The sequence below is a fragment of the Chromohalobacter sp. genome (genome assembly GCF_039830575.1).
GTDB classification, from domain to species: domain Bacteria; phylum Pseudomonadota; class Gammaproteobacteria; order Pseudomonadales; family Halomonadaceae; genus Chromohalobacter; species Chromohalobacter israelensis.
Genome location: NZ_JBDOOX010000002.1, coordinates 1 through 56,652, shown reverse-complemented (window position 1 = coordinate 56,652; position 56,652 = coordinate 1). Strand labels below are relative to the sequence as shown.

Sequence of the window (56,652 nt, the reverse complement as noted above, 5' to 3'; positions counted from 1 at the left end):
AAGGCTGAGCTTCCTGCGTCCGGTTTTGACGACGGACTTCCTGACCTTTTTGGTGAGCCTTGGTGTTACATTGTTTTATAATACGCCTTTTTGGGGTGAGGTTTTTGATTATATCTCTCCAGCAGGAATAATGGACTGGTTGCTTTTGCTCGAGTATGGGGTTGTTCTTACTTTTTTGCAGTTTTTTGTATTTGTCTTTTTAGTGAATCGTTGGCTGGCGAAACCTTTTCTTGTCGCCATAATATGTTTGGCAGCGGCCGTTAACTTTTATACAAGCCGTTATGGCGTATACTTCAATACCGATATGGTGAACAACGTTCTGCAGACGGATACCAAGGAAGCTGGTGAGCTGTTTACTTGGGGGTTCCTTGGATACATGATTGTTTATGCCGCTATTCCTTCACTGTTTGTTATCTGGGTGCGTATAAAAAGAGAGAGCCTTTTGAGGTCTGTTTTGAGACGCGCAGTGGTGGTGCTAGCAAGCACCCTGGTATTGAGTGGCTTCATTTTACTGACATTTCAAAGCGTGTCGGCTTTGATGAGGACGCATCATGAGCTGCGTTTCTTGGTCACTCCGGGTAACGCGATAGTCTCTGCTGTTCAAGCTTTAGCTCCTGCACAAGCTCCTCTGCCTGATAAGAAAATTCCGCTTGAGAGCGATGCGAAACTGGCAGACGCGGCATCGAATGGCAATAGCAAGCCTAAGCTGCTCGTCATTGTGGTCGGGGAGACGATGCGGGCTGCCAATTGGGGTCTCAATGGCTATGAGAGGCAGACAACACCGAAGTTGAATGATCGCAACGTGATCAATTTTCCTCATGTAACATCTTGTGGCACAAGCACGGCAGTTTCTTTACCTTGCATGTTCTCTCCGCTTGGTCACGATGACTATGACGAGCGCTATATTAAAAGTCATGAGTCACTTCTTGATGTGTTAAAGCATGCCGGTATCGATGTGGAATGGATTGATAACCAATCGGGATGCAAAGGAGTCTGCGAAGGCGTTAAAAATGAGACACTGTCCCAGCAGGGTTTTCCTGGTCTTTGTGCATCGGGCCGCTGCTATGATGAGGCTCTTGCCGAGCGTTTAAAAGATGAGTTGAAGAAAACTTCGGGTTCTAACGATGATAAAGTCATTGTGTTGCACCAGTTAGGTAATCATGGTCCTAGTTATTACCAGCGTTATCCTAAGGCTTTTAGCAGGTTTGCCCCGGTATGTGAAACTGCTGATTTAAATAAATGTCAAAAAAATGAGATTGTAAATGCATATGACAATGGCGTTCTTTACACCGATAGTGTCTTAGATAGTATGATTGCCGCCTTAAAATCTCAGTCTCAATATTCGGCTGCCATGTTGTATGTGGCCGATCATGGTGAGTCGTTAGGTGAAAATGGTGTTTATTTACATGGATTGCCTTACTCAATCGCACCGAGAGAACAAACGCATGTGCCCATGACGTGGTGGTTGGATAAGGACTTTGTTGGCTCCACGGGACTGGATAATGATTGTTTATATAAAAATGCAGGCGACACATATAGTCATGCCAACTTGTTTTCAAGCATTCTGGGATTGATGCAAGTAGCAACATCGGCATATAAGCCCGATCAAGACATAACATCGGCATGTCGTACATGACTTTAAAAACTTACCTGCAGTAGCACCGAGCTGGGGAGTGTATGATGGTTTATAGGTTTCAGTATGACATGTTATCAAGGCCTTTTCGGATCATAAGAAACTTAGCCAGGGCCGTCCGTAGTATAGCTGGTGAGGCTCTCTTTAGATGTTTCTTTTTCGAGGCCTGTATTTTTACTTTATACATTTTTCTTGGAGCATTCGTTGTGCCTTTTGCACTGGTGCTTGGCTTTTACAAGATCGTCAGGTATGTTCTTGCGAAGGTCGGCGGAGGGGCGTGAATTGAAAGAGCCGCCTTGAAGGCGGCTCTTTCAATTATTCTTGGCGTTTTTTTGTTTTTTGACCAGTAAACATCGCCTTGGTAAGATTTTGTGTTGTTAACTTGCTGGAAATAATTACACCAATAACATGTAGTATTGCTGCAATAAGAAGGGCGTTTCCCAATATTGGGTGTATGGTTTCTATCAGTGCGTTTTCATGAAAGGTGTGCGTTGTTAGAAGCCAGCCCAATATTGCTTGCAGTCCAAGTCCTCCTAATAGTAAAAAGACCATGGCGCTGCCGGCGGGATTGTGGCCGTCATAATGTCGTTCATGCCCATGTCGCATTTTTCGTAAATGTTGAAGTATTTCTTTTGGTGAGTAAGTGAAGTTGATGAACCGTGCGTGTCGAGTCCCTATGACTCCCCATATGATTCGTAATACTACTACTACGCCTACTGTATATCCTGCCCATTCATGTAGTGTCTGCAATTGGCCAGAGCTCAGCCAGGCTGTCATGAACGCTATGACCAACGTCCAGTGAAGTATCCTTACTATTGGGTCCCAAATCTTTACCTTTTGGGGATGTTCTTCTCTATGCGCCATCAGGTTTCTCCATTCTTGGTATGAAGCAAAAGCCAATAGGTTTGGTCTATTGATTAAACAGCAGCTATTGGAGGTTATATGGTAAGAAAATATTCTGATGACTTACTTAAAGAGCGCGGTGGTTCTATGTTCAAGTTGGATAGCGTGTTATCTCGGTTCGAGACACCCCTCTTGAACAGGCAGTCATGGCGCTTAAGTGATGTGATGATGGCTATATATTCACATGAAAAGCCTGACCAAGAGCGCGGCACAAGCGACCCAGGTGGCAATGATGACACCAGCCGCCAGGCGACTGACTGGTCTAGCGATTGCTTTGTCGGCTGCTTTCCTGTGCTCTTCCATTACTCTGGAGGGGATGAGTCGGACGACTATCAGGATGCCGAGGGGCACGATCACCAGATCGTCCAGATAGCCGAGCACTGGGATGAAATCCGGGATCAAGTCGATGGGTGACACCGCGTACGCAGTGACAAACAGCGCTAGAATTTTAACGAAGCACGATGTGCGCGGGTCGTGCGCGGCAAGCCAGATCGCATGTACATCCCGCTTGAGTGCGCGCGCCCATTGCTGGGCGCATAGCAATAGTTTTGTTGTTATAAAGACCATCACTCATCTAGGCCATTGCGGATGATGATGATCGATCACGAAGGCATGACGATGTCGAGCTCTTGGGTGATGATGAGAGTGGCGATGCGGTTCAGGCCCCTCCCAGCCCTCATGTTCATGCTGGTGGTGGTCGTCATGGTAATGCAGGTGGGAGTGCTCCACAGGAGCATGGTCATGCTCGAGCGCCACCGGGTCCCGTGACGGCCAGACACGAGTCGCGAGCGCCGTAGACACCAGAGCAATCGTCCCCAGCAGGGCGAAGGTCTCGATCAGGCCCGCCTGCGACCCGAACCAGCCGGCCAGCGGATAGGCCACCAGCCAGCAGCCATGCGACAGCGAGAATTGCGCGGCGAACAACGCCGGCCGGTCCTCTGAGTGACACGATTGCTTGAGTAGGTGCCCAGTAGGCGTCATGACCAGCGAGGCGCCGGCACCTAGCAGAAACCACAGCCCCATCAGGCCGATAAATCCGGGAGCGAGCAGACCAAGGAACAGACTCACTGTCATCAACGTACCGCCCGCGAGCATGACCGTGCGCTCGCGCACGCGCTCCAGCATCTTCGGCAGCAGCAGAGCCACCAGCATCGAACCGCCCCCTACCGCCGCGAAGGCCATGGCCACCGCCTGCTCGCTCAGTCCCAGGGTGGAGCGGACGTAGACCACAGTATTGACGATCTGCATGGCCCCGGCGGCCGATACCACCATGTTCAGGGCCAGCAGCCCGCGCAGCCGAGGCGTCTTCAGGTAGATCCGCATGCCGTGGGAGACCTTGCCCCACACGCTCGGCGACTCGTCCTCCGTCGCCTGGGGCGACGGCAACATCACCGAGACCACTAGGCCTGCCGAGACCAGGAAGGCTAGGCCATTGAGCAGGAACAATACATCGAAGCTCATCACCATCAATAGTGCCGCGGCGGCCATGGGACTGAGCAGGTTCTCGAGGTCATAGGCGAGCCGCGACAGCGACAGCGCGCGGGTGTACTGCTCCTCGTCCTGGAGCAGGTCCGGAATTGTTGCCTGGAAGACCGGGGTGAAGCCCGCCGAGGCGGCGTTGAGCAGGAAGATCAGCACATAGATCTGCCAGATTTCGGTGACGAAGGGCAGCGCGCAGACCACGGACGCCCGCAGCAGATCCAGGCTGACCAGCAGAGTTCGGCGCGGCAGACGCGAGGCGTAGGCCCCGACCACCGGTGCGATGCCCACATAGGCCACCATCTTGATCGCTAGTGCCGTGCCTAGCACGATTCCTGCCTGCCCGGACGCTATGTCATGGGCCAGCAATGCCAGGGCGACCGTCGTTAGCCCGGTGCCGGCGAGGGCGGTGACCTGGGCCAGGAACAAATGGCGATAGCGACGGTGACTCAGCACTTCGAGCATGCGACTCTCCTTGCGGCGTGGCGGTCGGTTGCAGGCGGCATTTGTAGTAAAAAGTCAGGGGATGTGCTGTTGCTTGTCTTGGTAAGACCTTGTGGTGTTCAAATCAATGGAAGATGTAGTACATAAGCCTAGCCTTGACGAGCCTTTTGCAGTTCATGGTGTGCTCCAGACGATGGTGGCTTCCAGGCCGTGTTCGGGACGGTTGCGCAAGTGAAGCGTTGCATGCTGACGTTGCGCCAGTTCCAGGACGATGGACAGGCCGAGCCCGCTGCCGGTGGTGCGCTGATCGGCGGCGCGCCGAAAGCGTTCCGTGACCTCTTCGAGCAGGTCTTCGGGGATGCCGGGACCGCTGTCACGGACGCGGATTTGCGCCTTTCCTTGCGTGGTCTCGCCGAGCTCGACCTCCACATGGCCGCCTTCCGGCGTGTAGCGCAGGGCGTTGTCGAGCAGGTTGCGAAACAGTATGCCGACTTCGGTTTCATCGGCCTGGATGCGTAGCTGGTGGAGTCCTTCGAGGGTCAGCCGTTGCCCGCGGTCGTGCGCGAGCGGCCACAAGTCGGCCATGAGATCGATGACGATAGGGTAAAGGTCGATCGAGGTCGCTTGTGTATCCGGCGTGCGATCCAGGCGCGCCAGGACCAGCAACTGTTCGACGACCCGCTGCAGGCGTTCGATGCCGGTATAGGCCTTTTGCAGCGACGCGGTTTCGCCGGCCTTGGCGTTATCCAGGTGGATGCGCAGCGCGGCCAGCGGGGTGCGCAGTTCGTGCGCGGCGTCGGCGGTGAAACGGCGCTCGCGCTCCAGGGTGTCGCCCAGCCGGTCGATGAAATCGTTCAGCGACCGGTGCAGTCCCGCCAGCTCGCGGGGCACGTCGAGCTCGATGTGTCGAAGATCGCGGGCATGTCGCCCTTGCACCTGATTCGACAGGCGCCGAATGGGTTGCAGTCCACGCCGGATGATGCGGTTCATCAGCCACAGCATGACGGGCAGCAGCACCAGCATGGGAATCAGATTGTTCCAGGTGATGCGTGCCACGATCTCGTGCTGGAAGTCGCTGCGCTGGCCCATGCTGAGCCACAGGTCATGCCGGTCGTCGTACATGCTGAAGACACGCCAGCGCTGGCCGGCATAGTCGACCCAGCGAAAGCCTTCTTCCTCGGGGGCGGGAAAGGGCGTGCCCTGGGTCCACTTGCCCTGCAGCAGACGTGGCGTTTTGTCGGCGTTCCAGATCCCCATCACCAGCTTGCGCTCTTCCTCGTGATAGAGCCGGGGCGATGCGCCATCCTCCCCGACAGCAGGCGCGCGCCCGTCGCGGTAGGTCTCGGCGGGGTAATCGGGGATGCTCAGGGCCTGCGACAGGCGGGTCAGGTCGGCATCCTGCACATCATCGGGAAGCTGGCCGGCGACGATCCGGCTATGCAGGCTGAGCTGGGTGTCGAGGACTTCCTCGAGCTCGTGATCGGTAATCAGGTACGCGGCGAGCACTGCCACGCCACCGGCCACGATGAGCACCAGCGCCAGCGTACGCAGCAGGTAATAGCGAATGGAGGTCATGCCGCGTGGGGATCCAGGCGATAACCGATGCCGCGCACGGTCATGATCAGGGACTTGTCGAGCTTCTTGCGCAGATGGTGGACATGGACCTCCACGGCGTTGGAGGCGACTTCCTCCCCCCAGCCATAAAGCAGGCTTTCCAGACGCGGGCGAGACAGCACCTTGTCGGGATGGCGCGCCAGCTCGAGCAACAGAGCGTATTCGCGGCGTCCCAGGGCAACGTCGCGTCCATGCCAGCTGACGCTGTGGCTGGCTTCGTCGATGCTCAGGGCACCGAGGGTCAGGCTGCGAGACGCGCGTCCCTCGGCGCGCCGCGTGATGACGCGCAGGCGTGCCAGCAATTCCTGTAGATTGAAGGGCTTGAGTACGTAATCGTCAGCGCCGGCATCGAGTCCACGAATGCGTTCTTCGACGGCATCGCGTGCGGTGAGGATGAGTATTGGCAGTCCGGAAGCTTGGCGTAGATGCTGGAGCACTGCCATGCCATCCATGTCGGGCAGCCCCAGGTCGAGGATCATGGCACTGAATGCCTCGTTTTGGGCAGCTTCGATAGCATGATGGCCTTCGGTGAACCAATCCACTGTATAGGCTTCGCGCACGAGTGCCGTCTTGATGCCATCGCCCAGAAGTGGATCGTCTTCGACCAAGAGTATACGCATGGGGCCTCCTCGGTATTGGCGCCAGCGTAGCATGATGCGTAAAGCTTAATTCTTTCTTAAGGCGGGGTGAAACCATCGGCCGCTGCACGCCGACGCTGATAGGAATGAATGTGGTCTCGCCACCGGGCCGCAAGAGAAGGGCGATGGTATCGCTCGATGGCCTGTATCACGCGCCGTGCGGCGTGGTTTAGCGCCGTCAAGTGATGGACATGGGGAATGTCCTCGGGCGCTAGGTGCGAATAGCGGGCGCGCCTCGGGGCGGGGTCGACGCTAAGTACGAGCCTGTCTGGCCGCGACGATTCCCGCGCCCGTGAGACACATTGGCGCCGTGACCGACTTTCGTTTGCCGTGACGAGGGCAATATCGACATGCGTTACACCTTCGACGCTGATGGCGTCATTCGTGTCGGCCGATCGCACTTGAATCAGCATCTCGATACCGGCGCTCGCCACGGTCTCACGGCAGCATGCTTGTTGTGTCTGACATGTGGCCGTCATGGGCTGGACGCGCATCGGCATGCCGCGCACCTGTCGCTCGAGTGCGGCCTGGTTCTCGCCCAACGTCCATAACAAGGCACCCCGCGGTAGCAACCAATCGATGAGGGTTTCCGCGAAAGGTGTATCAGCGCCCGTGATGAGAATACGACGTTCCGACCAATCCATGAGATACCTGCCGATGGCGGAGATGAAAGAATCGCAACACTCGCACGGTAACGCTTAAGAGATGCTTACGTCGCTCGCGGAGACGCCAGTCCCAATGTTTAGCCAAGTGGCCCGCCGACGACGGTCTTCTGGAGCCCGGCGAGGATAGCGCTGCCGTCTTCGTCGGCGAGCTCGTCATACCAGGCGCGTGTCTGATCAGGCGCCTGGCCGTGGATCATCGCTGCGCGTTTGCGGGCACGTGAGACGATCTCGCCGACGCGCTCGACACGTGCTGCATCGTAGTGTGTCAGCGCCGTGGCAATTGCCGTCGAGGTGTCAGCGTGTTCATTGAGGGCGTGCTGCACGGCGTCGGTCAGCACCCAGGCGTCTTCCATGGCTTGGCAGCCGCCCTGGCCAAGGTCCGGGGCCATGCCGTGCGCGGCGTCGCCGAGCAGCGCCACGCGGGGCGCGGTGAGCGTATCGAGCGGTGGAATATCGTGAATTTCGACGCGCGCCATGTGCTCGGGATCGAAGCGTTCGATCAGCGCTTGTACCGGTTCGGCCCAGCCGGCGAAATGCTCGCGGAGTTCCGCGCGATAGCGCGAGGCGTCATTGGGGGTCCCGACGGGCAGCGGTACGTCGAAGAAGCAGTAGTATTCCTGGGTGCCCGCCGCGTTGCCGCCGGTACCCATCGGCATCAAGGACACCCGCTTGGCGTCGCCCACGTATTGATCCCAGCTCGCCGCCGGCGCCAGTGCCTCGTCGGCGCTGACGCGCACGTTCCAGTTGACGTAGCCCACGTATTGACGTTCCACGGGGTGGCCGACCAGCTTGCTGCGCAGCCGAGAGTGCGTGCCGTCGGCAATCACCAGCAGGTCGGCGCGTTGCCGGCCGCCGTCCTCGAAGTGGGCGGTGACGCCTTCATCGTCCTGGGCATAGTCGAGGCAGCGCCGGCCGAGCTGGATGTGCTCGGCCCCCACGGCGTCGAACAGGGTCTGCTGGAGTGCCGCGCGAGCGATCGGGCAGGCGCGTTGGCCGACCTCGTCGAAGAGCGGCGCGAGGCTGAAATCGGTCAGGGGCTCGCCGGTGTGGGTGAGATAGCGCATGCGTGTCATGTTGCCGCTGAGCTGCTCGATGGTCTCGCCCAGCCCCAGGCGATGCATGACCTTGACGCCGTTGGGCCACAGCGAAATGGCCGCGCCGACCGGGCGTATCGCCTCGACGCGTTCGATCACGGTGACCCGATGTCCCTGGCGCTGAAAGGCGAGCGCGGCACTCAGCCCGCCCATGCCCGCGCCAATGACGAGCACATCCAGGGCGGTGGGGGAAGTGGGAGACGTGGGGCGAGACATGGCGGACTCCTTGTGCTTGTTGTATTGATGGGGCGTTGCATGGGGCACTTTCGTAGTGATGGATCATGGCGTCGATGACGCGCCGTCACGAGGACCGGCGCGGAGTGACACCTGCCTGCGGTTGATGCGCTTCTTCGGATGTCGGGGCACCGCCGGGCAGCAGCAGCGTACACAGGATGGCGCTCAGCCCGCCCGTGGTGATCGGCGAGGCGAAGATCTGCCGAGCCGTGTCCGGCAGCCCCGACAGCGCCTCGGGCACCAACTGCACGCCGAGCCCCATGCCCATCGAAACGGCGATGGTCATGATCGTCTTGCGGGTCATCGCCTGGTCGCTGAGGATGCGGATGCCTGACACCGCGATCAGGCCGAACATCAAGGTCGTGGCAGCGCCGAGCACGGGACGCGGGATGTACTGCAGCACGCTGCCCAGCGCCGGCACGAGTCCCAGCAGCAACAGGATCGCCGCCACGTAGCGGCCGACATGGCGGCTGGCCACGCCGGTGAGCTGTACCACGCCGGTGTTCTGGCTGAAGGTGGTATTGGGAAAGGTGTTGAAAAGGGCGGCGAGCAGCGAGTTGACGCCGTCGGCGAGCACGCCGCCGCGCAGCCGACGTTGGTGAACGGGACCGCTGATGGGCTCGCCCGAGGCGCGTGCGGTGCCGGTCAGGTCGCCGACGGTTTCGATGGCGGTCACCAGAAAGATGAAGGCCACGGGCACGAAGGCTGCCCAGTCGAAGCCGATGCCGAAGCGCAGCGGTTGCGGCAGCGCGAACCAGCGCAGCGACTCGAGTTCGGCGTTGAAGTGCCCCGTGAACACGGCGGCCACGCAACCGATGACCAGGCCGTAGAAGACCGAGCCGATGCGCAGCCAGGGATGGCGGGACATCTGGCAGGCCAGTACCACCACGATGACCAGGGCCGCCAGGCCCAGATTGGCGAGGCTGCCGAAATCCTCGGCGCCCACGCCTCCCGCCATGTCGGTGACGCCGACCTTGACCAGCGATAGTCCGATCAGCGTCACCACCACGCCGGTGACGGTGGGCGTGATGATGCGCTTGAGACGATGCAGCATGCCGCCGAGGGCGATCTCGATGAAGCTGCCCAGCGCGCAGACGCCGATCAACGTGGCGATCACGGCCTCGTCGCTGGCGCCGTCGGTGCGCGCTGCCTGGCCGGCGGCGATGAGTGCCGCGACGAATGAAAAGCTGGTGCCTTGAATGCTCAACAGGCCCGAGCCCAGCGGGCCGAGACGCTGTGACTGGATCCAGGTGGCCACGCCGGAGACGAACAGCGCCATGCTGAGCAGGTAGGGCAGGTACTGCTCCAGTCCCAGCGCGCCGCCCACGATCAGGCTGGGGGCGATGATTCCCACGAAGCTGGCCAGGACATGCTGGAAGGCGGCCAGCAGCGAGGCCAGCGGGCCGGGGCGATCCTCGAGGCGGTAAACCGGGCTATCGGCTGACATGGCTTGGCTCCTTGAGCCCGCGTCTCTGCGTCGGGCGTTATGTATACAAAATCATGCAGCAATGACTAAGCAAGCGGAATGCCAAGTTGACGTGGCGGTCAGGCCCCATGACAGCGCGACCGTGGCGCGACGCGGTCATGTGGGGGAATGTGCCATGCGCCTCGAGGGGGCGGCGTGCGTATCGCTTGCATCACGCTGGTGCACCGGCCGGCCGTTGGCCCAGGTGGCGTGGACGCTGCGGTCGTCACCCAGCATCATCAACGCGAAAAGGCGCTCGCCGAGCGTTTCGGCGACCTGGGTTCGCCGTGCCATGAGAGGGGTGGCAGCGAGGTCCAGCACGACCAGGTCGGCTTCGTGGCCGGCCTCGAGGCGGCCGATGCAATGTTCCAGATGCAGGGCACGGGCGTTGCCCAGCGTGAGCCGATAGAACCCTTGCCATGCCGTCAGCGGCTGGCCGAGCAAGGCGCTCACCTGATAGGCGCCTTGCAGGGTCGTCAAGCCGCACAGGCCGGTGCCGGCGCCCACGTCGCTGGCCAGGGAGGTGACCACGCCCGCTTCGCGTGTGGCGATGCGGTCGAAGAGCCCGCTGCCCAAAAACAGGTTGGAGGTCGGTGAAAAGGCGATGTTGGCGCCGGTCTCGGCGAGTCGTGCGCGTTCGTCGTCGGAAAGATGGATGCCGTGGGCATAGGTGCTGCGCGGACCGACCAGGCCATGGCGTTCGTAGACGGCGAGATAGTCGCGGCATTCGGGAAACAGCTCGGCGACCCAGGCCAGTTCGCCACGGTGTTCCGAGAGGTGGCTTTGCAGATACAGGCTGGCATCGTTGCGCAGCACGCCGCCCACGGCATCCAGTTGCTCGCGGCTGGATGTCGGCGCGAAGCGGGGTGTCAGCGAATACGCCAGACGGTCCTTGCCGTGCCAGTCGGCGATCAGCCGTTCGCTGTCGCGGATGCCGCCGACGGCGGTGTCGATCAGGGCCTCGGGGGCATGGCGATCCATCAGTACCTTGCCGGCCAGCATGCGCAGTCGGCGGGCTCGGGCGGCGGAGAAGATGCTGTCCACCGAGCCGGGATGCGAGGTGCAGAACACCTGGGCGGTGGTGGTGCCGCCGCGCAGGAGTTCATCAAGGAATCGCTCGGCGACCTCCTCGGCATGCGCCCGTTCGGCGAAGCGACATTCGGCGGGAAAGGTGTAGTCGTTGAGCCAGTCGAGCAGTTCGCGTCCGAACGAGGCGATGATGTCGAGCTGCGAATAATGCACATGGCTGTCGATGAAGCCGGGCATGATCAATTTGCCACGGTAGTCGACGATCTCGAGCCCTGCCGGCACGTGCGGTGCCAGCGTGGTGTAGTCATCGACGGCGCGGATATGGCCGTTCTCCAGCCAGACGGCGCCGTCCTCCCAGTAGCGCAGACTGTCCGGGCGTGGCACGGGGGACTCGCCGGGATCGTCGTCGAAGGTCAGCACGGCACCGCGCAGGAGTCGGGAGTCGGTCATGGGGCATGCTCTCTTGGCGTGGCTGGCCGAGACGCTCAAGGCGTCCGGCCGAGGATCAATAGGTGGCACGTCGGCCGGTCACGTCACGCCACTGCGAGGGCGTGACGCCCCGGTGCGTGGCGTGCGGCTCCGCGTTCGCGAAGGTCAGCAGTTCGGCGGCGACGGCGAGGGCGATTTCGTAGGGACGCTTGCCGTCGGCGCCGGGGATGCCGATGGGACAACGCACCCGTGCCAGCGCGGAATCGTCGATCCCGGCCTCGCTCAGCCGGCGTCGAAAGCTCGCCCATTTGCTTCGCGAGCCGATCAGGCCCAGGGAGGCGATGTCCGGCCTGTCCAGCAGGGCCTCGACGAGCCGGCGATCCTGATCGTGATCGTGGGTCATGACCAGGGCGTGGCTGCCGGCGGGAAGCGCGTCGATGCCCTCGGCCGGAGCCTCGGCGTCCAGCGGCCGGCAATCGACCCGTGGTGAGGGCTCGACGGCGTCGAAAGCGTCGGGACGGCTGTCGAACCAGTGTACGTGCCACGGCAAGGGCGCCAGCAAGGGGACCAGTGCCCGTGCCACATGCCCGGCACCGAACAGGGCCACGTGCATGCTGGCGCCTGCGAAGCACTCGAACAAGACGCTCACGTGGCCGCCGCAGCATTGTCCGCTGCGCCCGCCCAGCGGAAAGGCTTCCAGGCACGGCGTGGCAACGCACTCGCCACGTGCCGCCGCCGCCAGCATCTCGCGGGCACGGGCGATGGCCTGGTATTCGAAACGGCCGCCGCCGAGCGTGTCGTGGCAGGCCTCGGCGGTCACCACCATCTTGGCGCCGGGCTCGCGGGGCGTGGAGCCCTCGGCCCCCACCACGCTGACCAGGACATGTGCCTGTGCCTGGCGTTGCAGGCGATGCAGGGCGGCGTCCCAGGTGTCGTCACGCATGCGAGGTCTCCGTCGCGGTCGCCTGACGCAGTGCCTGTGCCGCGAAGAGCACGCGTTCCGGCGTGGCCGGCGTATCCAGCGCCGGGCTCAGTCGATAGTCGGCGAGGCTGGCCAGTGCGTCGCGCAGTGCCGACCAGACCGAGATCGCCAGCATGAAGGGCGGCTCGCCCACGGCCTTGGAGCGATACAGACTGGCCTGGGAATTGGGGTGCCCCTCGAGCAGTGCCACGCGGAAATCGGGTGGCGTGTCGCCGATGGTGGGGATCTTGTAGGTCGCCGGGCCATCGCTCGTCAAGCGGCCAGTATCGTCCCACTTGAGTTCCTCGCTGGTCAGCCAGCCCATGCCCTGAATGAAACCGCCCTCGATCTGGCCGAGATCGATCGCCGGGTTCAGGGAATCACCCACGTCGTGGAGGATATCGACGCGCGAGACCCGATGCTCGCCGCTCAGCGTATCGACGACGACCTCGGAGACGGCCGCGCCATATGCATAGTAGTAGAAGGGACGGCCCTGGCCCGAGGCGCGGTCGTAATGGATCAGCGGAGTGGCATAGAAGCCCGTCGCCGAGAGCGAGACGCGGCCCAGGTAGGCGGCCTGGACGAGATCGCCCCAGGCGATGCGCCGCTCGCCTTCGCCGTGACCCGTCACCAGCTCGCCGTTCTCCAGGCACATGGCCTCGCGGTCGAGCCGATAATGCTCGGCGGCGAAATCGAACAGCCGCTCGCGAATCTGCATCGCGGCATTGCGCGCGGCCATGCCGTTGAGGTCGGCGCCGCTCGAGGCGGCGGTCGGCGAGGTGTTGGGCACCTTGTCGGTACGCGTGGCGGAAATGCGCACGGCGGCGTTTTCCAGCCCCAGTTCGCGGGCCACGACTTGCCCGACCTTGGTGTGCAGGCCCTGTCCCATTTCGGTGCCGCCGTGATTGATCATCACGCTGCCATCGGTATAGACGTGCAACAACGCCCCGGCCTGATTGAGGTGCTTGGCGGTGAACGAAATGCCGAATTTCACCGGGGTGAGCGCCAGGCCCTTCTTGAGGACCGGGCTGCTGGCGTTGTATGCGCGAATCGCCGAACGTCGTGCCCAGTAGTCGCTGCTCGCCTCCAGTTGCGACACCAGTTCGTGGAGCAGTCCGAGCTGCTCGACGCGTTGGCCGTAATGGGTGACGTCGTGTTCGGGACGGTACAGGTTGCGCTTGCGGATCGTGAGCGGGTCCTCGCCGAGATGGCGGGCGATATCGTCCATGGCGCGTTCGACGATCATCATGCCCTGCGGGCCGCCGAAGCCGCGGAACGCCGTGTTGGAGGGCATGTGGGTGCGCGCAGGAATGCCGGTGACCCGGGCCTGGCCCAGCGAGTAGGCGTTGTCGGCATGGAACATGGCGCGGTCGACGATGGCCTCGGACAAATCCGGCGAGTGGCCGCAGTCGCCGATGACGGTGATGTCGCCGCCTTGCAGCACGCCCGCGTCGTCGAAACCCAGCCGGTAGCGGTTGTGGAACGGATGGCGCTTGCCGGTGGCGCGCATGTCGTCGCCGCGCGGCAGTCGCAGCCGCACCGCGCGCCCGGTGCGGCGTGCCAGCAGCGCCGCCAGGCAGGCCCATGGCGCCGCCTGGGTCTCCTTGCCACCGAACCCGCCGCCCATGCGCCGGACTTCGACGGTGACGGCGTGGAACGGGATCGCCAGGACTTCGGCGACGAGCTTCTGCACTTCACTGGGATGCTGGCTGGAAGTGTGCACCGTCACGCCATCGTCCTCGTTGGGCAGGGCCAGACAGGCTTGCCCCTCGAGATAGAAATGCTCTTGCCCGCCGACGAACTGGTGAGCCTCCAGCCGATGGGGGGCGTCGTCCAGGGCGCGTTGCCAATCACCGCGTTGCTGAACGTGCGGCGGGCGGACCCATTCCTCGGCCTCGGCGGCGGCCACGGGGTCGAGTCGCGCGGGCAGCGCGTCGATCTCGATCTCGGCCAGGGCGACGGCACGTCGGGCGGACGTGAAGTCGGTCGCGGCGACCGCGAAGAGCGGCTGTCCTTCATAGCGGACCTCGGCGTCGGCGAGCAGCGGGTCGCCGGGAAACACCGGCCCCACATCGGTATGACCGGGAATGTCGACCACGGTGATGACATCGACGACGCCGGGGGCGCGACGCACGGCGTCGAGCCCGAGCCGGGTCAGGCGGCCATGCGCCACCCGACTCAAGCCGACCGCCACGTGCAGGGCGTTCGCGGGGGCCGGCTGGTCATCGAGGTAACGTGCCCGGCCGGTGACATGCAGGGTCGCACTGTCATGGGGCGGCGCTTGCCGGGGCGACGTCGGCGTGTCGTCCGGCTGCGTGGCGGGCTCCGGCCGGGGAACCGGGCGTGAGAGATCAGTGAGCGTACGCATCGAGGCAGACCTCCCGCGGCGAATGGTGGGTGAGGGTCAGGCGCAGCCGCTCGAGCAGGTTGGCGGCCGCGAGCTGGCGATAGGCGGCCGAGCCCCGCACGTCATCGAGGGGCTGGAAGTCGCGCGCGAGTGCCTGGCGAGCCGCGTCGAAGGCTGCGGCATCGGGCGGTTTGCCTTCAAGGGCGGCTTCGGCGGCCTCGGCCCGCCGAGGGGTGGCCGCCATGCCGCCGAAGGCCAGGCGTACGCCGTGCAGACGTCCCGCATGCTCTTGCCAGGCGAAGGCGCCGAGCACCGCGGAAATATCGTCCTCGCGGCGCTTGGAGAGTTTCCAGACTTCCAGGCGCCGGTCCCCGGCGGGCCGAGGCAGAAAAATCGCGCGGATGAATTCGCCGGGGGCGAGAGCGGTGCGCTTGTAGTCGAGGAAGAATGCCTCCAGCGGCAATTCCCGAGCTCCGTCGGGCCCTTCCAGCGCCAGATGTGCCCCCAACGCCAGGAGAACCGGTGGCGTGTCGCCGATGGGGGAGGCGTTGGCGATATTGCCGCCCAGGGTGCCGCGATTGCGAATCTGGGCGGAGCCCAGTCGTTGCAGCATGCGGGCAAAGGCCGGATAGGCCGTCTCGAGCAGGGGCTCGAGACGCGTGTAGGCAACGCTTGCGCCGATCCACCAGCCGTCGGGCGTTTCGTCGATTGCCTGCAGCTCGGCCACGCGGCTGATGTCGATCACGTCCTCGAAGGCTTCGAGGCGCTGCGTGGTTTCCAGCCACAGGTCGGTGGCCCCGGCCACGAGGCGTGCCCGAGGCCGCTGACGGCGCACGTCGTGGAGCGCTGCCAGGGTGCGTGGCATCGCGTAGCCGTCGCTCTCGAGCTCGGCGTTCAGGGCGGCGACGTTGTCGGCGAGGGCGGCGTCGTCGGCCCAGGGGGGGCGTACATCGGGATATCGATCCAGCCGGCGGGCCGCGTCGCGAATGGGACGATACCCGGTACAACGGCACAGGTTGCCGCCCAGCGTGGCTTCCAGCCGTGCGTCGTCGAGCGGGGCCAGGGCATCTCGTCGTCCTTCGCGTCGCCCTTCATGCAGGGTGAACAGTGACATGACGATGCCGGGCGTGCAGAAGCCGCACTGGCTGGCGTGGCAGTCGACCATGGCGGCCTGCACGGGATGCAGGGCGTCACCTCGCGCCAGGCCTTCGACGGTCACCAGGTGGCAGCCCTGGAGCTGATGGGCCGGCGTGATGCAGGCATTGGTGCTGTGATAACGAAGTCCGCCCGCCTGGTCGGGCTTGCCGATGGCGACCGTGCAAGCGCCGCAGTCCCCGGAAGCGCAGCCTTCCTTGGTTCCCGTGCGCTGCAGGACCGTGCGCAGCAGCTCGAGAACGCTGGTCTCCGGTGCCAGCGATGCGCAGCGTTGTGCTTCGCCATTGAGATAGAACTCGATCATCGGGATGTCCGTCGGTTTGTCATTGTTGGGCCGGGGTGCGCCGTCGCGCTACATGGTATGACCATCTGGTCAACTTTTATAAGCGTTGATCAAAATGTCGCCGATGACAACCCCTGCGAGCGCGGGATGAGAGTGGATCTTCGTGTCTTCTCGTCGAGCAATCGACACGGCGTGCGGCAGGCGACGGGCACGGGTGCGTTGCACCGGCTGCGCTCGCTGGGGCAGACTTTCTTACCCGGCAACGAAGAGAGCGGCCATGACGACGATGAAAGTGCCCGGATCGGGAACGCGGGCGCGCAATGAAAGCGTGATTCTCGAGGCGGCGGAGCGGATTTTCGCGCGCCATGGCTATCGTGGGGCGAGCGTGCAGGCCATTGCCGAGGCGGCCGGTTTGCCCAAGTCCAATGTGCTGTATTATGTCGGCAGCAAGCGCGAGCTCTATGTCATGCTGCTCGAGCGCATGATGGCGCGCTGGAATGCCATGCTCGACGATATCGACGAAGACGACGATCCCGGCGAGGTACTGGAGAGCTTCATTCGCAGCAAGATGCGTCTCACGCAGCAGCACCCCCAGGGGTCTCGCCTGTTCGCGGCGGAAGTGCTTCAGGGCGCGCCTTTCCTGCAGTCCTACCTGCATGGCGAGTTGCGCGAATGGGTGCGTTCCCGGGCGCGCATCTTCGAGCGCTGGGCGGAAAAGGGGCTGATGGATCCCGTCGATCCGGTGTGGCTGATCTTCCTGATCTGGTCGGCGACCCAGCATTACGCGGATTTCGAGGCGCAGATACTGGGCATCACCGATCAGGCACAGCTCGACGACGGCGACTATCGTGCGATTACCGACTTCCTGTGCCAGGTCATCCTCAAGGGGTGCGGCGTTCGCGCGCCGTCCGCCACCTAGCGTAGAGTGGCGCATCGACATGAGCCGCTAACCGATACCATGACGTGTAAGGAGAGAACATGAAGCTCTGGGGCATCTTGCTGCTGGTGAGCGGTGGCCTGATCGAGGATTCGTCAGCGTTGCCGGCATTGCCCCTCGACAAGCAGGGAGCGATCACGGCCCAGATTGCCCGTGATCACCTGGAATGGGCGTCGGCCACCGACGAGGAAATCTATCTCGCGCAGGCCAATGTCAGGAAGTTGCTCAAGTATCCCGCCACGGCCGTGTTCCGCGATATCCGTGCGGTAGCCCCGCGTGTCGGCGGGCCCGCCAAGCGGGTCGTCTGCGGCCAGGTCAATGCACGCTGCGAGCGCGGCGACTACATCGGCTATCGTCTGTTCGTGACCCGTCAGGGAGCACAGGCCGCGATCATGTCATCCAGCCTGCATCGCAGCGGTTTCGACCCGAATGCCGTGGCGGCCGCACTGATCGAATGGCAGCAAATGACATGAGCGCGTTCCATTGGGAGACATCGGACTGTATGCGCCGCGTGTGCGTTCAGCCCTATGTCGCTCAACGCTCGACGAGGATGGCATGAAGGAATTACCGGGAGCCTTGCTCGGCATCATGGTCGGGCTGGTCACATGGCTGGTGGCGGGAAGCGTGCTGGCGGGAGTCGTCACGGGCATTGCCGCGGGAATCGGCTGGGACCTGTGGCGGGATCGCCGGCAGAAGTAGCCTGGCGAGACGGTCGTTCGCGACGCGGATCGCGCAAGGCGTCACCCGCAATGTCCAGTGCGGCAGCAGGCAGTGAAAGTACAGGAAGTGAAAGCAGGGGGAGGCGAGAAGGGTGGCGGTGCCACCCTCGGGGGTCATTCCACGCTGGGATCGTCGTCCGTACTACCTGACTTGAGCTCGCTGTCGGAGGCCTTCATCCGCTGACGTTCGGCTTCCGCGTGTTCCATGCTCTGGTAAAGCCCCAGACTCACGCCGGTATCGCTATCGTAGACTTCATAGCGTACCTCGTCGGTGTCGTGGTGGCCGATTTTCCGTATCTCGATCGCGTCATGCAGCATGATGATCAATCTCGCTGAGGTTGCGTACGTGGCGTTGTGACTCGTCAAGGCGACGAGGGTTCCATTGCCATGGCCACACGATGAGTGCGGTCTGGCATCCACCTCCTCGAGCGTAACACACCCACGAAAAACCGCCGCTCGGCATGACCCGTTAGCGGCGGTTTTTTCTTACAATCTTGGTCGGAGCGACTGGATTCGAACCAGCGACCTCTGCAACCCCATTGCAGCGCGCTACCAAGCTGCGCCACGCTCCGTTTTTCGCGTTCTCCGGCGAGTGACCGTGGGGCCCTGCCCGAGAACGATGCGTATACTACCTTGGCTTTGCGTAAATGAAAACCCTCGATAGCGCTTTTTTTTCAATTGCTTGCCGCGTGGTCGAGCGCATGGGACGAGCGATCCTGCCGATGGCGCTATAGCCGTTAGACGAAAGATGTAAAATGGCGCGGGATCTTGAGGGGAGACGACGACAATGCCACTCATTCTAGGTATGAGCATCCTGCTGGGGTGCCAGTTCATTGGCGAAATCCTGGTGCACGCGCTGCATTTGCCTGTACCCGGTCCGGTGCTGGGCATGGCCGTGCTGCTCGTGGGGTTGATGGTGAACGGGCGAGTGCCCGCGGGCCTGCGCACCAGCGGCGAAGGCTTGTTGCGGTATCTGACGCTGCTGTTCGTGCCCGCCGGGGTCGGGATCATGGTGCACTTCGGTCTCATCGAGGCCGACTTCTGGCCCATCGTGGTGACGCTGGTGGTATCGACAGCCCTGACACTGGTCGTGACCGCGAAAGTGATGGAGCGCTTGACCCGATCGACGCCCAGGGATCCTCGCGACGCGCTGCGGGAGGATCGGTCATGAATCTCCCGGTACTCGATCGGCTCTGGGTGTATCTTTCGGCGAGCCCGCTGCTGTATTTGCTGGTGACCCTGCTGGCTTTCATCGCCGCGACTCGCATCAATCGACGCCTGGGCGGAACGCCGTTCCTGCATCCGGTGATAATCGCCATCGTGATGCTCATCGGCTTCCTCAAGCTCACTCGCACCGATTACGCCACCTATTTCGAGGGCGCGCAGTTCATTCATTTTCTCCTCGGCCCGGCGACCGTGGCATTGGCGATTCCCCTCTATGACTATCGCGAGCGTGTCAGGCGCATGTTGCTGCCGATCCTGCTGGGGTGCGGCGCAGGTATCGTGACGGCGGTCACGTCCACCGTCGGGCTCGCCATGCTGATGGGGGCCAGCCGCGAAACCGTGCTGACGCTGGCGCCTCGCTCGGTGACGTCACCCATTGCCATGGGGATCGCCGAAAAGCTGGGCGGCATTCCTTCCCTGGCGGCGGGGCTGGTGCTGCTGACGGGCTCTGTGGGCTGCGCCCTGGGGCCGGTGATCTTTCGCCTGGTCAAGGTGCGTGACCCGAGCGTCCAGGGGTTTGCCATGGGCCTGGCGGCGCACGGGTTCGGCACGGCGCATTCGTTTTCTTCCATCGGTGCCGTTGCCGGAGCCTTCGCGGGCTTGTCCATGGGATTGACCGGGCTTTTCACGGCGTTCTTGCTGCCGCCCATCGTACACCTGTTCGGGCTCTAGGCTGCCGTCGTCGTGCTTATACCGTTATCTTCAGGTTGATCCTGCGCATGAAAAAGCCCTGCCCGCGTCGACATGAATGTCGACGCGGGCAGGGCCGATGGGTGGAGAACGTGGCCGTCAGTGGCGTGTCAGGCCCAGAGCAGGCGCAGCAAGCCGACGGTGATCAACGTGATCAAGACCGTGCCGATGAGGTTGAGCATCAGGCCGGCGCGAATCATCGACTGTATCTTCATGTGCCCGGTGGCGAAGACGATGGCGTTGGGTGGCGTGGCGACGGGCATCATGAAGGCGCAGCTGGCGGCGACGGCGGCGGGGGCCGTGATCAGGAGCGGGTCAATGTCCAGAGAAATCGCCAGTGCGCCGAGCAGGGGCAGAAAGGCCGCGGCCGTGGCGGTGTTCGAGGTCACCTCGGTCAAGAAGATGATGACCAGCACGATGATGCCGACCAGCATCAACAGCGGCAGTGCACTGAACACCGACAGCTGCTGGGCGATCCACTCGGCAAGCCCGGAGCGCTTGATCATGCCGGCCAGAGCCAGGCCGCCACCGAACAGCAGCAGGACGCCCCAGGGCAGGTCCTTGGCGCTTTCCCAGTCGAGCAGGGCACCGCCTTCCTTGTCACCGCTGGGAACGAGGAAAAGCGCCAGACCGGCGGCCAGGGCGATGGTGGTGTCCGACAGCCAGTCGAGCCCCGCCTGGTTCATCAGCGGACGCAGGATCCAGGCGGCAGCGGCCACCAGGAATATCAGGCCGACACGCCGCTCGGCGCGGCTCATGCCGCCGAGGGCGTCGAGCTCGCGACGAATCACCTGGTCGCCGTCTTCGCTTTGCTCGAGGTCGAAGCCTTTGCGGGTCAGCCACCACCAGGTCACGGCCATCATGGCGATGCTGATGGGCAGCCCGATGGTCATCCATTGCGCGAAGCCGATGTCGATGCCTTCGCCGGCAAGGTAGCCGGCCAGCAAGGCGTTCGGTGGCGTCCCGATCAACGTGGCGACGCCGCCGATGCTGGCGGCGTAGGCGATGGCCAGCAACAGGGCCGTGGAGTAGCGCGCCACGTCGCGGGAGTCGTTACCGCCAAGCAGGCTGACCACGGACATGCCGATGGGCAGCATCATGATGCTGGTGGCGGTGTTCGAGACCCACATGCTGATGAAGCCGGTGGCGATCATGAAACCGGCGATCTGCTGGCGTGGCTTCTGCCCGACGATGCTGAGCACTTTCAGGGCAATGCGACGGTGGAGGTTCCAGCGTTGCATGGCAATGCCGAGAAGAAAGCCCCCGAGGAAGAGGTAGATGATAGGGTCGGCATAGGCCGGGGCCACGGTGTCCAGGTCGCTGATGCCCAGGGCGGGCGCCAGGACCATGGGCAGCAGCGAGGTGGCGGGGATCGGGATGGCTTCCGTGGCCCACCAGGTCGCCATCAGCAGCGAGAAACCGACGCATGCCCAGGCGGTTGTCGACATTTCCGCGGGGGCGGGCAGAAGCAGGCAGAGAATGACCCACAACGGCCCGAGCCACAGCCCGATTTTCGCGGCGCTGGGACGTTGCGAAACAGAGGCTGTATCGCTCATGAACGACTCCTGTATGAGGCTAATGATTGCATTGCTTACGTTGCCGCCAATGCTACTAAGGTATGAGTTGTGATTGGCTTATCCATTGGTCTAAGGATGGCGCGCAGGCGAAGGCTTGCCCGGCGCGGACAGGCTCGATAGTGTCCGCGCTCGTTGGCTTTTTCGGCGTCGCACTGGATGTGCTGTCCATGCATGACGTGCATCACGTATTCAACAATGAGGAGCGACCATGTCCGCAGTGATGGGCTGGAGCCTGGCAGGACTGGCGGTGCTGATCATCGCCGCCATGAGCGGTTATGCATGGCGCCTGTGGCGAGAGGTGAAGCGGCGCGATGAAGCGCGCCATGAAGAGGTCGAGCGGGCCAACCGGAATTGTCTGGAAAGCCTTGAGGCGATCGCCACGGCCATGCTGGGCGATCAGGTCGATCTGGTGGAAGGGGCATTACGCTGCAAGGTACTGCTCGAAATCATCGATCCGTCGCTGCTGGAACGCGACGCCTTCTGGGTGTTCGTGGATATCCATCGCCTGACCGAGCACTTGCACACGCACTCGGCGCGCCAGGCGCTGTCCGCCAAGCAGCGTTTCGCCGAGGACCGGGAACGCATCGCCCTGCAGGAAGCGCGTCAGGGCGAGCTTCACGAGGCTGCGCGTCAGGTATTGGCCTTCAAACGTGAGTGGCCCCACGGCTAGGGGCATGCCGCAGGAGAATGCAATGAACGAGGCATTTTTGTCGCTGACGCCGGCCCAGATTCGTCATCGGCTGCATGCCGCGCCGGAGCTGTCGGGGCAGGAAACCGAAACGGCCCGCCGGGTGGCGGGCTGGCTCGAGCAGGCGGGGGCGACACGCATCGTCACCGGTCTGGGTGGTCATGGCGTGGCCGGGGTGTTCGCGGGCACCTTGCCGGGGCCGCGCGTCATGTTCCGTGCCGAACTCGATGGCTTGCCCATCGACGAGACCGCGGAGATCGCCTGGAAATCGACCTGTGAGCACGTGGCGCACAGTTGTGGCCATGACGGGCACATGGCGGTATTGCTCGGATTGGCGCAGCGCCTGGCGGAGCAGCCGCCGACGCATGGCGAAACGGTGCTGCTGTTTCAGCCTTCGGAGGAAACCGGGCGTGGCGCCCGCGAGGTGGTGGAATCATCGCGTTTCGAGGAAATCGCTCCCGATCATGTATATGCACTGCACAATCTGCCCGGCAAGCCGCTGGGAGAGGTGTCGGTGAGAGAGGGCGCCATGACCTGCGCCTCGCGGGGGCTGATCATCCGGCTCAACGGCTTGTGCGCGCATGCGGCACACCCCGAGCAGGGCCGCAACCCGGCGCTGGCGATGTGCCGGATTCTGCAGGGCCTCAAGCGGCTGCCCCAGCAACTGCCCGACGATCAAGGGCTGGTCATGGTCACGCTGATCCACGCGCGATTGGGCGAGGTCGCCTTCGGTACGTCGCCGGGGCAGGCCGAGGTCATGGCCACGTTGCGCACCGAGGATGACGCCATGATGCGCGCGCTGGCGGAGGCCTCGGTGGCGCTTGCGCGGGCCGAAGCGGAGGAGGACGACCTGGGGATCGAGATCGACTGGTGCGATGTCTTTCAGGCCACGCGCAATCATCCCGCCGCCGTTGCCTCGATTCGCGAAGCCGCCCGGTCGCTGGACATGCCCTTGACGGCGCTGCCCGAGGCCCACCGCTGGTCGGAAGACTTCGGCTGGCTGGCCGCGCAGGGGCAGGGTGCGCTGTTGACCCTGGGCGCCGGCGAGCGGTGCCTGCCGCTGCACAACCCCGGCTACGACTTTCCGGATGCCCTGCTGGACACGGGAATCGCGTTGTTCGAGCGCCTGGTGAGGCTCCATCAGTCGGATGGCTGAAAGTTGTACAAGAGTGGTGCACCGAGTGTGCTAACAGTGTTTTTTTATTTGCATCAATGCGGATAATGCATAATGATGAGGGGGCATTCATCGGTAGAAGCGCCGGTGATGGGTAAAGCACTGGCTGAACGGCAGTCTTTGTGCTTTCTTTTTTGACGAGAGAAAGGCAAAAATGCCTTCCTCACACCGAGAACCGCTTCTATACTCGGACCCCGCTGGGTAACGTCCCGTTACGCTAGCGCTGTGTTAAGAAGGAGTCTTACATGAAAAAATCTACGACTGGCTTGCTGCTCGGTTCCGCGTTGGTTGTCGGCCTTTCCGGCTGTGCCAGCTCCGGTACTCAATCTTCCTACAACGCTGACGACGATCAGGCTTGGTACAAGTCGCCGTTCGTCTGCGGCTTGGCAGGTGGCTTGATCGGCGGCGGTATCGGTTACGCCTCGAGCAGCGACTCGGACGAAGATACCGGTGCCGCTCTCGGCGGTGTCGGCGGCGCGACAGCGGGTGCCTTGCTCTGCGCCGATTATTCCGACAAGGTTGTCGACAGCGACGGCGACGGCGTTCCCGACGATCGCGATCAGTGCCCCAACACGCCGGCTGGCGTGGCGGTAGACGCGCAGGGCTGCCCGCTGGATAGCGACGGCGACGGCGTGCCGGACTACAAGGACGAGTGCCCGGGAACGCCGGCAGGTGTCGAAGTCAACGCCAGTGGCTGCCCGCTGGATAGCGACGGCGACGGCGTGCCGGACTATCAGGACCAGTGCCCGGACACTCCGGCCGGTGCTGAAGTCAACGCGCTTGGCTGCGTCGCCGACCTGGTACTGAAGGACGTGAACTTCGAGTTCGATTCCGCCACCCTGACCAGTGAAGCCGAGAACATCCTCGACGACGTGGCAGCGAAGCTGTCCTCCAACGAAAGCGTTAACGTTCGTCTGGAAGGCTACACCGACTCCGTGGGTAGCGCGTCCTACAACAAGGATCTTTCTCAGCGTCGTGCCGACTCTGTGAAGGATTACCTGGTGTCCAAGGGCGTCAGCGCCGACAGCATTACCACTTACGGTTATGGTGAGCAGAATCCGATCGCCACCAACGAAACCGCTGCGGGTCGTGCTGAAAACCGCCGTGTCGAGCTGGGCGAGCAAGAATAAGCCTAGCCTCGCACCGCGATGTGAAGAGGGCGCCTTCGGGCGCCCTCTTTCGTTTGCATGGGTGCGACTGGACGACGTTTCACGGGCTTGCTAGTGTGCGCAATTCACCGTGTCATACGTTTGGCCTAGAGTGCCGCATCGCTCGTGCGAGCGGCAGCGTCGATGTCGCCGAGCGCGCCAATCATTTTCGTCGTTCATGTGGTCCCTGGTATGGGCCACCACTGAAGATAAGGGATGTTACATGCCCATCGTGACCCTGCCTGATGGCAGTCAGAAGACTTTCGATTCCCCCATCACCGTCATGCAGCTCGCCGAGTCGATCGGCACTGGGCTGGCCAAGGCTTGCGTGGCCGGCAAGATCGACGGCGTGCCCGTCGATACCGCCGACTTGATCGAGCACGATGCCGAAGTGAGCATCCTCACGTCGCGCGATCAGGAAGGGCTGGAGATCATTCGCCACTCGTGTGCCCATCTCGTCGGTCATGCCGTCAAGCAGCTTTATCCCGATGCCAAGATGGCGATCGGGCCGGTCATCGACGATGGCTTCTACTACGATATCGATTTCGGCCAGTCGGTCTCGCCGGAGGATCTCGAGGCCATCGAGAAACGCATGAAAGTGTTGATCGATCATGAGTACGAGGTCATCCGCGAGTACGTCACGAAAGAGCAGGCCCTGGCGACATTCATCGACCGCGATGAGCCCTACAAGCAGGAAATCGTCGAGGGCATCGCGGATGGCGAGACGGTGCGTCTCTACCATCACGAAGAATACATCGACATGTGCCGCGGACCGCACGTGCCCAACACCCGTCATCTCAAGGCGTTCAAGCTGACCAAGCTGGCAGGGGCCTATTGGCGTGGCGATGCCAACAAGCCGATGCTCACTCGCATCTACGGGACGGCCTGGGCGGACAAGAAGGCGCTGAAGACCTATCTCAAGCGCCTGGAGGAAGCGGAAAAGCGCGATCATCGCAAGCTGGCCCGCAAGCTCGACTTCTTTCACATGCAGGAAGAAGCGCCCGGGATGGTGTTCTGGCACCCGCGCGGCTGGACGCTGTGGCAGACCGTCGAGCAGTACATGCGCGGCGTCTACAAGGACAGCGGCTATCAGGAGATTCGCTGCCCGCAGATCATGGATGTGTCGCTATGGCAGAAGTCCGGCCATTGGGACAACTATGCCGAGAACATGTTCTTCACGGAATCGGAAAAGCGCGAATATGCGCTCAAGCCGATGAACTGTCCCGGGCATGTACAAGTCTTCAATTCCGGGCTGCGCAGCTATCGCGAACTGCCGGTGCGCTATGGCGAATTCGGAGGGTGTCACCGCAACGAGCCCTCGGGCGCCTTGCACGGCATCATGCGGGTACGTGCGTTCACTCAGGACGACGGTCACGTGTTCTGCACCGAGGAGCAGATCGAGCCGGAGGTGACGGCATTCCATCGGCAGGCCCTGGCGGTCTATCGTGATTTCGGCTTCGACGACATCGCCGTCAAGATCGCCCTGCGGCCCGAGAAGCGTCTGGGCAGCGACGACAACTGGGATCGCGCCGAAGAGGCCTTGCGCAACGCCCTGAGCCGCTGTGACGTCGAATGGGAAGAGTTGCCCGGTGAAGGCGCCTTCTATGGCCCCAAGATCGAGTATCACATGCGCGACTGCCTGGGCCGCGAGTGGCAGGTGGGTACCATGCAGGTGGATTTCATGATGCCGACCCGGCTCGGCGCGCAGTACGTGGCCGAGGACGGTTCGCGGCAGGCGCCGGTCATGCTGCACCGCGCCATCGTGGGGTCCATGGAACGCTTCATCGGTATCCTCATCGAACACTATGCGGGATCCATGCCCTTGTGGCTTTCACCGCTCCAGGCCGTGGTGCTCAACATCACCGATGCCCAGCGGGAATACGCCGAATCCGTGACCCAGCGTTTGCAGAAATCCGGTCTGCGTGTCAAGACGGACTTGAGGAATGAGAAGATCGGCTTTAAAATCCGGGAACATACGTTGCAAAAGATCCCCTATCTTCTCGTTGTAGGTGACAAAGAAGTCGAGGCGGGTGCGGTTGCCGTCCGTACGCGTAGCGGAGAGGACCTGGGCTCGCTATCGGTGGACGCCTTGATTGCGCGTCTGCAGGAAGAAGGGGTATAAAGAACGTCAATCGATAGAACGGAGACGTAACGATCAAGCGGAATAACCAGCGCGGGCGCCCTCAAGAGAAGCGCCCCCCAATGAACGACCGTATTCGTGTGGACGAAGTCCGCCTCATCGACAGCAGCGGCGAGCAGGTTGGTGTCGTCTCGACTCAGGACGCGCTGGAGCGTGCCGAGGCCGAGGGCTTGGATCTCGTCCAGATCTCCAACGCTGACCCCATCGTCTGCAAGATCATGGACTATGGGAAGTTTCTTTTCGAGCAGAAGAAACAGCGTTCTGCTCAGAAGAAAAAGACGAAGCAGATTCAGGTCAAGGAAGTCAAATTCCGACCTGGTACCGACGAGGGCGACTATCAGGTGAAATTGAAAAACCTGACGCGTTTCCTCGAAGGGGGCGACAAAGGCAAGGTCACGCTGCGTTTTCGGGGACGTGAGATGGCGCACCAGGACATCGGCCGCAAGCTGATGGAACGGATCGCCGCCGACCTCGAGGACATGGCGACTGTCGAATCCTTCCCCAAGATGGAAGGTCGTCAGATGATCATGATCCTGGCGCCCAAAAAGAAGTGATCCGTTGGCAGTTTAACGGGCAGGCGGCTTCGGCTGGCCTGCCGGCCTCGGGTTTTCTGAAGAAACCGAGTGGAGTTTTCCCTCATGCCTAAAATCAAGAGTAACAGCGGCGCTGCGAAGCGCTTCAAGAAGACGGCTCATGGCTTCAAGCACAAGCAGTCTTTTCGCAGTCACATCCTGACCAAGAAGTCGACCAAGCGTAAGCGTCAGCTGCGCGGCATGAAGCAGATTCACGATGCCGACAAGCAGTTGATCCAGCGCATGTTGCCGAACCTCTAAGTACTTTCCTTCTAAGTACTTTCATGCACAGTGTTTGTATGAACAGTGCTGGCATGGACAGTATCGGTAGTCGATTTTTCAAACGTCAGGAGTAAGCCATGACTCGTGTCAAGCGTGGTGTCGTCGCTCGTCGTCGACACAAGAAGATTCTCAAGCAGGCCAAAGGGTATTACGGTGCCCGGTCTCGCGTTTTCCGCGTTGCCAAGCAGGCGGTCATCAAGGCAGGTCAGTATGCCTATCGTGACCGTCGTCAGCGCAAGCGTCAGTTCCGTGCGTTGTGGATCACGCGTATCAACGCGGCGTCACGCGCCAACGGTCTGTCCTATAGCCGCTTCATCGCCGGCCTGAAGAAGTCCGGCATCGAGATCGACCGCAAGGTTCTGGCCGATCTCGCCGTCCATGAAAAGGCTGCCTTTGCCGCGATCGTCGACAAGGCCAAGGCTGCTCAGTAACGGGCGGGTGGGACGCTCATCATGAGTGTTTCATCATGCGCATGAAGCCGCAGGGGGAGAGCAGCCGCTCTTCCCCTGTTTTTTTGTCTGGACCATTGCCCGACGAGCGGTGGTTCACCACGGGCACTTAGCATCGGAGCTAGACGGATGGACCATCTCCCACAACTGGTCGCCGAGGCTCGCGCCGCCATCGAGAGCGCGGAGGATGTCCAGTCACTCGACGAGGTTCGGGTGCGCTATCTGGGCAAGAAAGGTGAGATTACCGCTCTTCTCAAGGGGCTCGGCAAACTGCCGGCGGAAGAGCGTCCCAAGGCCGGCGAGCAGATCAATGATGCCAAGCAAGTGCTGTCGGACGAGCTCGAGGCACGCAAGAAGCATCTGCAGGACGCCGAATTGAATGCACGCCTGGCCCAGGAGCGTATCGACGTGACGCTGCCCGGGCGCGGTGAGCCCACGGGGGGCTTGCATCCCGTGACCCGCACGCTCGAGCGCATCGAGTCCCTGTTCGCGCATATCGGCTTCGACGTGGCCGTGGGGCCCGAGCTCGAAGACGACTATCACAACTTCGAGGCGCTCAATATTCCGGCCCACCATCCCGCACGGGGCATGGCGGATACGTTCTATTTCGATGCGTCACGATTGCTGCGCACGCATACCTCGCCGGTGCAGGTGCGGACCATGAAGGAGCAGGCGCCGCCGATACGCATCGTCTGCCCGGGGCGGGTCTATCGCAGCGACTCGGATCTCACGCACACGCCGATGTTCCACCAGGTGGAAGGCCTGCTGGTCGACGAGGACGTGAGCTTTGCCGACTTGAAGGGCACGATCGAGGATTTTCTCAAGGCGTTCTTCGAGCGGGAGTCGCTTTCCGTGCGCTTCCGTCCTTCCTATTTCCCGTTTACCGAGCCCTCCGCCGAGGTCGATATCCAGTGCGTCATGTGCGGAGGCGATGGCTGTCGTGTGTGTTCGCACAGCGGCTGGTTGGAAGTCATGGGGTGCGGAATGGTACACCCCGAGGTCTTTCGTCATTCGGGCATCGATGCCGAGCGTTACACCGGGTTCGCGTTCGGCATGGGCGCGGAGCGGTTGACGATGCTGCGCTACGGCGTCAATGACCTGCGGCTGTTTTTCGAAAACGACTTGCGCTTCTTGCGCCAATTCGGCTGATCAGCGACCACGGACACAGGAAGTAACATGAAATTTTCCGAAACATGGCTGCGCCATTGGGTCTCCCCCGACTGGACCACGCAGGCGCTGGCCGATCACATCACGATGGCGGGGCTGGAAGTCGACGCGATCGCGCCGGTGGCGGGCGCCTTCGACGGCGTGGTCATCGCCGAGGTCGTCGACAAGCAGCCGCATCCCAGTGCCGACAAGCTCAACGTCTGCCATGTCGATGACGGCGGCGACGAACCCGTTCAGGTGGTGTGCGGCGCGCCCAATGTCGCGGTGGGGCAGAAAGTGCCGTTCGCGCGCGTGAATGCCACGCTGCCCGGCGATTTCAAGATCAAGAAGGCCAAGCTGCGTGGCGTGGAGTCGCGCGGCATGATCTGCTCGGCTTCCGAGCTGGAGCTGGAGGAAGGCACGTCGGACGGTATCTGGGTGCTGCCGCCGACGGCGCCGGTGGGGGACGGCCTGCGTGACTGGCTGGCATTGGACGACCATGCCATCGAAGTCGACCTGACCCCCAATCGCGGCGACTGCCTGAGCCTCAAGGGGATGGCGCGCGAGGTCGGCGTATTGAGCCGCCTTCCGCTGAACGAGCCCGAGATCAGTGTCGTGACGCCGAAGAATCAGGAAACGTTTCCGGTGCGCGTCGAGGCCCCCGCTCAGTGCCCCCGCTATGCGGGCCGGGTGATTCGCGGTGTCGATCTCGCGGCGGAAACGCCGCTGTGGATGACCGAGCGCCTGCGGCGCAGCGGCATTCGCGCCATCGACCCGATCGTCGATGTCACCAATTACGTGATGCTCGAGCTCGGCCAGCCGATGCATGCCTTCGACCTGGCACGCCTGCAGGATGGCATCGTGGTGCGCGAAGCCCGGGGCGACGAGCGTCTGACGCTGCTCGATGGGCAGGATATCGCGCTGCGGGACGGTACCCTGGTCATCGCCGACGCGCATCGGCCGCTGGCGATCGCCGGTGTCATGGGAGGCGAGGCGTCCGGCGTCAATGCGAACACGCAGGATATCTTTCTGGAGTCGGCCTTCTTCTCGCCGCTGGCCGTGGCGGGGCAGGCGCGCTCTTATGGATTGCACACCGATGCGTCTCACCGTTTCGAGCGTGGCGTCGACCCTCAGTTGACGCAGGTGGCGCTCGAGCGCGCGACGCAGTTGCTGCTGGAGATCGTCGGCGGTGAACCCGGTCCGGTCACGGAAGTGGCCAGCCCCGATCACCTGCCGCTGGGCTGCAGCGTGACCTTGCGTCGGGCGCGCCTCGATCAGTGTCTGTCCCTGGTCATCGCCGATGACGATGTCGTCGACATCCTGTCGCGGTTGGGCATGCACGTCGACGTCGTTGCCGAAGGCTGGCGCGTCAAGGTGCCCAGCTGGCGTTTCGATATTGCCCTCGAGGAAGACCTCATCGAGGAATTGGCGCGCATTCACGGCTATGACCGGATCCCGGTGCGCCGTCCCGCCGCGCGTCTGAAACTCAGCGCCGCCGACGAGACGCGTCAGCCTCTGTCGCGCTTGCGTCGCCATCTCGTGGCACGTGGCTACCAGGAAGCCATCACCTACAGTTTCGTCGCGCCCGAGCTGCAGGAGACGCTGACGCCGGGGGCGATCGCACCGGCCCTGGCCAATCCCATCTCGGCGGACATGTCGGTCATGCGCGCGAGCCTGCTGCCGGGACTGGTCAAGGCCATGATGCACAACCTCAACCGGCAACAGCCCCGGGTGCGCCTGTTCGAGACCGGGCTGGTGTTTCGCGGTGAGCTGGATGACCTCGAGCAGGTATCGATGCTCGGTGGCATCATCTGCGGGCCACGGCATCCCGAAGGCTGGTCGGCCACGCGCGAGCGTGTCGACTTCTTCGACCTCAAGGGCGACCTGGAGAGCCTGCTGGCCTTGACGCATCGTCCCGACGCGTGGCGTTTCGAGGCCGGCGAGCATCCCGGGCTGCATCCCGGCCAGACGGCGCGGATCATCTGCGATGGGCACCCGGTGGGATGGGTCGGTGCCTTGCACCCCGGCGTGCGGGCCGAGCTGGGCCTCAAGACCGGTGCCTTCGTGTTCGAGCTCGAGCTGGAGGCGGCGACCCAGGGCCTCTTGCCGGCGTTCGAGCCGCTGTCGCGGCATCCCGAGGTGCGGCGCGATCTGGCGTTGGTCGTGAAGGACGACGTGCCGGTCATGGCCTTGATGGACGCCATGCGTGACCAGGCGGGCGAGTGGCTGGTCGACCTGCGGCTTTTCGATGTCTATCAGGGGGAAGGGATCGAAAAAGGCCACAAGAGTCTCGCCCTGGGCTTGACCTGGCAGCATCCTTCGCGCACGCTGAATGACGATGAAATCAATCAGTTAGTCGATGCCATCGTCGGCGAAGCGAAATCACGCTTCGCGGCGGTCCTGAGGAGTTAATCCCATCAGCCGTTACGAGGATGAGAGCATGGGTGCGCTGACCAAAGCGGATTTGGCCGAACATCTGCATGCTGAGCTGGGCTTTTCCAAGCGCGAAGCCAAGTCGATGGTCGAGGCCTTCTTCGAAGAGATTCGCAGCTGCCTGCGCGAGAACGAGCAGGTCAAATTGTCGGGCTTCGGCAATTTCGACTTGCGCGACAAACGCGAACGCCCGGGACGCAACCCGAAGACCGGCGAGGAAATTCCCATTTCCGCACGCCGCGTGGTGACGTTCCGTCCCGGTCAGAAGCTCAAGGCACGCGTCGAGGATTTCGACGAGTCGAAGGTCGTGCACTGACGTCTCGTCAGCTTGCGTACCCATGGACAACGCCGGGGCCGATGGCCCCGGTCGTTTCGATAGATGTGCGCGCCCACTCGGGTGCGCCGATGCCGCTCATCCCGGCGAATAGACGCTGGCGCCGTGTCCCATGTCACTGACGCGGTGCACCTTTTCACGACGAATATTTCACGAGTAAGTCGACGACTGCATGCCAAGTCTCAAAATTTTCGTAGGCACCATGTATGGAGGTGCCCTGGACGTCGCCGAGCAGGTCACACCGCTCTTCGAGCAAGCGGGCTATGACGTGACGATCGTCGAGCAACCCAGTCTCGCCGATCTCGATCCCTTGCCCGATCTGGCCCTGTTTTGCGTTTCCACCACCGGTAGCGGCGATTTTCCCGGCAATTTCGTGCCTTTCGCACGCGACCTTCGCGAAGCGCCGCCGGCACTGGCGAACTGGCGCTATGGCCTGATCGCCTTGGGCGACAGTTCCTATGGCGATACGTTCTGCGGTGCCGGCCGTGCACTGGATGCCTTGCTCGACGAGCTGGGCGCGGAGCGCCTCGGGGAGCGCCTGGAGATCGATGCCATGGAAACCTTCATGGCGGACGATGCCGCGATTCCCTGGGTCGAGGCATGGATCGAAGAGCAAGGGTTGAAGGTTGCCTGATGCGTGACACGGAGGGCTCCCCCTCGGCGGCCCGGTTGAGCGTCATGATCGGACTGCTGCTATTGGTGCTGCTGTCCTGGCCTCGCTATCAGCTGGGAGGGTACGACACCCATATCGCCATGCTGGCGCTGATTGCCGGTGGCCTTGCCGTGGTCAGCATTGCCTACTGGCGGCGGATGACGACGGCGCAACGCCGATTGCTGCCCGGACTGCTCAAGCGGCTTGGCGTGGCGTTCGGCATCGGGTGCCTGCTGCTGGCGGGGTGGCATCATGTGCTGGCGAGCACGGCTGCGGGCTGGGCGACCGTCGTTTCGCACGGTGCCACGGCCGGCTTGTTGCTGCATGCACTCATGACGGGATGGCATGCCCGCCGTTGAGCCGGTGCGGTGATCCTTTCAGGTCGCGCACCTCGAAGCACCTCGAACGATGAAGGCCCCGATCCCAGGATCGGGGCCTTTTCATGCTGCAGGGCAGTCTCGCCCTCAGGAAGACGATTCCTGGATCATTCTTTCGCGTTCGAGGCGTGCCTGCTCCTCGGGGTAGGTGGGGAAGTCCACGTAGCCTCGGGCGTCGCCCCCGTAGAAGGTGTTCGGATCGAAATCGGCCAGCGGCCAGCCGTTCTGCATCCGCTCGACCAGGTCAGGATTCGAGGTGAAATAACGACCGAAGACCGGCAGGTCGATGGTGCCTTCGTCCACCAGCTTTTCGGCCTCGGCCTGGTCGAGGTTGCCGGCCAGCAGCAAGGTCCCCTGGTAGACATCGCGGAACTGGCGTAGATAGTCGCGGGGCATGGGCGGCATGCCTTGACCGCCCTGGTCGTGGAGGTGGACATAGGCGAGCCCGCGCTTGTTGAATTCGCGTGCCAGGTACAGGTAGGTCTCGCCGTTGTCCTCGTATTCTGGCATGTCGAACAGGGTGCCGAAGGGCGACAGGCGAACCCCGACGCGCCGTGCGCCGATCATCTTGCTGACTTCATCCACGGCTTCGATCAGCAGGCGACAACGATTCTCGCGTGAACCGCCATACTCGTCATCGCGATCGTTGACGCCGGGGTTGAGGAACTGCTCGAAAAGATAGCCATTGGCGCCATGAATCTCGACGCCATCGAAGCCGGCCTCGCGCGAGTTGACGGCGGCCTGGGCGAAATCGCGCACGATGTCGCGCACTTCATGGGTTGCGAGGCGCCTCGGTCGGCTTGCCTCGAGCATGTCCGGCTGGCCGTTTTCGTTGTAGCCGAAGGCCATGCCGCCTTGCTTGTCGCTGGGGCCGACCGGCGCGGCCCCGGCCACCTGAACCGAGGTATGCGATACGCGGCCCACATGCCAGATCTGCGCGAAGAACACGCCGCCGCGCTCATGAACGGCGCGCGTCGCCTTGGCCCACCCCGCTATCTGATCGGGCCCGAAGATGCCGGGGTTGTACAGGTAGCCTTGTCCCTGCCGTGAAATGGGCGTGCCTTCGGAAATGATCAGGCCGGCGCTCGCGCGCTGCCGATAATAGAGGGCACCCAGTTCGTTGGGGACGTCTTCCGCGGCGCGTGAACGGGTCATCGGCGCCATGACGATACGGTTGTTCAGGCGTGTGCCATTCAGGTCGAACGGTTCGAAGAGTGATGCCATGCGGTGCTCTCCTTGGCAGACAGGCAATGGATGAAACGAAGACGCGAGCCCGGGGGCTCGCGTACGCGTTGCAGTCTAGAAGGCTGTTAGCATTTTAACAATTGCAAGAGGCGATCACTTCCATAAGCCACGCCTATCGGTCCGTCGATCCGCGCAGCCACGGGCAAGCGACAGGCATGTCAGCCAAGCGTGTAGCAGGGAACGTACTCGCTGCCCGGTAGCTTCATGCGTCCCTGTGCCACGAACGATGTGAGCAGATCATCCAGTCGCGCCATCATGTCCGGTTCGGCATGTAGCCGGAAGGGACCGTGTTGTTCGATGGCACGAATGCCTTCTTCCTTGACGTTGCCGGCGACGATGCCGGAAAACGCCCGGCGCAGGTTGGCCGCGAGCTCGTGGACCGGCTGCTCGCGGTGCAGGGCGAGTTGCGCCATGCTTTCGTGCGTGGGCTCGAAGGGAAGCTGGAAGCCGGTGTCGACATTGAGACGCCAGTTGAAATAGAAGGCATCGCTGTGGGTGCGGCGGAAAGTGCCCACATCATCCACGCCGCGCCGCATGGCGCGTCCCACCTCGGCAGGGTCGTCGATGATGATGCGATAGCGTTCCCGAGCGCGTTCGCCCAGCGTAAAGGCCAGGAACTCGTCGATGCGCTTGAAATAGTCGGCGCTGTCGCGTGGCCCGGTGAAGACGATGGGGAAGGGAATGTCGGCGTTGTCCGGGTGCAGGAGAATGCCCAGCAGGTACAGAATTTCCTCGGCCGTGCCCACGCCACCGGGAAAGATGACGATGCCGTGCCCGACACGCACGAAGGCCTCGAGGCGTTTCTCGATATCGGGCATGATGACCAGTTCGTTGACGATTGGATTGGGCGATTCGGCCGCGATGATGCCGGGCTCGGAGATCCCCAGGTAGCGGCCGTCATGGCGGCGTTGCTTGGCATGGGCGACATTGGCGCCTTTCATGGGGCCCTTCATGGCACCGGGGCCGCATCCCGTGCAGATGTCCAGGTCGCGCAGACCGAGATGATAGCCCACGTCCTTGCTGTAGTCGTATTCCTCGCGGGTAATGGAGTGGCCGCCCCAGCACACCACGAGACTGGGTTCGCGCGAGGACTTCAAGGTGCCCGCGTTACGCAGGATATGAAAGACGGCGTTGGTGATGCCGTCGCCGCGTTTCAGGTCGAACTTGGGGTAATGCTGGATTTCATTGTGCACGTAGACGATGTCGCGCAGCACCGCGGAGAGGTGCTCGCGGATACCGCGGATCATCTGCCCATCCACGAAAGCGCTATGCGGCGCGTTGTCGAGCTTGAGGCGGATGCCGCGGTCCTGCTGCAATACCTCTATCTCGAAGTCGTGGTGCGTCTGCATCAGGGCGCGACTGTCGTCGGTGGGCGTACCGCAGTTGAGGACCGCCAGCGAGCAGCGTCTCAAGAGATCGTGCAGGCCGTTGGCCGAGGTGTCGCGCAGACGATTGACTTCCTGCTGGGAGAGGACTTCGAGGCTCCCCTCGGGAGAAATGATGGTGGAAAGCTTTTGGGGCATTGACGCATCCTTGTGGCGGCATGGTGCCGAAGGAACGGCTCGGTGCACGATCGGCACCGGGCCGGCCAGGCACTGAATCATGTCTTGATGCTATCATGCGACCTTCGGACGCGCAGCGATGTGAGGCGCAGCATAATTTGCTATAATCCCTCCCGCTAATGCCCTCGAAGCCACGGTTATGGCCGTGCTAACCGTTACAACGGTCGTGCGTCAGCAGGCTTCGGCATAGATGCAGCCGCCCCGATACGCCAGCCGGTGGACCCTCAGTTCATGTTCAACGCGCAATACTTTCGCACCTTCATCACGCTTGTCGAGACGGGTAGCTTCACGCACACCGCACGCAAGCTGGAAATGACCCAGCCTGGCGTCAGCCAGCACATCCGCAAGCTCGAACGCTATCTCGACAAGTCATTGCTGTATCGTCATGGCCGTCGCTTCACGCTCACGGAAACCGGACGCCGTGCCTATGACTATGCGGTCAAGCTGTTCGCCGAGCATGAGCAGTTTCGGCATTCCCTGGACAACGATTCGCCGGACACGGGCGAATGCCGCGTTGCGTCGCCGAGCAGCGTGGGACTGATGTTCTATCCGTTCATCCTGGGCTACCAGCAGATGCACCCGGGATTGACGGTGACCTACGATTTCGCCTTCAACGCGGAGATCGTCGACGCCGTATTGGCCGGACGCTTCGATGTCGGCATCGTCACGGACGTGACCAAGCATCCCGACCTGGATTTCGAACCCTGGCATCAGGAGCCGCTGTGCCTGCTGGTGCCCGCCGACTTCACGGGCACCACGATCAGCGAACTCATGGCGCTCGGTTTCATGAACTATTCGGACGGCATCAATAACGCCAGTTCGTTGCTCAGGCGCAATTTCGCGGGCGAGTTTCGCTCGATGAGCCACTTTCCCCAGCAGGGCTTCTCCAACGAAGTCAGCATGGTGCTGGATGCAGTGGCACGAGGGCTGGGCTTTACCGTGGTACCCCGGAGCGTGATGGAAACCTCGCCCTGGCAGCGTCAGGTCAAGGAACTGCCCCTGGCGGAGCCGGTCTACGAGACGCTGTATGTCGTCACCAAGCGCGGCGTCGAGATGCCGCGTCGCTACCAGCAGCTGCTGGGCGAGTTTCGCTTGCAGCGTCGCAACGTCCTGTACGGCTATGCCGAAGCGCCGCCGCTCGAGGACGAGGCCTGACCGGAACGATCATGCCTAAAGCGTAGTCTTCGTCTTCGCTGAACCCCGGGCCTTGCCGCCCGGGGTTTTTCGTCGGTCCTGTCGAAACGTTCAGACGTCGTCGCGATAGGCGTCGATCGGCGGGCAGGTGCAGATGAGGTTGCGATCGCCGTAGACGTTGTCGACGCGGTTGACCGCCGGCCAGTACTTGGCGGCCTTGGTGGCTTCGGTGGGGAAGGCACCGAGTTCGCGCGAGTAGGGCCGTTCCCAGTCGGCTTCCATCAAGTCCGCCTGGGTGTGCGGTGCCATGACCAGAGGGTTGTTGTCCGCGGGCCATTCGCCGGTTTCGATACGCTGGATTTCCTCGCGGATGGCGATCATGGCGTCGCAGAAGCGGTCGATCTCGTAACGCGACTCCGACTCGGTCGGCTCGACCATCAGGGTGCCGGCGACCGGGAATGACATCGTCGGGGCATGAAAGCCGTAATCCATCAAGCGCTTGGCGATGTCTTCCTCGCTGATCGCGGACGCGGCCTTGAGCGGGCGGATGTCCAGTATGCATTCATGCGCGACGGTGCCGTTGCGGCCCTTGTAGAGCACCGGGTAGTGCCCCTCGAGCCGCTTGGCGATGTAGTTGGCATTGAGGATCGCCAGCTGGGTGGCGCGCTTCATGCCGCGTCCGCCCATCATCTTGATGTAGGCCCAGGAGATCGGGAGGATCGACGCGGAACCGTAGGCCGTCGCGGCGACCGCGCCGGCCTTTTCGTCGACGCCCGGAAGCGGCGTGACCACGTGGTTGGGCACGAAGGGCGCCAGATGCGCCTTGACGCCAATCGGTCCCATGCCGGGGCCGCCGCCGCCATGCGGGATGCAGAAGGTCTTGTGCAGATTGAGATGCGAGACGTCGCCACCGAAATCGCCGGGGCGGCAAAGGCCGACCTGAGCGTTCATGTTGGCGCCGTCGATGTACACCTGGCCGCCGTGATCGTGCACGATCCGGCAGGCCTCGCGCACGCTTTCCTCGAATACGCCATGCGTCGAGGGGTAGGTCAGCATGATCGCCGAGAGCGATTCGCTGTGCTTCTCGGCCTTGCCACGCAAATCCTCGAGATCGATATTGCCTTCGTCGTCACAGTCGACGACCACCACCTTCATTTGCGCCATGGCCGCCGAGGCGGGGTTGGTCCCATGCGCCGAACTGGGAATCAGGCAGATGTCGCGATGGCCCTGGCCCTGGGCCTTCTGGTAGCGCCGAATGGCGACCAGGCCCGCGTATTCGCCCTGCGCTCCGGAGTTGGGCTGCATGGAAATGCTGTCGTAGCCGGTGATTTCGACCAGAAAGGCCGACAGCTCGTCGATCATCTGCTTGTAGCCGGCCACCTGGTCGTGGGGCGCGAAGGGATGGATGTTGGCGAACTCCGGCCAGCTGATCGGCACCATTTCGCTGGTGGCGTTGAGTTTCATGGTGCATGACCCCAGCGGGATCATGGCATGGGTGAGGGACAGGTCCTTGTTCTCGAGGCGCTTCAGATAACGCAGCATCTCGGTTTCGCTACGATAGCGATGGAAGGTGGGGTGGGTGAGGAAATCGCTCTCGCGATCGAGATGCGCCGGAATGCCGGTCGTGCCTGTCTCGCGGACGTGGCGGTCGAGTTCGCTCACCGACAGGCCGTGCTCGTCGCCCAGCAGGACGTCGAACAGCGTGACCACGTCGGCGGCCGTGGTGGTCTCGTCGAGGCTGACCCCGATCGTGCCGGCGGCGTCGTAGCGCAGGTTGATCTCATGCGCCATGCTGCGGCCATGCACCTGGCCATGGTCAAGCCCCTTGAGGGTCAGTGTGTCGAACCAGCTGTCGTGAGCGAGCGTGACGCCGTGCTGCTTGAGGCCCTCGGCCAGCAGGGTGGTCAGGCGATGAATGCGGCTGGCAATGGTGCGCAAGCCATCGGCGCCGTGGTACACCGCGTAAAAACCGGCGATGTTGGCCAGTAGCGCCTGGGCGGTACAAATGTTGGACGTCGCCTTTTCCCGGCGGATGTGCTGCTCGCGGGTTTGCATGGCCATGCGCAGGGCGCGTTGACCGCGAGCGTCCTTGGAGACCCCGATGATGCGTCCGGGCAGCGAGCGCTTGAGTGCGTCGCTGGCGGCGAAGAAGGCGGCGTGCGGCCCGCCGTAGCCCATGGGGACACCAAAACGCTGGGAACTCCCCACGACGATGTCGGCACCGAGCGCGCCGGGCTCCTTCAGCAGGACCAGGCTCATCAGGTCGGCCGCGACGCAGGTCATCACGCGTCGCTCCTTGGCCTGTTCGAGCAGCGGTGCCAGGTCGCGAACCTCGCCGGTGGCGCCGGGATACTGCAGCAGCGCGCCAAACACCTCGTGCTCGGGAAGGGTTTCCGCCGGCGCGACGACGAGCTCGAAGCCGAAATAGGCAGCCCGGGTGCGCAATACATCGAGGGTTTGAGGCAAGACATCGTCGGCCACGAAAAAGCACGACGACTTGACCTTCTTGTTGGCTCGCCGGCACAGCGCCATGGCCTCGGCGGCGGCTGTCGCCTCGTCGAGCAGCGAGGCGTTGGCGATCGGCATGCCGGTCAAGTCCATGACGACCTGCTGGAAGTTGAGCAACCCTTCCAGCCGGCCCTGCGCGATTTCGGGCTGATAGGGCGTGTAGGCCGTGTACCAGCCGGGATTCTCCAGCACGTTGCGCTGGATCACTGCTGGCATGTAGGTGGGATAGTAGCCTTGCCCGATATAATTCTTGAAGGTCTTGTTCTGGCGTGCCAGACGCTTGAGATACTCCAGGGCTTCGGCTTCGCCGCGCGGCTCTTCCAGGGCCAACTCACGTGCCAGACGAATGTCGCCGGGGATCGTGCTGGTCATCAGCGATTCGATATCGGGAAGTCCCAGCGTCTCCAGCATCTGCTGCACATCGCCCTCGTCGGGGCCGTTGTGACGCGTCAGGAAATCATCGTGGTTGGCCAGTTCGGCCAGGCTGCGCTTGTCGTTTGCCATGCAACACCCAAACAGTAGCGGGCGGTCGAGCCCGATTCGACACCAGACGACGGCACCCAACGGCATGCCGCCGCCTCAAGACAGAACTCAATGCATCACGCGAGGGGCGTCAGTCTTCTTCGGCGCTGACGAGTGCGTCGTATGCGGTGGCATCGAGCAGCGATTCGAGCGCCTCGGGTTCGGCGAGCTTGAGCTTGATGATCCAGCCGTCTTCGTAGGGATTGTCGTTGACGGTTTCGGGAGCGTCTTCGAGGGACTCGTTGACGGCAATGATCTCGCCACTCAGCGGCAGGTACAGATCGGAGGCCGCCTTGACGGATTCGATCACGCCGAACTCTTCGCCGGCATCGAGTTCGCGTCCGGTTTCGGGCAGCTCGACGAAGACGACGTCGCCCAGCGCTTCCTGGGCATGATCGGTAATGCCGATCGTGACCGTGCCGTCACCGTTGTCGAGGACCCATTCATGGCTGTCGGTATAGCGGAGATTGGCGGGAATGTGACTCATCGCGTTTTTTCCTATACGAAAAGGTTTTCTGAATCGGGGAATATATGAAGGGCATTATGCATGATTGACGTGTCCTTGGCATCGTCATCTTGCATTTCCATGTGCCGTTCGGCTCGACCGCCTTGTAAGGGTGGACAGAACGCGACCCAGCGTCCAGCAAAAAACCGCACGATACCGGGAGATCCCCGCGACGCCAAGGCAGTACACCCCCACACGCAGGCGACGGCGCTCGTCCGCCGCGGCAAGGCCCGCGTCATGGTGCGCATGCCGGGGATGCAATCCGGCGCGCCGTCGGTCGCGCGGTTGCCAATCCTCGGGACAGCGATTAGCCTCTGTTTCGGATAAGAAACCTGATTCTTGCCGACCTCCACACCGGCTGGCGGTGTTTTTTGCTTTTCATGCAGCCGATTACGCGATTTCACGATGCAGGTGTGGAGCGCAGGTGAGGCAGTCCGCTAAAGTCGACAGAGTTTTGGCGTTTATCTTCTTGATGTTACGCCGACGGCAGCGCATCTCGTGCTGATAACAACAAATGTCTGGGAGGACATCTCGTGGAAACACTCAACGCAATATTCAGCGCCATCAACGATGTCGTATGGGGCCCCTTGATGCTTGTCCTTTTGCTCGGTGTGGGGGTCTATCTCCAGCTGGGTCTCAAGCTGTTGCCCATTCGCAAGCTGGGCGCAGGCTTCAGGCTGCTCTGGAAAGGGCGTCAGGCCGAGAAAGGGGATGAAGACGAAGGGGAAATCTCTCCCTTCAATGCGCTGATGACGTCGCTATCGGCCACCGTCGGTACCGGCAACATCGCCGGGGTGGCGACGGCCATCTTCCTGGGGGGGCCGGGCGCCGTGTTCTGGATGTGGATCACCGCGCTGGTCGGCATGGCGACCAAGTTTGCCGAGGCGGTGCTGGCCGTCCGCTATCGTGAAGTCGATGCGGCCGGCGATCACGTTGGCGGGCCCATGTATTACATTCGCAATGGGCTGGGCAAGAAGTGGGCTTGGCTAGGGGCCCTGTTCGCCTTTTTCGGTGCGGTGGCCGCCTTCGGCATCGGCAATACCGTGCAGTCCAATTCGGTCGCCGATGGACTCAGCGAGTCACTGGGCATGCCGCACTGGCTGACCGGTGTGATCATCATGCTGCTGGCCGGTGCCGTGATTCTCGGCGGGATCAAGCGCATTGCCAAGGTGGCGGGCAAGCTGGTGCCCTTCATGGCGATCGCCTACATCGTCTGTGGTCTGCTGGTGCTGTTCATCAATATCGATCAGGTCGGGGCAGCGCTGGGGCTGATCTTCGGTCATGCCTTCACGCCGGTATCCGCCGCCGGCGGCTTCGCCGGGGCTGCCGTGGCCAAGGCCATTCAGTATGGCGTGGCGAGGGGCGTGTTTTCCAATGAAGCGGGGCTGGGGAGTGCGCCCATCGCCCATGCCGCGGCACAGACCAAGAACCCGGTGCGCCAGGGGCTGGTGGCGATGCTGGGAACCTTCATCGATACCATCATCGTGTGCTCGGTCACCGCATTGGCGATCTTGACCAGCGCCGAGTGGACATCGGGCGAAACCGGCGCTGCATTGACCGCCATGGCCTTCGATGGCGCGCTTCCGGGAGTCGGCCAGTATGTCGTGTCCTTTGCACTGGCGGTCTTTGCCTTCACGACCATTCTCGGCTGGGCCTTCTATGGCGAAAAATGCTTCGAATACCTGTTCGGTGTCGCATCGATCAAGGTCTATCGGGTGGTCTATATCCTGGCGATCCTTGTCGGGGCCGTCGCGCCGCTGGACTTCGTATGGCTGATGGCCAGTGTCTTCAATGCCATGATGGCGATCCCCAACCTGATTGCATTGGCTCTTCTGTCGCCGGTGGTCTTCAAGCTCACGCGTGATCACTTCGAGGGCAAGACCGTTCTGCCGGGCGAAGATCTCAACGACAAGCACTGAACCCAAGCCGGGAGCGGTCCAGCCGCTCCCGGCATGTACCTTTGCGAGGAAGCGACCATGGACGACGATCTGCACCAGACACCGCTGCATGACTTGCATCTCTCTCTCGGCGCCAAGATGGTGCCTTTCGCCGGCTACAGCATGCCGGTGCAGTATGCGCTTGGCGTCAAGAAAGAGCATGAGCACACCCGCAATGCGTGCGGCCTGTTCGATGTCTCGCACATGGGGCAGCTCTTGATTTCGGGACCGACGCCGGCGCAGGCCATCGAGACGCTGGTGCCGGCGGATATCGTCGGTTTGCCGGCGGGCATGCAGCGCTATGCGCTCTTCACCGGCAACGAAGGCGGCATTCTCGATGACCTGATGATCGTCAATCGAGGCGACGACCTCTATGTGGTGGTCAACGCGGCCTGCAAGGACCAGGATGTGACGCATCTGCGCACCGGCCTCGATGCCGCGCACCAGGTTGAAGTGCTCGATCGTTCGCTTCTGGCATTGCAGGGGCCGCAAGCCAAGGATGTCATGGCGCGCCTGTGCCCCGAGGCATGCGATCTGGTCTTCATGCGCCACGGGCAGTTCGATGCCCTGGGTACCACGCTATGGATCAGTCGCAGTGGCTATACCGGCGAAGACGGTTTCGAAATTTCGGTGCCCAAGGACGCGGCCGAGACATTGGCCCGGTGGCTCGTGGAGCAGCCCGAGGTCGAGCCGATCGGTCTCGGTGCACGTGATTCGTTGCGGCTGGAAGCGGGGCTTTGCCTGTATGGCCATGATCTGGATGCACACACCACGCCGGCGGAGGCCAGCTTGATCTGGGCCGTGGGCAAGGCGCGCCGCATTGGGGGGGAGCGCGAAGGCGGATTTCCGGGCGCGGACGTCATCCTGCCGCAGATCGACACCAAGCGCATCGTGCGCAAGCGTGTCGGCCTGGTGGGCGAGGGCCGGGCCCCTGTGCGCGAAGGCACCCGACTCTACGACGACGCCGATCGACATGTCGGCCAAGTGACCTCCGGCAGCTTCGGGCCGACGCTGGGCAAGCCCGTGGCCATGGCCTACGTGGATGTCGAGTGGGCCGGCGTGGAGACGACGCTGTACGCGGACGTACGCGGCAAGCGCCTGCCGATGCGGGTGACCCGCATGCCCTTCGTGCCTGCCAACTATTATCGCGGATAGCATTCGCTGAGCAGCTCAGGCGTTATACCGTTATCTAGATATCTTTGAAACCTCGAGCAAGCCTCGAGGTTTTTTTCATGGCAAGCAGCAAGGAAGAGGAAGAAAGCGTAGATGCCGATGGGGCGTTATCAAGCGGCAAGGGGTAGCCATTGACCTCGCATGGTGATCCACAGTCCCGCCTGAGCGATGGCGAATCCCAGCACGGCGCCGGCGGCGACGTCACTGACGTAGTGCAGGCCGAGAATGACCCGCGAGGCGGCGATGAGTCCGCTCAACGGCAAGACCACCACGAGCAACCAGGGAGATGATGCCGCCGTCAGCGTGCAGAACATCACGGCATGCAAGGTGTGGCCGCTTGGAAAGCTGTAGCGGTCCAGCGGGGGCATCGTGCAGGGAATGCTCGAAAAGGTGATATAGGGTCGCTCCCGGCACAGGCGCGTCTTGAGAAGACGATAGACAGTGGCCCCGGTCGCGGCACACAGGCCCCAGATCAACGTCAGACGCCATCCCGCCTGGCCATGCACGAGCGGTTGCAGCAAGGCCAGGGCGACCCAGGCCGGCCAGTCACCGACCCGGCTGCAGAACCGGAATACGCCATGGACCAGGCGTCGATGGCTGAGCAGGGCGATACGGTGGCAAAGCTGCCATTCGAGGGTATCGAGCCGATCAAACATGGCTAGGGGTCGTGAGCGCATGCTGTGTTTCCTGAGCCGTCAGCGTTAGATAAGTGAAAAAGCGCTCGCCGATCAGATCCCAGCTCTGATGAGCGACTTTCTCGCGGGCGGCGCGTCCCATGCGGGCGCGGCTGGCCGGTTGGAGACAAAGATCGACGGCGGCCTGCACGAAGCTGTCGTCGGCGGTCGCGTCGATGAGGCGTCCTTCGCCGCCATCCTTGATCAGTTCGCTGGCGGCCGCCTGGTCGAATGCCACCACGGGCAGGCCGCTGGCCATGGCTTCGGGAACGACATTGCCGTACGTCTCCGAGTGCGAAGGGAACAGGAACATGTCGGCACTGGCGTAGTGTTGCGCCAGGGCTTCGCCGGTAAGAAATCCGGTGAAAACGGCGTCGGGCAGTTGCCGCTCGAGACGCTGCCGCTCGGGGCCGTCCCCCACCAGGACCGGAATCACGTCCGGCTGGAGGTGCTGCATCTCGCGTATGGCACGGACCAGCAGGCGTGTATTCTTCTCGGCGGCGAGTCGTCCGGCATACAGGGCGACGGGCCGATGATCGTCGGCGCCCCAGCGTGTTCTGAGCTGGGCATCGCGCCACGAGGGCGAGAACCGCCCGGCATCGATGCCCCGGCCCAGGACGTCGACATGGTGGAAGCCTCGTTGCCGCAGACGCTCGGCCTGAACGTGGGTAGGCACCAGCGTCAGCCGGCAACGGTTGTGGAAATAGCGCAGGCCTGCGGTGACGAGACCGCTGAGGGCGCGCAGATGATAATTGGCGGCATATTGGTCGAAATTGGTATGAAAGCCACCGACGACGGGGATCGCAAGATGCCGGGCCGTTGCCAGCGCTGCCCAGCCAAGTGGTCCTTCGGTGGCGATGTAGACCACGTCGGGACGCGACTGGCGCCAGAGACGCGACAGGCGCCGCCAATCGGGTGCCCCGACATAGACCCCGGCATAGCCCGGCAGGGAAAACGCGCGGACCTGCACGTCGCGCTCGGCACGGCCTTCGCGGCCACCTTGCTGCGGTCTTGGCCGCACCAGCTGCAGGGTGACGCCACGGGTGACGAGGTATTGGGCCAGATGCCCCAGCGTATGGGCGACACCGTTGATTTCGGGTGTCCAGGTTTCACTGACCAATGCGACTCGCATGATGCGCCCTCCGTGTCATATCGAGACATCGCCAGACTGGTACACCGTCATGACAGTCATGCGTCATTGCCGTGATGATTCGATGTCGCAAAACATCGACGGCGGCACGGGGCTGCCATGTCCGGTATCTAGACTCAGCGTAGCACGCGTTCAGGATCGACGGGCTTGCCGCCGTGACGAACATCGAACAGCAAGTCGTAACGACCGGTGTCGTGACGGTAGCCGATGTCACAGACCGGCGAGCCTTGCGAGACGTGATCGCCATCCTTGACGAGAAGTCGCTTGCAGAGGGCGTAGACGCTTTGCATGTTGTCGGCATGGTGAATGATCACCACGCGTCCCAGCTGCCGCATGCTGTCGGCAAAACGCACGGTCCCGTCGGCGACGGCACGGGCCTGGCTGTCGCCGGGGGCCGACAGCAACATCGGCTGAAGGGTGCCACGCGCATCCGTGCCGTAGCGTCGCGAGACCTTGTAGTCATCCAGTGGCCAGCGCCACCCCTTGGCGCTGGCCGGCATCGCGCCGGGGTCTGGCAGCTCGCGACGGCTTGTCGCCGGCTTGGCGGCCGCCGCGGAAGAGGAGCGACGTGCCGCCGCGCTGGCTTGCTGCGTGCTTCCCGACAACGGCACCCGGATCAGTTGACCAACGCGCAAGGCATTGGCGGCAGTGTCGGGGTTGGCTGCCTGCACGCGACGCGGATCGCTGCCGAAGAGGCGTGCGATGCTGGTGAACGTATCGCCGGGCCGCACCTGGTACCGATAGGGGCCGCCCCCGGGTGCGCGCTCGCGTCGCGTCGGCACCAGGATGCGCTGCCCGATGGCGAGCCGCCGGGCGTCCACGCCGGGATTGAAGCGCTGCAGACGCAACAAGGGGACGTCGGCACGTTTGGCGATCTCTCCCAATGTGTCGCCGCGTTGAATGGAAATCCAGTTGCCGGCGATATTGCCTCGATAGCCGCCGGCGCCAGGTCCTCCCGCGCAACCTGCCAATATCAAGATGAAGAGGAGAAGGGGGACGAGGCGAGCGCACGATCCTTCTCTTGCCATAGCGCGTTCAGCCATGAATGGAAGCGTTCCTTGTAGTGCGGATCCAGATGATAGTCGCCCGAAACCATCCAGGCTGGCACGGCGAGCAGGCGTGCTTCCATGTGAACGCTGTCGTTGCGGCCACACAGGAAGTGCCAGAAGTTGGGGCAGGGGGACCGATAATGAAGCGTCACGTCGAGTATGCCGCTCAAGCGGTCTCCCAGCAGGCCGAGGACTTGTGCGGTTCCGCCGGCCTTGGGACGTAACAGGTGCTGAAAGGGGCTTGCTTGGCGGTCTCGCTTGGCCGGGGTGAAACGCGTGCCTTCGACGAAATTGTAAATTGCCATGGGCATTTCCCTTGCCCGCTCGCACATGCGTTGTGTCGCGCGTCGGTCCCGTTCCGCCAGTTGAGGGCGTCCGGCGAGTTTTTGCCGCGTGTAGCGGCGCATGAACGGAAACTCCAGCGCCCACCAGGCCAGGCCGATGACGGGGATGAAGATCAGTTCGCGCTTGAGAAAGAACTTCGGCATCGGCGTGCGTCCATGCAGCAGGTATTGCATGACGAAGATGTCCGTCCAGCTCTGGTGATTGGCGATGACCAGCCACCATTGCCGTGGCGAGAGGCCATCGGGCAACTGGGCGCTGATGCATGGCTTGATCCAGTGACGAATCCACCAGTTGTTGGTCGCGATCCACGCCAGCGCAATGGCATTGAGGCCGGCCAGCACGCGCAGGCGCCAGCGGCGGGTCGGGGTGACCAGCTTGAGGAGCGTGAGCAAATACAGCGGCACGCCCCAGAAGAGCGTATTGACGATCAGCAACAGCACGCTTACCAGCCCCTTGAGGGTCGCCATGCCGTTCTCCTTCAATGACTTGGCGATCATGCTACTGGATCGTGTACCGCCTGCCCAGTCTCACCCCCACGGTGGCTGCCGGTACGCTCACTCGGCCAGTGCCGGCAGGTTGGCAAACAGCTTGAGTGCCTCGGGATTGGCCAGCGCGTCCTGGTTCTTGACGGGCTCGCCATGCACGACGTTGCGTACCGCGACCTCGACGATCTTGCCCGACAAGGTGCGCGGGATGTCGTCCACGGCAATGATCTTGGCGGGCACATGGCGTGGCGTGGTATGTAGACGCACCATGCGACGGATTTCATCGCACTTGGCATCGTCGAGTGTGACACCGGGACGCATGCGCACGAAAAGCACCACGCGGATGTCGTTTTGCCATGCTTGACCGATGCACAGGGATTCCAGGACTCCGTCGACCTTTTCCACCTGGCGATAGATCTCGGCGGTGCCGATGCGTACACCGCCCGGGTTGAGCACCGAGTCCGACCGGCCATGGATGATCACGCCGCCGTGCGAGGTCAGCTCGGCGTAGTCACCGTGGGCCCAGACGCCGGGGAAGGTGGAAAAATAGGCCTCTCGGTAGCGCTCGTCACCTGGATCGTTCCAGAATCCGATCGGCATGCAGGGGAAGGGACGCGTGCAGACGAACTCGCCCTTGCCGTGCGTGATGCTCTGCCCTTGCTCGTCGTATATCTCGACCGCCATTCCCAGCCCGCGGCACTGGAGCTCGCCACGATAGACCGGCTTTATCGGGCAGCCCAGTGCAAAGCACGACACGATATCCGTGCCGCCGGAGATAGAGGCCAGCATGAGGTCGGACTTGATCGACGTATACACGTAGTCGAAGGATTCGTGGGCGAGCGCGGAGCCGGTGGAAAGCACGGCGCGGAGCCGGGAAAGGTCGGCGCTTTCGCCAGGCATCAGGCCTTCTTTTTCGCAGGCCGAAAGGTATTTGGCGCTGGTGCCGAAGATCGTGATGCCTTCTTCACCGGCGATTTGCCACAACGTTTCGGGGTGCGGGGCAAAAGGCGATCCGTCATAGAGCAATAGCGTGGCACCGGACCCCAGGCCGGAGACCAGCCAGTTCCACATCATCCAGCCGCAGGTGGTGTAATAGAAGAAGACATCCTCGGCGTCGAGGTCGTTATGCAGGCGGTGCTCCTTGAAATGCTGCAGCAAGGCACCGCCCGCCGTGTGAATGATGCACTTGGGCGCACCGGTGGTGCCGGACGAATAGAGGATATAGAGCGGATGATCGAACGGCAGGGCCTGAAAGTCGATCTGGCTGGCATCGTTGTCCAGGAAGTCCGACCATGCGATGGCGCCGGGGATGATATCGAGGTCGGGGGCGTCCTCCAGGAAGGGAAACACCACCACGCGTTCGAGGGAGTCGATGGACTCGACGATCTCGGCGACGCGAGCGCGTGTGTCGATGGGCTTGCCGTTCCAGGTATAGCCATCGGTGGCGATCAGGACCTTGGGCGTGATCTGTCCGAAGCGGTCGAGCACGCCATGCGTGCCGAAGTCCGGTGAGCAGGAAGACCATACGGCACCGAGGCTGGCCGTGGCCAGCAGGGCGATGACGGCGTGTTCGCTGTTGGGCACGAAGCCGGCGACCCGGTCGCCTTCGGTGACACCGCTGGCTTGAAGCGCGTGGGCCAGCCTGGCGACCTGGTCGTAGAGCTCGGCGTAGCTGATGACGCGGCGGCGCCGTCGTTCGTCGCGTACGATCAGAGCCGGGTGCGCGTCACGCCGCCGCAACATATTGGCAGCATAATTCAAGCGCGCTTGCGGAAACCAGCGGGCACCGGGCATGGCGTCAGGATGCACCAGCACATCCTCGCCACGGCGTTCGGCGACGATGTCGAATTCATCCCAGAGCAGTGACCAGAACGTTTCCAGGTGCTCGACGCTCCATGCATGCAGCGACTCGTAATCGTTCAGGTCGATGTCGTGTTCACGCTTGATACGCTGCATCAAGGCATGCATTTGCGTGCTTTCGATGGCCGTCGTCGACGGCTGCCAGAGGGGGGTGGTCATGTGACACTCCTGGTCATCTGCGCCGTTACGTCTTTGTAGACCAGCGCCCTGAGACATGGGGTATTGGGAGATGAGGTGGCGTGCGGGGCCGGGCGCACATGTTGCATTGCACCATATTGGCATTAAAAACAAGTCGATATCGCCTGTCCACTCGACGAAAGGGGGAGGTCGGCGATGGCGGCGTCGGACATCCTCAAGGTGACATGGAGATGATGAAAATCTGATCGATTTGAGTCGAAGTGGGATGTCATCAGCCAAGCTGGCCTCTTGTACGGTGTTAATGCACAGCGTTATCCACAGTTTGTGTGGATGACTTTTTTCATGCGGCGAGCAGGAGGTGTTTCATGGTCGGTGCATCACTGGAAAGCCCACCGATCACCGTGTTCTTTGCGGTATCCATGCCGAGATGGATGTCGTGATGCGCCTTAGCAGGTAAACTGACGCCTATCCTCGAAATGCACGTCGCGCATGCCGCAGCGGACATGCCCAAACCCATATTGACGTTATCGCCAGGAGGTCGATTTGCGCAGCTTGCCCGCAACCCTTCCCATTCTATTTCTTAGCGAAATCAGTTTCTTGCTTGGCCATGGGCTGATCATGACCTTGCTCGGGGTGCGCATGTCGCTGGAGGGGTTCCCCTCCCAGATGGCGGGTTTGCTGATGTCGAGTTTCTCGTTGGGCTTCGTGATCGGAAGCTATCTGATCGAGAAGCGCATTCGCACGGTGGGGCACATTCGGGTTTTCGCGGCGTGTGCCGCGGTACTGGCCGTGACGGCGATGTTGCATGGGCTCTGGGTCAATCCCTGGTCGTGGCTGGTCTGGCGACTGTTCGGGGGCGCAGCGACCGCGGGGTTGCTGATGGTGATGGAGTCCTGGGTCTCGGGCGAATCGACCAATGACAATCGCGGGCGTGTGCTCGGCTGGTACCTGGTCATCTCGACATCGTCGTTGGCGCTGGGGCAATGGCTGCTCAATGCCGCCGACCCCGCGACCTTCGTGCTTTTTTCCGTGTCCGGCATTCTCTTTGCGCTGTCGCTGGTGCCCCTGTCGATTTATCGTATCCATGGGCCGACGCGTTCATCGCACGATGTCTCGCGCAAGATTTCACTGAAAGAATTGTATCGGCGTGCGCCAGTGGGGCTGGTGAGTGCCTTCACGGCGGGGCTGATGGTGCAGGCCTTCTTCGCCATGACGCCTTTCTACGGACAGGAAATCGGCCTGTCGACGTCACAGACCGCGCAATTCATGGCCATCACCACACTGGTCGCGCTGGTGGCGCAGTGGACCCTGGGACGCATTTCCGATCGCTTCGACCGCCGCAAGGTGATTCTCTGCATGGCGCTGGTCATGGCCATCTCGGGTGCCATGATCTCGGTCGCGGCGCGTTTCGATTTCTGGGTGCTGCTGGTGGTGGCCTGCTTCCACACCGCCATGTTGCATACGCTGTATTCCTTGAGCCTGTCGCACACCAACGACTGGCTCGAGCCGGAGGAAACCATTCAAGCCAACGCCAAGCTCTTGATCTGGTATGGCATCGGTTCGGTGATCGGGCCTTACAGCGCTTCACTGATCATGGAGCTGACCGGGCCGGACGGGCTGTGGCTTTTCCTGGGCGGCGTGGCGTTGACGCTGGCCATGTTCGTGATGGTGCGCCTGCACGGCCATCACGGCATTCCCCCGGAAGTCGAGCAGGAGCCCTACGTGGCGGCCGTCCCCATGGTGGAGTCGACGCACTATCTCAGCGAGATGGATCCGCGTTTCGAACCTCAGCAGTTCGAGCTCGACTTCGAGCCGGATGACGAAGACTGGTCGTCATATGACGACCACGCCCACGAGTCTCGGCACCAAGAAGCCTAGGCGCTCAGCTCGCATCGCGTATGAAGCGGCAGGAGGAGTTCCGCGCTGCGTTCGCGGACGCCGGGAAGGCGCTTCTGCACCAGCGAGAATCCGCCGGTGACGATACGATGTTCATCACCGTCAGCGAAAACGCCACGTTGCGTGCAACACGCATAGTAACGGTGCTCGAGCAAGGGCGAGATGGGCAGCAATCCTTCCCCTGGATCGCCGGCGTGAAGCCCCATGTCGGTCACCGCTGCGTCGAGCTGCGCAATGTCTTCGCCCAGCGTCTGGCAGTCGAACCCGACGTGGTGCATGCGTGGTCCCATGATTGACAGCCAGGCGGCGAGCGGGTGGGCGGCAAGGAGTTGTCGGTAGGTTTCCCAGTCCGGCATGGGCCAGGGGCGGCCTCGCGACAGCAGGTTCTGTCCGCGACTGTCATGCGGATGAGCGCGGTGGATCAGAGCTTCCAGGCGATGCCGCGGTGCCTGGGTCAGGGTATCCAGTTGTAGCTCGACGAGCACGATCCAGGCGTCTGCGTTGCCCGAGCTGAGAACACTGGCCAACAAGCCCCGGTCCGCCATGGCGTAATGCCCGATACGGCGGTAGCCGAAATGGTGCAGGGCGGGAAGCAGGCGCTGGGCGTGATAGGGCGCCCGATTGAGCGTGGCGAGCACGAAATATTCGGCGGGACGGTCATTCGGCCATAGCGACTGAGTTCCCATGTCGGGGTGGCAATGAATGTAATCGAGCCAAAGTTGTTGTTGGAACTCATCGCGTTGCATGACCGATACCTCACCCTTTTATCGCGATGACATCAGTATAGAAACCGATTCGCGACTTCGACGAGCGGGGAATTCAACGCAGGCGCAAACCGGCGTTGGCACAAAAGGGTGTCGAGCAGGAAAAGGGGATGAAGAACGGCGACTTGAAGGAGGCGGGCTGGAAGACGGAAACAGGGGATGGCGTCGGTACCCGGAACGACGCCGGCTAGTGGCCGGCGTCGGTGCAGTCCCTGGGCGACTGCGCGCGGCTCAGCGTTGCGTGGCCGGCATGAGCTCGTTGGCACGCACGTGCTCATCGAATTCGGTGAACCCGCCGATATGGGTCTGATCGACGAAGATCTGGGGCACCGTTTCAACGGGCTTGCCGATGGTCTTTTCCATGTCGGCCTTGGTGATGCCTTCTTCATGGATATCGATATAGCGGAAGTTGAAATCATCGCGTGCTTCACTCAACTGCTCGGCGAGTTCCTTGGCACGCACGCAAAAGGGGCATCCGGGGCGGCCGAAAATCACTGCCAACATAGAAAGTCTCCTTGGTTAGGGAATTCTTTAGCCTTGAGTCTGAGCCACATTCTCCCTGATCGGACGCCAGGGTGCCAATAGAGTCTTGCTACGCCGGCTATTGGGACGCCCTATAGAGCACTCAGCCCGAGGCTTCTATCTCGTCGAGCCTGCCCTCATCGGCCTTCAGCAGTATGTCACGCAGAGCGCCATGGATGCCGGGTGCACTCACCAGGATGTTCTCGCCGTACAGATCCGCGGGGATGCGGTCGGGACATGGGTACAAGTGTCCGGTCTTGGCTCCGGCTTCGCGCGCGATGAGAAGCCCCGCCGCAAAGTCCCAGGGCGATACGCTTTCGTAATAGGCATCGAGCCGACCGCAGGCGACATGGCAGAGGTCCAGCGCGGCGGAACCGTTGCGGCGGATGTCGCGGCAACGAGCCAGGACGCCGGTCAGCCTTCTGAGGAGTGGTGCGCGCGCGTCGCGCCGATACGGAAATCCGGTCGCCACGAGACTGCGGTCGAGTTCGCGGGCGTCGCTCGCCTCGATGGGTTCGCCGTTCAGCCAGGCGCCTTCGCCACGCAGCGCCGTGAAGGTTTCGCCCAGAAAGGGGGCATGCACCACGCCGAGCTGCAGCTTTCCTTCGGACGCCCAGGCAATGGAAACCGCCACATGCGGATGGCCATAGGCGAAATTGACCGTGCCGTCGATGGGGTCGACGATCCACAGCGATTCGCTGTCCTCCAGCACGTCGCGCTCCGGCGAGAGCTCCTCGGTCAGGCGGGCGTCATCGCGGAAGTGGGCGTCGAGCTCCGTCGCGATGAGTCGGTCGACATCGACGTCGGCGTCCGTCACCAGTTCGTCGCCACTCTTGTAACGGTGCTGAAATGCCTGCGACTGTCGGGCGGCTACAATGCGCTCGCCGGCGAGTCGGGCGATACGTTCCGCTTCGGCAAGCCGTTGTGAAGGCTCCATGGGGTCTCCTCGGTCAACGCGTTGTCGTGCCTGATCCAGGTGGGTCGGCCTAGTCTATCAGTCTTGCGCAGGGGCGTAAGCGTGTGGATGTTGCTGGCGAAGGGCGTGGCTCGCGTCTTATGCTGGATGACGAGCGTTCCGTCATCGAGGAGAGTGCCATGCCAGCCCCGTCCACTCCCGGGTCCCCCCGCGTCGCGATCGTGACCGGCAGTTCCAGCGGTATTGGCGAAGCCGTCGTCAAGCAGTTCTGCCAGGAAGGGTTGCAAGTGCTGGCGGTGGACGCCAACCCGCAAGGCGAGAATGTGGCCGATGCCGCGGGGGCGGTGTTCTATCATGCCGACCTGACGACATCTGCCGCATGTCGCGGCGCGGTGGAAGAAGCGATAAAGCGTTTCGGGCATGTCGATATTCTGATCAACAACGCCGGCATCCAGCATGTCGCGCCCCTGGAGACGTTTCCAGAGGCCAAGTGGCGCCAGATCATCGACTTGATGCTGACGGCGCCCTTTTTGCTGACACAGGCGGCATGGCCGTACATGCGCCAGTCTTCATGGGGACGTATCGTCAACGTGGCCTCCATTCACGCCAGTGTGGCGTCGCCCGGCAAGGCGGCATACGTGAGCGCCAAGCACGGCTTGATCGGGCTGACCAAGACTGCGGCGCTCGAGGGCGGCGAGCTGGGCATTACCGCCAATGCCATTTGCCCCGCTTATGTCAGGACGCCGCTGGTGGAAAGCCAGATCGCCGACCAGGCACGCCTCAATGGCATGCCCGAGCAGGAGGTGATCGACAATGTCATGCTCAAGAACGCTGCGATCAAACGTCTCATCGAGCCGTCCGAGGTGGCCGCGCTGGTGAGCTACTTGGCATCGGACAAGGCCGGCGCCGTGACCGGCGCGAGCTGGAACATGGATCTGGGGTGGACGGCGCAATGAGGCGCGCCATCCACGTCCGGGATCAGTGACGCACCGGGCGTTTCTGGAGCTTGCGCTGCAAGGTGCGACGATGCATGCCCAGGGCGCGGGCCGTGGCGGAAATATTGCCGTCGTGCTCCTGCAGGACCTTCTGAATATGCTCCCAGGTGACACGGTTGATCGAGGGAGGGCTATCGGCGATGTCGATGTCGGGGTCCCCCGTATCGCGCTCTAGCGATGCCAGGATCTCGTCGGCGTCCGCCGGCTTGCACAAATAATTGACCGCGCCCAGCTTGATGGCTTCCACGGCGGTGGCGATGCTCGAATATCCCGTCAACACCACGACACGACAGTCGGGGGCGAGCGCCAGCAGTTCGGGCAGAAGCTTGAGCCCGGACGAGTGCTCGAGCTTGAGGTCGAGTGTCGCCATGTGGGGCGGTGCCTGACGCACGCTGGCGAGGGCTTCTTCCTCGGTCGTCGCGGTGGTGACCTCGAACCCGCGCCGCCGCATGGCACGTGCCATGACGAAGCAGAATTGCTCGTCGTCGTCGATGATCAATAGCCGTTCGGCATCTTCTGTCATGATTTCCTCCGTGGCAGTCAGGCGGGGGCGCCAGCCGATGCTCGCGGCAACTTGACCTCGGTCAGCGTGCCGCCTTCTTCATGATTATAGAGGCTCACGCCGCCTCCAAAGCGGTTGATCGTGGCATGGGTCAGGAACAGGCCGATCCCCATGCCCTTGCTCTTGGTCGAAATGAACGTTTCGCCCAGCTGGTCGGCGATGTTCATGGAGACGCCAGGACCATGGTCGCGGATATCGATGATGATGTCGTCCTGCGTCCAGTCCAGCGTGATGGCGATATCCCTCGGATTGGCGTCGGCGGCATTGTTGAGCAGATTCATGATGGCCTGCTCGAGCGTCGTATCGGTGGCGATCAACGGGGTGCCGCGCTTGCCGGGGATCTCGATGTGATGGCTCACGTCGGGACGCAACACCAGCCAGCGCTGCAAGACATCGCGAAGCCAGGTCTCGGCGGCGACGATCTGGGGCTTGGCCAGGCGCCGCCGGTCGGCATTGGCGACCAGGGTCTGCAGTCGCGCCTTGCAGGTATCGACCTGCTGACGCAGCAGGTCGATGTCCTCGACGAGCAGCGGGTTGTCTTGCGCTTCCTGACGCATTTCGCTGAGCAGTACCGCCATGGTGGACAGCGGCGTTCCCAGCTCGTGCGCGGTGCCGGCCGCCTGGGTGGCGACGGCCAGCACCTGCTCGTTGCGCAGGGCGGTTTCGCGAGTGCGGGACAAGGTGAGGTCGCGACGCCGCAGGGCATGCGCCATCTTGAAGATGAAGAAGGTGACTAGTCCGGCGGAGAGTCCGAAGTTGATCCACATGCCGACGATATGCAGGCGGATGCCGGTGCCCACGAAGCCATTGCTGAGCTGGGGGACGGGTTCGTAAAACAGCATCATGGCGGTATAGCTGGCCAGCGAGGCGCCGGCGATGACCCAGGCGTAGCGCCATGGCAGCGTGGCGGCGGCGATCGTGACCGGCACGAGATAATAGGTGATGAAGGGGTTCGTCGAGCCGCCGGTGTAGTAGAACAGCATGCTCAACCCTGCCACATCGATCAGCAGATGGGTCAGATACTCGGTATCGGTCACCGCGCGAGGCCGCCCCAGGCGCCACCAGGTCGCCACGTTGACCAGCCCCATGGCGATGATGACGGAAATGACCGGCATGACGTGCAGTTGGAACCCCAGTACTTCGATACCGAAGATGATCGCCCCCAGGAAACCGGTCCACGTGATGCCGCGAACGATCGTCAGCCGCACGAGGTTGCGGTTGGGGGTGGAAAGGGGCAAGGGCTGATGCATGTAGGCTCCCGGTGTGCGATGCCGCCTGGCATGATAACCGAATCGTGAAGACTCCGGCAGCCGGCCGAGGGGGTGTAATAATGACGCACCATGCGTGAGTTCCAGGAAAGATGACAGCGCCATGAAAAACCCCTTGCGTTCACGGCGGCGGATCCGTAAAGTACGCATCCGCTGCCGGCGACGGCTCTCGTGGCCAGCGGTGAAAGAGGTTCGCAAGTGACTGACTTTCTTGAGATTTTCAGGTTCGCCTCGAACGATCTCGCTTGACAGTCGCGCCGGTTTCGGTAAAATGCGCACCTCTCGAGTCGCCACTCATCGCACGGTGGTTCGGATGCGGTGATGGATTGTCCCGACAGGCATTTTTGCCTTGACAATCACGGCGGTATCGGTAGAATACGCCTTCCTCGTTAGGCGCTTCGGCGAAAACGAGATGCTCTTTAACAAGTCGATCAGGTAATTCATGTGGGCGCTTGCCCGGGATAGGGGTGCCAGTCACGACCTATCAAGGCAAGCGACTCGTCAGAGACCTTCGGGTCTTTTTGAGA

Annotated in this window: 49 protein-coding genes, 1 tRNA gene and 1 pseudogene (1 of these 51 only partly in view); 23 read left to right on the top strand and 28 right to left on the bottom strand. The window is 62.4% G+C overall.

Translation table 11 applies throughout. The annotated features are described in order from the left end of the window. On the top strand, nt 1–1,636 hold the 3' portion of the coding sequence (locus ABGX75_RS00565; protein WP_347411206.1) for a phosphoethanolamine--lipid A transferase. 17 nt of this gene lie to the left of the window's left edge; only the last 1,636 of its 1,653 coding nucleotides appear in the window; its start codon lies off the left edge, out of view; it ends in the stop codon at nt 1,634–1,636. Between the two features lie 312 nt (nt 1,637–1,948). Here the strand turns inward: ABGX75_RS00565 and ABGX75_RS00560 are convergent, their stop codons facing one another. The 11 genes and pseudogenes from ABGX75_RS00560 to xdhA all read right to left on the bottom strand — a co-directional run bounded on the left by ABGX75_RS00560 (nt 1,949) and on the right by xdhA (nt 16,394). Continuing rightward, nucleotides 1,949–2,497: a cytochrome b/b6 domain-containing protein gene (locus ABGX75_RS00560; RefSeq protein ID WP_084075714.1), complete on the bottom strand. Its 549-nt coding sequence runs from the start codon at nt 2,495–2,497 to the stop codon at nt 1,949–1,951. 267 nt (nt 2,498–2,764) lie between these two features. After that, a pseudogene (locus ABGX75_RS00555) lies at nt 2,765–3,070 on the bottom strand (YkvA family protein); the annotation flags it as partial. Between the two features lie 36 nt (nt 3,071–3,106). Then, on the bottom strand, nt 3,107–4,480 hold the full coding sequence (locus ABGX75_RS00550; RefSeq protein ID WP_035412818.1) for an MFS transporter: 1,374 nt from the start codon (nt 4,478–4,480) through the stop codon (nt 3,107–3,109). Between the two features lie 153 nt (nt 4,481–4,633). Continuing rightward, complete coding sequence (locus ABGX75_RS00545) at nt 4,634–6,034, bottom strand: ATP-binding protein (RefSeq protein WP_035412821.1); 1,401 nt, start codon at nt 6,032–6,034, stop codon at nt 4,634–4,636. Further along, nucleotides 6,031–6,693 (bottom strand): response regulator transcription factor, encoded by a 663-nt coding sequence (locus tag ABGX75_RS00540; protein WP_035412824.1) that lies wholly within the window; start codon nt 6,691–6,693, stop codon nt 6,031–6,033. Before ABGX75_RS00540 ends, ABGX75_RS00545 begins: the two co-directional genes overlap by 4 nt. Nucleotides 6,694–7,453: 760 nt before the next feature. Beyond that, nucleotides 7,454–8,686 (bottom strand): FAD-dependent urate hydroxylase HpxO, encoded by a 1,233-nt coding sequence (hpxO, locus tag ABGX75_RS00535; protein ID WP_035412830.1) that lies wholly within the window; start codon nt 8,684–8,686, stop codon nt 7,454–7,456. An 85-nt stretch (nt 8,687–8,771) separates the two neighbouring features. Beyond that, the gene (locus ABGX75_RS00530; RefSeq protein WP_347411207.1) at nt 8,772–10,151 is read right to left on the bottom strand and encodes a nucleobase:cation symporter-2 family protein; all 1,380 of its coding nucleotides are present in this window, start codon (nt 10,149–10,151) and stop codon (nt 8,772–8,774) included. Between the two features lie 135 nt (nt 10,152–10,286). Beyond that, nucleotides 10,287–11,648, bottom strand: a complete 1,362-nt coding sequence (gene guaD / locus ABGX75_RS00525) for a guanine deaminase (protein WP_347411208.1) — start codon at nt 11,646–11,648, stop codon at nt 10,287–10,289. Nucleotides 11,649–11,703: 55 nt separating this feature from the next. After that, nucleotides 11,704–12,570: a xanthine dehydrogenase accessory protein XdhC gene (xdhC, locus tag ABGX75_RS00520; RefSeq protein WP_128690686.1), complete on the bottom strand. Its 867-nt coding sequence runs from the start codon at nt 12,568–12,570 to the stop codon at nt 11,704–11,706. Beyond that, nucleotides 12,563–14,956 carry a xanthine dehydrogenase molybdopterin binding subunit gene (gene xdhB / locus ABGX75_RS00515; protein ID WP_347411209.1) on the bottom strand — a complete coding sequence of 798 codons (2,394 nt, stop codon included), beginning with the start codon at nt 14,954–14,956 and terminating at the stop codon, nt 12,563–12,565. The genes xdhC and xdhB overlap by 8 nt, the downstream gene beginning before the upstream one ends. Beyond that, nucleotides 14,940–16,394, bottom strand: coding sequence for a xanthine dehydrogenase small subunit (xdhA, locus tag ABGX75_RS00510; RefSeq protein ID WP_347411210.1), 1,455 nt, complete (start codon nt 16,392–16,394; stop codon nt 14,940–14,942). The genes xdhB and xdhA overlap by 17 nt, the downstream gene beginning before the upstream one ends. 256 nt (nt 16,395–16,650) lie before the next feature. Between xdhA and ABGX75_RS00505 the strand changes: the two genes are divergently transcribed. The 3 genes from ABGX75_RS00505 to ABGX75_RS00495 all read left to right on the top strand — a co-directional run bounded on the left by ABGX75_RS00505 (nt 16,651) and on the right by ABGX75_RS00495 (nt 18,009). Further along, nucleotides 16,651–17,292: a TetR/AcrR family transcriptional regulator gene (locus ABGX75_RS00505; protein WP_347411211.1), complete on the top strand. Its 642-nt coding sequence runs from the start codon at nt 16,651–16,653 to the stop codon at nt 17,290–17,292. A 59-nt stretch (nt 17,293–17,351) separates the two neighbouring features. Then, nucleotides 17,352–17,783 (top strand): hypothetical protein, encoded by a 432-nt coding sequence (locus ABGX75_RS00500; protein ID WP_011507089.1) that lies wholly within the window; start codon nt 17,352–17,354, stop codon nt 17,781–17,783. Nucleotides 17,784–17,865: 82 nt separating this feature from the next. Continuing rightward, nucleotides 17,866–18,009 carry a hypothetical protein gene (locus ABGX75_RS00495; RefSeq protein WP_156961526.1) on the top strand — a complete coding sequence of 48 codons (144 nt, stop codon included), beginning with the start codon at nt 17,866–17,868 and terminating at the stop codon, nt 18,007–18,009. A gap of 134 nt (nt 18,010–18,143) precedes the next feature. Here the strand turns inward: ABGX75_RS00495 and ABGX75_RS00490 are convergent, their stop codons facing one another. Further along, complete coding sequence (locus ABGX75_RS00490) at nt 18,144–18,347, bottom strand: hypothetical protein (RefSeq protein WP_110062447.1); 204 nt, start codon at nt 18,345–18,347, stop codon at nt 18,144–18,146. 177 nt (nt 18,348–18,524) lie between these two features. Then, nucleotides 18,525–18,601, bottom strand: a tRNA-Pro gene (locus tag ABGX75_RS00485). A 215-nt stretch (nt 18,602–18,816) separates the two neighbouring features. Here ABGX75_RS00485 and ABGX75_RS00480 point away from each other — a divergent pair. Both ABGX75_RS00480 and ABGX75_RS00475 read left to right on the top strand, forming a co-directional pair. Next, nucleotides 18,817–19,200: a CidA/LrgA family protein gene (locus tag ABGX75_RS00480; RefSeq protein WP_347411212.1), complete on the top strand. Its 384-nt coding sequence runs from the start codon at nt 18,817–18,819 to the stop codon at nt 19,198–19,200. Further along, the gene (locus ABGX75_RS00475; protein ID WP_035412849.1) at nt 19,197–19,925 is read left to right on the top strand and encodes an LrgB family protein; all 729 of its coding nucleotides are present in this window, start codon (nt 19,197–19,199) and stop codon (nt 19,923–19,925) included. The genes ABGX75_RS00480 and ABGX75_RS00475 overlap by 4 nt, the downstream gene beginning before the upstream one ends. 128 nt (nt 19,926–20,053) lie before the next feature. Here ABGX75_RS00475 and ABGX75_RS00470 read toward each other — a convergent pair whose 3' ends face one another. Continuing rightward, the gene (locus ABGX75_RS00470) at nt 20,054–21,499 is read right to left on the bottom strand and encodes a DASS family sodium-coupled anion symporter (protein WP_347411213.1); all 1,446 of its coding nucleotides are present in this window, start codon (nt 21,497–21,499) and stop codon (nt 20,054–20,056) included. A 229-nt stretch (nt 21,500–21,728) separates the two neighbouring features. On the opposite strand from ABGX75_RS00470, the gene ABGX75_RS00465 reads away from it, so the two are divergent. The 12 genes from ABGX75_RS00465 (at nt 21,729) to ABGX75_RS00410 (ending at nt 32,897) form a co-directional block, all read left to right on the top strand. Beyond that, nucleotides 21,729–22,190, top strand: coding sequence for a DUF2489 domain-containing protein (locus tag ABGX75_RS00465; RefSeq protein WP_035412854.1), 462 nt, complete (start codon nt 21,729–21,731; stop codon nt 22,188–22,190). 22 nt (nt 22,191–22,212) lie between these two features. Further along, the gene (locus ABGX75_RS00460; protein WP_179153462.1) at nt 22,213–23,364 is read left to right on the top strand and encodes an amidohydrolase; all 1,152 of its coding nucleotides are present in this window, start codon (nt 22,213–22,215) and stop codon (nt 23,362–23,364) included. A gap of 263 nt (nt 23,365–23,627) precedes the next feature. Continuing rightward, a complete protein-coding gene (locus ABGX75_RS00455) occupies nt 23,628–24,512 on the top strand; it encodes an OmpA family protein (RefSeq protein WP_347411214.1) in 885 nt (294 codons plus the stop codon). A gap of 241 nt (nt 24,513–24,753) precedes the next feature. After that, the gene (gene thrS, locus ABGX75_RS00450; RefSeq protein WP_035412869.1) at nt 24,754–26,652 is read left to right on the top strand and encodes a threonine--tRNA ligase; all 1,899 of its coding nucleotides are present in this window, start codon (nt 24,754–24,756) and stop codon (nt 26,650–26,652) included. Between the two features lie 32 nt (nt 26,653–26,684). Continuing rightward, nucleotides 26,685–27,224: a translation initiation factor IF-3 gene (infC, locus tag ABGX75_RS00445; RefSeq protein WP_083831097.1), complete on the top strand. Its 540-nt coding sequence runs from the start codon at nt 26,685–26,687 to the stop codon at nt 27,222–27,224. 84 nt (nt 27,225–27,308) lie between these two features. Then, nucleotides 27,309–27,503 (top strand): 50S ribosomal protein L35, encoded by a 195-nt coding sequence (gene rpmI / locus ABGX75_RS00440; protein ID WP_011507099.1) that lies wholly within the window; start codon nt 27,309–27,311, stop codon nt 27,501–27,503. A gap of 98 nt (nt 27,504–27,601) precedes the next feature. Beyond that, nucleotides 27,602–27,955 (top strand): 50S ribosomal protein L20, encoded by a 354-nt coding sequence (gene rplT / locus ABGX75_RS00435; RefSeq protein ID WP_011507100.1) that lies wholly within the window; start codon nt 27,602–27,604, stop codon nt 27,953–27,955. A gap of 147 nt (nt 27,956–28,102) precedes the next feature. Next, nucleotides 28,103–29,122, top strand: coding sequence for a phenylalanine--tRNA ligase subunit alpha (gene pheS / locus ABGX75_RS00430; RefSeq protein WP_011507101.1), 1,020 nt, complete (start codon nt 28,103–28,105; stop codon nt 29,120–29,122). A 27-nt stretch (nt 29,123–29,149) separates the two neighbouring features. Continuing rightward, nucleotides 29,150–31,531, top strand: a complete 2,382-nt coding sequence (gene pheT, locus ABGX75_RS00425; RefSeq protein WP_347411215.1) for a phenylalanine--tRNA ligase subunit beta — start codon at nt 29,150–29,152, stop codon at nt 31,529–31,531. A gap of 28 nt (nt 31,532–31,559) precedes the next feature. Further along, nucleotides 31,560–31,868 (top strand): integration host factor subunit alpha, encoded by a 309-nt coding sequence (gene ihfA, locus ABGX75_RS00420; RefSeq protein WP_011507103.1) that lies wholly within the window; start codon nt 31,560–31,562, stop codon nt 31,866–31,868. Between the two features lie 190 nt (nt 31,869–32,058). Continuing rightward, the gene (locus ABGX75_RS00415) at nt 32,059–32,520 is read left to right on the top strand and encodes a flavodoxin domain-containing protein (RefSeq protein ID WP_035412879.1); all 462 of its coding nucleotides are present in this window, start codon (nt 32,059–32,061) and stop codon (nt 32,518–32,520) included. Further along, on the top strand, nt 32,520–32,897 hold the full coding sequence (locus tag ABGX75_RS00410) for a hypothetical protein (RefSeq protein WP_035412884.1): 378 nt from the start codon (nt 32,520–32,522) through the stop codon (nt 32,895–32,897). The genes ABGX75_RS00415 and ABGX75_RS00410 overlap by 1 nt, the downstream gene beginning before the upstream one ends. A gap of 105 nt (nt 32,898–33,002) precedes the next feature. Here ABGX75_RS00410 and ABGX75_RS00405 read toward each other — a convergent pair whose 3' ends face one another. Further along, on the bottom strand, nt 33,003–34,139 hold the full coding sequence (locus ABGX75_RS00405; protein ID WP_347411216.1) for an alkene reductase: 1,137 nt from the start codon (nt 34,137–34,139) through the stop codon (nt 33,003–33,005). 179 nt (nt 34,140–34,318) lie between these two features. Further along, on the bottom strand, nt 34,319–35,683 hold the full coding sequence (ppnN, locus tag ABGX75_RS00400) for a nucleotide 5'-monophosphate nucleosidase PpnN (RefSeq protein ID WP_035412896.1): 1,365 nt from the start codon (nt 35,681–35,683) through the stop codon (nt 34,319–34,321). 270 nt (nt 35,684–35,953) lie between these two features. Between ppnN and ABGX75_RS00395 the strand changes: the two genes are divergently transcribed. Continuing rightward, entirely contained in the window at nt 35,954–36,877 is a 924-nt protein-coding gene (locus ABGX75_RS00395) for a LysR family transcriptional regulator (protein WP_035412898.1), read from the top strand. Nucleotides 36,878–36,967: 90 nt separating this feature from the next. Here the strand turns inward: ABGX75_RS00395 and gcvP are convergent, their stop codons facing one another. Together gcvP and gcvH are read right to left on the bottom strand one after the other, a co-directional pair. Continuing rightward, nucleotides 36,968–39,868: an aminomethyl-transferring glycine dehydrogenase gene (gcvP, locus tag ABGX75_RS00390; protein WP_110062456.1), complete on the bottom strand. Its 2,901-nt coding sequence runs from the start codon at nt 39,866–39,868 to the stop codon at nt 36,968–36,970. 109 nt (nt 39,869–39,977) lie between these two features. Then, nucleotides 39,978–40,373 carry a glycine cleavage system protein GcvH gene (gene gcvH / locus ABGX75_RS00385; protein ID WP_011507110.1) on the bottom strand — a complete coding sequence of 132 codons (396 nt, stop codon included), beginning with the start codon at nt 40,371–40,373 and terminating at the stop codon, nt 39,978–39,980. A gap of 551 nt (nt 40,374–40,924) precedes the next feature. On the opposite strand from gcvH, the gene ABGX75_RS00380 reads away from it, so the two are divergent. Together ABGX75_RS00380 and gcvT are read left to right on the top strand one after the other, a co-directional pair. Next, a complete protein-coding gene (locus ABGX75_RS00380; protein WP_110062455.1) occupies nt 40,925–42,310 on the top strand; it encodes a sodium:alanine symporter family protein in 1,386 nt (461 codons plus the stop codon). A gap of 57 nt (nt 42,311–42,367) precedes the next feature. Beyond that, nucleotides 42,368–43,483, top strand: a complete 1,116-nt coding sequence (gcvT, locus tag ABGX75_RS00375; protein ID WP_110062454.1) for a glycine cleavage system aminomethyltransferase GcvT — start codon at nt 42,368–42,370, stop codon at nt 43,481–43,483. A gap of 128 nt (nt 43,484–43,611) precedes the next feature. Here gcvT and ABGX75_RS00370 read toward each other — a convergent pair whose 3' ends face one another. From ABGX75_RS00370 to ABGX75_RS00350, 5 genes are all read right to left on the bottom strand, one after another. After that, complete coding sequence (locus ABGX75_RS00370) at nt 43,612–44,157, bottom strand: phosphatase PAP2 family protein (protein WP_110062453.1); 546 nt, start codon at nt 44,155–44,157, stop codon at nt 43,612–43,614. Further along, nucleotides 44,150–45,307, bottom strand: coding sequence for a glycosyltransferase family 1 protein (locus ABGX75_RS00365; RefSeq protein WP_110062452.1), 1,158 nt, complete (start codon nt 45,305–45,307; stop codon nt 44,150–44,152). Before ABGX75_RS00365 ends, ABGX75_RS00370 begins: the two co-directional genes overlap by 8 nt. A gap of 134 nt (nt 45,308–45,441) precedes the next feature. Further along, nucleotides 45,442–46,368, bottom strand: a complete 927-nt coding sequence (locus ABGX75_RS00360) for a M23 family metallopeptidase (RefSeq protein ID WP_258305886.1) — start codon at nt 46,366–46,368, stop codon at nt 45,442–45,444. Next, on the bottom strand, nt 46,299–47,186 hold the full coding sequence (locus ABGX75_RS00355; RefSeq protein WP_181396332.1) for an acyltransferase: 888 nt from the start codon (nt 47,184–47,186) through the stop codon (nt 46,299–46,301). Before ABGX75_RS00355 ends, ABGX75_RS00360 begins: the two co-directional genes overlap by 70 nt. Before the next feature lie 87 nt (nt 47,187–47,273). Then, nucleotides 47,274–49,223, bottom strand: coding sequence for an acetoacetate--CoA ligase (locus ABGX75_RS00350; RefSeq protein ID WP_110062449.1), 1,950 nt, complete (start codon nt 49,221–49,223; stop codon nt 47,274–47,276). Nucleotides 49,224–49,745: 522 nt separating this feature from the next. Here ABGX75_RS00350 and ABGX75_RS00345 point away from each other — a divergent pair. Then, a complete protein-coding gene (locus tag ABGX75_RS00345) occupies nt 49,746–51,080 on the top strand; it encodes an MFS transporter (protein WP_011507119.1) in 1,335 nt (444 codons plus the stop codon). Here ABGX75_RS00345 and ABGX75_RS00340 read toward each other — a convergent pair. From ABGX75_RS00340 to ABGX75_RS00330, 3 genes are all read right to left on the bottom strand, one after another. Further along, nucleotides 51,077–51,844 (bottom strand): DUF1338 family protein, encoded by a 768-nt coding sequence (locus ABGX75_RS00340; RefSeq protein ID WP_035412928.1) that lies wholly within the window; start codon nt 51,842–51,844, stop codon nt 51,077–51,079. The two genes, ABGX75_RS00345 and ABGX75_RS00340, sit on opposite strands and share 4 nt — an antisense overlap. 249 nt (nt 51,845–52,093) lie before the next feature. Next, nucleotides 52,094–52,366 (bottom strand): GrxA family glutaredoxin, encoded by a 273-nt coding sequence (locus tag ABGX75_RS00335; RefSeq protein ID WP_011507121.1) that lies wholly within the window; start codon nt 52,364–52,366, stop codon nt 52,094–52,096. Between the two features lie 121 nt (nt 52,367–52,487). Next, nucleotides 52,488–53,321: an inositol monophosphatase family protein gene (locus ABGX75_RS00330; RefSeq protein WP_035412929.1), complete on the bottom strand. Its 834-nt coding sequence runs from the start codon at nt 53,319–53,321 to the stop codon at nt 52,488–52,490. A 158-nt stretch (nt 53,322–53,479) separates the two neighbouring features. Here ABGX75_RS00330 and ABGX75_RS00325 point away from each other — a divergent pair, with 158 nt between their 5' ends. Further along, nucleotides 53,480–54,256, top strand: coding sequence for a 3-hydroxybutyrate dehydrogenase (locus tag ABGX75_RS00325; RefSeq protein ID WP_110062459.1), 777 nt, complete (start codon nt 53,480–53,482; stop codon nt 54,254–54,256). Between the two features lie 22 nt (nt 54,257–54,278). Here ABGX75_RS00325 and ABGX75_RS00320 read toward each other — a convergent pair whose 3' ends face one another. Together ABGX75_RS00320 and ABGX75_RS00315 are read right to left on the bottom strand one after the other, a co-directional pair. Beyond that, on the bottom strand, nt 54,279–54,818 hold the full coding sequence (locus tag ABGX75_RS00320) for a response regulator transcription factor (protein ID WP_011507124.1): 540 nt from the start codon (nt 54,816–54,818) through the stop codon (nt 54,279–54,281). Between the two features lie 17 nt (nt 54,819–54,835). Continuing rightward, the gene (locus ABGX75_RS00315) at nt 54,836–56,107 is read right to left on the bottom strand and encodes an ATP-binding protein (RefSeq protein WP_110062448.1); all 1,272 of its coding nucleotides are present in this window, start codon (nt 56,105–56,107) and stop codon (nt 54,836–54,838) included. Nucleotides 56,108–56,652 lie beyond the last annotated feature (545 nt).

Excerpts from the sequence above, each read along its gene's own strand:
- ABGX75_RS00560 (WP_084075714.1), bottom strand. The coding sequence starts at position 2,497 with ATGGCGCATAGAGAAGAACATCCCCAAAAGGTAAAGATTTGGGACCCA.
- ABGX75_RS00550 (WP_035412818.1), bottom strand. The coding sequence starts at position 4,480 with ATGCTCGAAGTGCTGAGTCACCGTCGCTATCGCCATTTGTTCCTGGCC.
- ABGX75_RS00545 (WP_035412821.1), bottom strand. The coding sequence starts at position 6,034 with ATGACCTCCATTCGCTATTACCTGCTGCGTACGCTGGCGCTGGTGCTC.
- ABGX75_RS00540 (WP_035412824.1), bottom strand. The coding sequence starts at position 6,693 with ATGCGTATACTCTTGGTCGAAGACGATCCACTTCTGGGCGATGGCATC.
- hpxO (WP_035412830.1), bottom strand. The coding sequence starts at position 8,686 with ATGTCTCGCCCCACGTCTCCCACTTCCCCCACCGCCCTGGATGTGCTC.
- ABGX75_RS00530 (WP_347411207.1), bottom strand. The coding sequence starts at position 10,151 with ATGTCAGCCGATAGCCCGGTTTACCGCCTCGAGGATCGCCCCGGCCCG.
- guaD (WP_347411208.1), bottom strand. The coding sequence starts at position 11,648 with ATGACCGACTCCCGACTCCTGCGCGGTGCCGTGCTGACCTTCGACGAC.
- xdhC (WP_128690686.1), bottom strand. The coding sequence starts at position 12,570 with ATGCGTGACGACACCTGGGACGCCGCCCTGCATCGCCTGCAACGCCAG.
- xdhB (WP_347411209.1), bottom strand. The coding sequence starts at position 14,956 with ATGCGTACGCTCACTGATCTCTCACGCCCGGTTCCCCGGCCGGAGCCC.
- xdhA (WP_347411210.1), bottom strand. The coding sequence starts at position 16,394 with ATGATCGAGTTCTATCTCAATGGCGAAGCACAACGCTGCGCATCGCTG.
- ABGX75_RS00505 (WP_347411211.1), top strand. The coding sequence starts at position 16,651 with ATGACGACGATGAAAGTGCCCGGATCGGGAACGCGGGCGCGCAATGAA.
- ABGX75_RS00500 (WP_011507089.1), top strand. The coding sequence starts at position 17,352 with ATGAAGCTCTGGGGCATCTTGCTGCTGGTGAGCGGTGGCCTGATCGAG.
- ABGX75_RS00495 (WP_156961526.1), top strand. The coding sequence starts at position 17,866 with ATGAAGGAATTACCGGGAGCCTTGCTCGGCATCATGGTCGGGCTGGTC.
- ABGX75_RS00490 (WP_110062447.1), bottom strand. The coding sequence starts at position 18,347 with ATGCTGCATGACGCGATCGAGATACGGAAAATCGGCCACCACGACACC.
- ABGX75_RS00480 (WP_347411212.1), top strand. The coding sequence starts at position 18,817 with ATGCCACTCATTCTAGGTATGAGCATCCTGCTGGGGTGCCAGTTCATT.
- ABGX75_RS00475 (WP_035412849.1), top strand. The coding sequence starts at position 19,197 with ATGAATCTCCCGGTACTCGATCGGCTCTGGGTGTATCTTTCGGCGAGC.
- ABGX75_RS00470 (WP_347411213.1), bottom strand. The coding sequence starts at position 21,499 with ATGAGCGATACAGCCTCTGTTTCGCAACGTCCCAGCGCCGCGAAAATC.
- ABGX75_RS00465 (WP_035412854.1), top strand. The coding sequence starts at position 21,729 with ATGTCCGCAGTGATGGGCTGGAGCCTGGCAGGACTGGCGGTGCTGATC.
- ABGX75_RS00460 (WP_179153462.1), top strand. The coding sequence starts at position 22,213 with ATGAACGAGGCATTTTTGTCGCTGACGCCGGCCCAGATTCGTCATCGG.
- ABGX75_RS00455 (WP_347411214.1), top strand. The coding sequence starts at position 23,628 with ATGAAAAAATCTACGACTGGCTTGCTGCTCGGTTCCGCGTTGGTTGTC.
- thrS (WP_035412869.1), top strand. The coding sequence starts at position 24,754 with ATGCCCATCGTGACCCTGCCTGATGGCAGTCAGAAGACTTTCGATTCC.
- rpmI (WP_011507099.1), top strand. The coding sequence starts at position 27,309 with ATGCCTAAAATCAAGAGTAACAGCGGCGCTGCGAAGCGCTTCAAGAAG.
- rplT (WP_011507100.1), top strand. The coding sequence starts at position 27,602 with ATGACTCGTGTCAAGCGTGGTGTCGTCGCTCGTCGTCGACACAAGAAG.
- pheS (WP_011507101.1), top strand. The coding sequence starts at position 28,103 with ATGGACCATCTCCCACAACTGGTCGCCGAGGCTCGCGCCGCCATCGAG.
- pheT (WP_347411215.1), top strand. The coding sequence starts at position 29,150 with ATGAAATTTTCCGAAACATGGCTGCGCCATTGGGTCTCCCCCGACTGG.
- ihfA (WP_011507103.1), top strand. The coding sequence starts at position 31,560 with ATGGGTGCGCTGACCAAAGCGGATTTGGCCGAACATCTGCATGCTGAG.
- ABGX75_RS00415 (WP_035412879.1), top strand. The coding sequence starts at position 32,059 with ATGCCAAGTCTCAAAATTTTCGTAGGCACCATGTATGGAGGTGCCCTG.
- ABGX75_RS00410 (WP_035412884.1), top strand. The coding sequence starts at position 32,520 with ATGCGTGACACGGAGGGCTCCCCCTCGGCGGCCCGGTTGAGCGTCATG.
- ABGX75_RS00405 (WP_347411216.1), bottom strand. The coding sequence starts at position 34,139 with ATGGCATCACTCTTCGAACCGTTCGACCTGAATGGCACACGCCTGAAC.
- ppnN (WP_035412896.1), bottom strand. The coding sequence starts at position 35,683 with ATGCCCCAAAAGCTTTCCACCATCATTTCTCCCGAGGGGAGCCTCGAA.
- ABGX75_RS00395 (WP_035412898.1), top strand. The coding sequence starts at position 35,954 with ATGTTCAACGCGCAATACTTTCGCACCTTCATCACGCTTGTCGAGACG.
- gcvP (WP_110062456.1), bottom strand. The coding sequence starts at position 39,868 with ATGGCAAACGACAAGCGCAGCCTGGCCGAACTGGCCAACCACGATGAT.
- gcvH (WP_011507110.1), bottom strand. The coding sequence starts at position 40,373 with ATGAGTCACATTCCCGCCAATCTCCGCTATACCGACAGCCATGAATGG.
- gcvT (WP_110062454.1), top strand. The coding sequence starts at position 42,368 with ATGGACGACGATCTGCACCAGACACCGCTGCATGACTTGCATCTCTCT.
- ABGX75_RS00370 (WP_110062453.1), bottom strand. The coding sequence starts at position 44,157 with ATGTTTGATCGGCTCGATACCCTCGAATGGCAGCTTTGCCACCGTATC.
- ABGX75_RS00365 (WP_110062452.1), bottom strand. The coding sequence starts at position 45,307 with ATGCGAGTCGCATTGGTCAGTGAAACCTGGACACCCGAAATCAACGGT.
- ABGX75_RS00360 (WP_258305886.1), bottom strand. The coding sequence starts at position 46,368 with ATGGCTGAACGCGCTATGGCAAGAGAAGGATCGTGCGCTCGCCTCGTC.
- ABGX75_RS00355 (WP_181396332.1), bottom strand. The coding sequence starts at position 47,186 with ATGGCGACCCTCAAGGGGCTGGTAAGCGTGCTGTTGCTGATCGTCAAT.
- ABGX75_RS00350 (WP_110062449.1), bottom strand. The coding sequence starts at position 49,223 with ATGACCACCCCCCTCTGGCAGCCGTCGACGACGGCCATCGAAAGCACG.
- ABGX75_RS00340 (WP_035412928.1), bottom strand. The coding sequence starts at position 51,844 with ATGCAACGCGATGAGTTCCAACAACAACTTTGGCTCGATTACATTCAT.
- ABGX75_RS00335 (WP_011507121.1), bottom strand. The coding sequence starts at position 52,366 with ATGTTGGCAGTGATTTTCGGCCGCCCCGGATGCCCCTTTTGCGTGCGT.
- ABGX75_RS00330 (WP_035412929.1), bottom strand. The coding sequence starts at position 53,321 with ATGGAGCCTTCACAACGGCTTGCCGAAGCGGAACGTATCGCCCGACTC.
- ABGX75_RS00325 (WP_110062459.1), top strand. The coding sequence starts at position 53,480 with ATGCCAGCCCCGTCCACTCCCGGGTCCCCCCGCGTCGCGATCGTGACC.
- ABGX75_RS00320 (WP_011507124.1), bottom strand. The coding sequence starts at position 54,818 with ATGACAGAAGATGCCGAACGGCTATTGATCATCGACGACGACGAGCAA.
- ABGX75_RS00315 (WP_110062448.1), bottom strand. The coding sequence starts at position 56,107 with ATGCATCAGCCCTTGCCCCTTTCCACCCCCAACCGCAACCTCGTGCGG.